Raw genomic sequence first — 51909 nt, forward strand, 5'->3', positions numbered from 1 at the left:
ACGCTCCTCCATATAGGTGTCGGTGAGCAGTTCCACCGACATGCTGACCCATTTGGTCGACCGGTCGAACAGCCGCAGCATGACGGCGCGCTCGATCTCCTGCGGTACGTCGCGCTGCTCGACGGCGTCGGTCATGTAGTCGAGCACCGCCTCCATGCCCGCGTGGTAGGTGCGCAGCAGCAGTCGCAGGTCGAAGCCGCGGCGGGCGATGGTGCGCGCGAAGGCGTGCGCTTCCTCGGGTAACGCGAATTCGAATGTGTCGCTGGTCAACCCGCTCAGCATGGTCCTGGCGTGCGCCCTCGTGCTCGCGGCGAGGTCGCGGCTCATGTCGCGATCGGCCAGTTCCGGCACCCGCGCGACGATCGCGCCGTCGAGCCGGTCGACGACCTGATCGAGCGTGTCGGTCCGCATCGTCTCGTAGACGTAGTCGGCCAGCCAGTCGCGCACCACCGCGCTGTTCGGCCCGACGCGAACGCCCGGTCCCGAAGCGCCGGACGCACCTTCGACATTTTGTACTTTCGACACAATTCGACCCGTTCCGCTTGACAAGATGGGCCAAGAAACTCGCTCACCATTGTGTCACGATCATAGTTCAGTGAGCTGGTTCACAGCGCCGAGCGACTGGGCGCACACAACGTCAGTGGGAGACAGCAGTGACCAACACCGAGTCCTCGCCGAGCACGGCGAAGAAGGCGTCCGCGCGCAAACCTGTCGCGAAGAAGGACGCGCCCGCCGTCATCGAGGTACGCAATCCCGGCACCGGCCAGATCGTCGGCACGGTACCCGCGCAGAGCGCCGACGAGGTCGCGGCGAAGGTGCGCGAACTGCGGCTCTACCAGCCGGAGTGGGAGGCCATCGGCGCCGAGGGCCGCAAGGAATGGCTGCTGAAACTCCAGGACTGGCTGATCGACAACACCGAGCATCTCGCCGACGTGCTCCAGTCCGAGACCTCCAAGCCGCGCGCCGACGCCCTCATCGATCCGTCCTTCGGCGCCGACCTGATCGGCTACTACGCGCGCCGCGCAGGCAAGTTCCTCGCCGACGACCACCCGTCGCCGCACAGTCCGCTGGCCCGCGTCAAGAAGCTCACCACCGCCTACCGGCCGTACCCGGTGGTCGGCGTCATCACCCCGTGGAACTTCCCGCTGGCCATGCCGGTGATGGATGTGATCCCGGCGCTCGCCGCGGGCGCCGCGGTGATCCTCAAGCCGTCCGAGGTCACCCCGCTGTCCGCGCTCGAATTGGCAAGGGGCTGGGCGGAGATCGGCGCGCCGCCGGTGTTCACCGTGGTCACCGGCGCGGGCGAGACCGGAGCCGCCGTGGTCGGCAATGCCGATTACCTCCAGTTCACCGGCTCCACCGCTACCGGCCGCAAGATCGCGGCGGCGTGTGTGGAGCGGATGATTCCGTACAGCCTCGAACTCGGCGGCAAGGATCCGGCCATCGTGCTCGCCGACGCGGACCTCGATCGCGCGGCGCACGGCATCGCCTTCGGCGGCATGTTCAACGCGGGTCAGGTGTGCATCTCGGTCGAGCGCGTCTACGTCGAAGCGCCCGTCTACGACGAGTTCGTCGCCAAGCTGACCGCCAATGTGCAGGCGCTGCGCCAGGGCATCGACGGTCGCGAGCTGAAGCACGACGTGGGCGCGCTGGCCAACGAGAACCAGGTGAACATCGTGCAGCGCCACGTCGATGAGGCGGTCGCGGCGGGCGCGAAGGTGCTCACCGGCGGCAAGCGCACCGGCCAGGGCACCTTCTTCGAGCCGACGGTGCTCGTCGACGTGGATCACAGCATGTCGTGCGTGGCCGAGGAGACGTTCGGCCCGACGCTGCCGGTGATGAAGGTCGCCGACGAGGCCGAGGCGATCCGGCTGGCCAACGATTCCGTCTACGGCCTGTCGGCCTCGGTGTGGACCGGTGACAAGGAGCGCGGCGAGCGCATCGCCCGCCAGCTGAACGCGGGCGCGGTGAACATCAACGACGTCTTCGCCAACCTGTTCAGCTACGCGCTGCCGATGGGCGGCTGGGGGCTGTCCGGCGTCGGCGCGCGCTGGGGCGGTGCCAACGGCGTGCGCAAGTACTGCCGCCAGCAGGCGATCACCAAGCCGATCCTGCCCACCCAGCAGAAGGAACTGTTCTGGTACCCGTACCAGAACATCAAGCTGCTCACCGCGCTGGGCGCCATGCGTGCCGCGGGCGCGCGCGGCCTGCGCCGCATCGACATCCCCGCACTGCTGAAGCTCAAGGGAGACAACAAGTGACCGACCCGGCGAAGATCCGAGGCAAAGTCGTCGTCATCACCGGCGGCGCTCGCGGCATCGGCCTGGCCACCGCCAGCGCGTTGCAGGCGCTCGGCGCCAAGATCGCGATCGGCGATGTCGACGAGACCACCGTCAAGGAATCCGGCGTCGCGCGCGGCTTCGAGCTGTACGGCAAGCTCGACGTCACCGACGCGAACTCGTTCGAGTCGTTCCTGGACGAGGTCGAGCGCACCCTCGGCCCGATCGACGTGCTCATCAACAACGCGGGCATCATGCCGACCGGCAAGCTGGTCGACGAGCCGGATCAGATCACCCGCCGCATCCTGGACATCAACGTCTACGGGGTGATCCTCGGCTCCAAGCTGGCGCTGGCCAGGATGCTGCCGCGCCGCAGCGGGCACGTCATCAACGTCGCCTCGCTCGCGGGCGAGACGCACATCCCCGGGCTGGCCACCTACAACGCCAGCAAGCACGCGGTGCTCGGCTTCACCGACACTCTCCGCGAGGAGTACCGCGACACGGGCGTGCGTTTCTCCTCGGTGCTGCCGACGCTGACCAACACCGAGCTCGGCTCCGGTGTGTCCGCGCCGAAGCTGCTGCGGCCCGCCGAGCCGGAGGAGATCGCCGACGCGATCGTCGGGCTGATCGAGACGCCGCGGTCCAAGGTCAGGGTCACCGCGGTGGCCGGGATCATCTCCCAGGTCGTCGGCCTGCTGCCGGAAGCCGTCGGCGACGGTATCGCGCGGGCGCTGGGCTCGAGTCGCGCGTTCCTCGACGACGTGGACGCCGACAAGCGCAAGGCCTACGAGGAACGAGCACGGGGCGTGTAAAGCCACCCGGGCGGGTCGGAAGGCGCTGTGATCACGGTTTGCCGTCGATCACAGCGCCTTCGTCATGTGTGCCGGATGTCGCACCCGGCGGGGTGGCTGGTGGCAGCCGCCGTCACTCGTTCTATGCAACCATACGGTCAAATTGTGACCAATATCACTCATTTCGGCCGTAACAAGATCCACCCGGTCAGCGACTGGTTTCTGTTCGGTGACTGAGTTAGCGGATCGCGCGGGGCCGTCCACAACGCAGATCACGGATCTGTAACATAAGCGCTGGTCAAGCGACCAAGGTATGCGGGCGGCGCCAATGCCGAGGCGGGTGCCGGAAATTCGCCGAGCCGATGGTGCAGATGACCACGTCAGGCAATATGCTGTCCCTAACAAACCTGCCGACTGTTTCGGCACCCGTATCCAAACTTTTCGGCCTGATAAGGCTGGAAATTGAGGACTGATTCTGATAGCAAGGGGCTATGGACCCGCATTTGCGCGACCTGCGGTATTTCGTCGCCGTCGCTGAGGAACTTCATTTCACCAACGCCGCTCAGCGGCTGCATATCGCACAACCGACTCTGTCGCGTCAGATCCGTCAGCTGGAACGCCAGCTCGACGTGGTCCTGTTCGACCGCAACCAGCGCAGTGTCGCGCTGACCGTCGCAGGCAAGGAATTGCTCGAAGGCGCCCGCAAGATCCTCGAACTCTGGGAGGTCACCAACGTCTCCCTGCAAGAGGCGGGCGAGGTGCTGCGCGTCGGCATCCAGTCCGCGCTCGGCCGCGGACTCCTCAACGACCTGGAGAGCGCCAGCGGCCACCGGCTGGCGCTGCACGCCGCCTCCTGGACCGACCCGTCCAGCGGTCTGGCCGGTCGGCAGGCCGACCTGGCCCTGGTCTGGCTGCCGCTGCCGGACCCGAACCGGTACCGCTGGGAAGTCCTGCGCACCGAGCCGCGCTGGGTGCTGCTACCGGAGAACCACCCGCTGGCCGATCAGGAGGCCATCGACTTCGCCGACCTGCTCGACGAGCCGTTCATCGCGCTGCCCTCCGAGGCGGGCGCGGTGCGCGACTTCTGGCTGGGCAACGACGCGCGCAACGGCCGCCAGCCCAAGATCGGCGCCGAGGCGGCCACGCCCGAGGACAAGCTGGAGGCCGTGAGCCTCGGTCTCGGTGTCTGCCTGCTCGCCGAGAACAACGTGCCGATGTACCGCTGGCCGGGCCTCACCGCGCGGCCGCTGATCGGACTCGCCCCGTGCGAGCTCGCGGTCGCGTGGCGGGCCGACGACGCTCGTCCGACCATCCTGGAATTCGCGGCGCGCGCCGTCGAGGGTGGCTTCTCCACCCAGCAGCCACTGGCCAGCTGACGTTTCCCGGCGCACCGTCAGCGCACGGTGCGCCGCCAGGGGTGCAGCAGTTCGAGTTGGGCGGAAAGGCGCAGCACGGTGGCTTCGCTGCCGGGCGGACCGGCCAGCTGGGCGGCGACCGGCGTGCCGGAGTAGGGGTGCATGCCCATCGGCACGGAGGCGGCGGGCCAGCCGACCAGATTCCAGATCGGCGTGAACGGCGAGAAGCGGAAGCCGGTGAGCACATTGGCGAGCCAGCCTCTGCGGTGCCAGGCGCGCGCCCGCGGGGGCGCGGTGGCCAGCGTGGGAGTGATCACCACGTCGTAGTCTTCGAAGAATTCGAGCAGCCGGGCTTCGATGCGGTCGACCTGGGCGGCCCGCACCAGCCCGAGCCGCTGGACGAAGCGGCCGATCGCCAGATGACGGCGGGTGCGCGATTGCAGACGTTCGGGATGGGCGAGGGTGGCGGCCTCGGGCAGCGCCACCGTCAGCCAGCGGAGCAGCAGTGCGAGTACGGCGTCGCCGTAGGGCAGCGCGGTCGTCTCCACCCGGTGTCCCGCGGCCGCTGCGACGGCCGCGGCTTTGCGCGCGGCGGCGGCCCAGTGCGGGTCGACGCGGGCCAGCCGGGAGGGCGGTGTGACGACCAGCGCGATGCGTAGTCGGCCGGGCGGTTCCAGGTCGGCTAGGTCCGGACGGGCGGCCATGACCGATAGCGCGAGCGCGGCGTCGCCGACGGTCGTCGCGAGCACGCCGTTCTCCACCATGCCGGCCCACGAGTCGACGCCGACCTCCGCGGGCACGGTGTGCCTGCCCGGCTTGATTCCGTAGACGCCACAGCTGGCCGCGGGGATGCGCACCGAGCCGAGGCCGTCGTTGCCGTGCGCCACCGGAACGAATCCCGCCGCGACCGCCGCGGCCGCGCCGCCCGAGGACCCACCCGTGCTGCGCGTGATGTCCCACGGATTCCTGGCGGTCCGGTGCTGGTCGTCGGTGGTCGCCCAGAGCCCGAGCTCCGGGGTCGTGGTGAGTCCGACGACGACGGCGCCCGCGTCGCGCAGCCTGCGCACCACCGGGTGGTCGGCCGTGGCCTCGCCGGTGTCGGTCGCGGCCGAACCGCACAGCACCGTTTCGCCCGTCACCGGGATGTTGTGCTTGATCGCCACCGGCACGCCCGCCAGCGGCAGCACGTCCAGATCCTCGCGCTGCTCCAGCGCGATGGCCTCGGCGACGGCGCGCTTGGCGCGCACCACGCTGAACGCGCCCGTTGTCGCGTCCTCGGTGGTGATGAGCTCGATAGCCGCGTCGACGACCTCGGTGGGCCTCAGCGAGCCCTCCCGCACAGCCGCGGCGATGACCGCCGCAGGCCCCCGCGGCGCCTCTGCTTCCCCGCCGGAATGCGGCCCCCCTGGCTCGCTCTCGCCCATGCGTACCTCCTGGGCGGACGGTTTTTCCGTACTAGCGGTTTCGGTGATTGCAGCCAAGCCCTCCGCTACCGCCGTAGCCTTGTTGTGCATGTGCTGATTCGCCCCCGTCGCATCGTCGTCGAAATCGGGTGATCCGCTGTTGTGGCGCAAGTTATCATTCCCGATACCGCTCGGGGGACGATGACGTCGGGTGTGGCGGATTTTATCCGGTACACCCAGCGATCGACAGTGCGGATTTCCCGATCATCCGCCACAGCTAGCAGGTCCGAGAATGAGTGCCGACTCCGATAGAAATACCCGTCCGGACACGGCTTCCGACACCGAGGCCGACGGCCGGTTGCGCAGATCCGATCTCGTCGCGGTCGAGGCCTTCGCCGCGGCGTGGGCCGCCGTGCTCGGCATCGCCCCAGATGAGGGGCCCGGACTACTCCCCGAGATCAGCGCGTTCCTCCCCGACGCGCGGACCCTGCGCCGTCAGGCGCTGATCGAACTGATCCGGGTGGATATGCGGTACCGGTGGCTGCGCAAGGCCGCGGCAGGACCGCCTCGTCCGGAAACACCCCCGCCAACGCCGCGGCGCAAACGATTGGCCGAATACTGCGCCGAATTCCCCGAGCTCGAACCACAGAACATACCAGCCGGTTTGGTGTACGAGGAATTCGTCGTCCGCCGTCAGAGCGGCGAGCGCGTCGACCCGCGGGAATGTCTGCTCGAATATCCGTCCCAAGCGGCCGAGTTACGCGATCTTCTGAATGCCGACGACATCGACCAGAGCACCCGCTGGGCCCCGCTGGAGGAATCGTTGCGAGCGCCGGGCGAGGACTTCGGCAGCACCGGCGGTGACGCCACCCGCGCCGCGCTCGACGACGCCACCCGCACCGCGCTCGCGTCCACCACTCCGCCTGATCGCACCGACGCGCTGAACCAAAACACCGCATCGGTTCGTGGTAGAGGCGTGAATCCCACGGCGGAGGCAACGAGTACCGCCGATCTGACCGGAACCGCAACCGCGATCGGCACCACGATGGGTACCGGGCCGGGTCGTCTCGACCCCCTGGACCGCATCGAGGTCGGCCAGCGCGTCGACGACTTCGACCTGCTGACCGGTCTGGGCAGCGGTGCGTTCGCCCGGGTCTTCCTGGCCAGGCAGCGCTCCATGCAGCGGCTCGTCGCGGTGAAGATCTCCGCCGACCGCGGCACCGAGCCGCAGACCCTCGCCCAGCTCGACCACGACTACATCGTGCGGGTCTTCGACCAGCGGCTGCTCGACGCGGGCGAAACGAGCGGGACCGCGCGGCGGTTGCGCCTGCTCTACATGCAGTTCCTCCCCGGCGGCACGCTGCTCGGCGTGTTGCGTTGGGTGCGCGCCACCTCGCCGGAGGAACGCAGCGGCCGGCTGCTGCTCGACGCGGTGGACGCGGCGATGGAGGAGAAGGGCGAGATCCGCCCGACCGATTCCAGCGTGCGCGCCGAGATCGCCACACTGAGCTGGCCGGAGACCGTCGCCTGGCTGGGCCGCAGGCTGGCCGAGGCGCTCGACTACGCCTCCGCGCACGGCGTGCTGCACCGCGACGTGAAGCCGGCCAACGTGCTGCTCACCGCCGAGGCCGTGCCGAAGCTCGCCGACTTCAACATCAGCTTCAGCCGCAATGTGGAGGGCACCAGCCCGGTCGCCTACTTCGGCGGCTCGCTGGCCTACATGTCGCCCGAACAGCTGGAGGCCTGTCATCCCGGCCGCGAGCGTTCCGCCGCCGACCTCGACACCCGCTCGGATATCTTCTCGCTCGGCGTGGTGCTGTGGGAACTGCTCACCGGCGCGAAGCCCTTCGACGACACCACCGCCGGCGCGGGCACCCGCGGCGACGACACCACGCTGGAGGCGATGCTGGAGCGGCGCAGCGTCGGGGTGGACGCCGCGGCGCAGGAGCGGATACCGAAGGACTGTCCCGCGGCACTGCGCCGCGTGCTGATGACCTGCCTGCGACCCGAGCGCAGCGAACGCTGGTCCGACGGCGCGACGCTGGCCAAACAGCTCGACCTGTGCCTGGACGAACGCGCGCGCGACCTGGTCGACCCGAAGCCGGGCAGCTGGCGGCAGCGGTTGCAGCCCTACATCATCCCGGTGCTGATCGTGGCGATCGCGCTGCCGAACATGCTGGCCTCGCTCTACAACATCCAGCACAACCAGAACCTCATCGTGGACCGAATGCCCGAGGACGCTCAGAGCACCTTCCTGATCATCACCGGTGTGGTGAACGCGGTGTTCTTTCCGATCGGGTTCTTCACCATCATCTACTCGTCGCGCTACGTACTCTCGGTGACCAAGGGGCTGCGCAAAGGCAAACGCTACGACCCGGACACCTTGCGCCGCGCCAGAACCGACACGTTGCGGCTCGGCGAGACAGCGGTGCTCATCCCGTTCCTGCTGTGGCTGCTCGCCGCGTTCACCTTCCCGATCGCGATGCAGCTGTCCACCGGCGGCATTCCCGCCCGCGCGGTAGTGCACTTCATGGCCTCGCTGCTGGTCTGCGGCGCGATCGCGGCGTCGTACCCGTTCTTCCTCGCGACCTTCTACCTGATCCGCAGCATCTATCCGATCTTCCTGCGGCACGGGGACATCAGCGTCGAGGACGCGGACCGGCTGCGCGGACTCGACCGGCGGGCCAACGGCTACCTGGCGATCGCCGCCTCGGTGCCGCTGCTCGCGGTGGCCGGGGTGACCTTCCTGCCGCCCGAAGACATCCCCATGGTGATCTTCGCGGTGCGTGTGCTGTGCGCGGGCGCCATCGTCGCCTTCGTCGGGTCGTATCTGCTGTTCCGTGCCCTCGAGGCGGACCTGCGCGCGCTGGAGCGGGTGGTCGCCAGCGGCGAGACCGGCCCGCAGCAGGGTGCGCAACGTCGCGCGCGCCGGTACGACAGTCGGCCGCGCGCCGCCGCGGAGCGGCCGTGACCGTCGCGCCCGTGAACCCGGTCGCCCGCTTCACCGCCGATTGGCAGCGCTGCCTGCGCGGTGCGGGCGCGAACCCACCGCGCCTGGCCGACTACGTTCCCGACGGCACCGAGGTCAGGGTCGCGGTGCTCGCCGACCTGGTCCGCATCGACCTGCGGCACCGCTGGGGCGGCCGCGGGCCCGCGAAGCGCATCGAGGAGTACCGCAAGGAATTTCCCGAGGTCGGCAACAGTCCGGAGCTGGTCGACCTGGTGTGCGAGGAATTCATCGCCCGGCGCGGCCGCGGTCCGCTCCCGCTGGAGGAGTTCCTCGCGGAGTACCCCGAACTGGCCGACGCGGTGCGCGACCGGCTCACCGGCGACCACTATCACTCGGGAATGGTGCACGTCGATCGCGACCCCGGCGAACTCGCGCCAGGGCAGCGGATCGATGATTTCGACCTGCGGACCGAACTGGGCCGCGGCCGCGCCGGACGGGTGTTCCTGGCCAGGCAGCGGTCCATGCAGCGGGTGGTCGCGGTGCGGGTGGCCACGGCGGGCGGCGCGGACCCGCAGCCGATGGTCCAGCTCGATCACCCCCATATCGTCCGGGTATTCGACGAGCGGGTGCTCACCTCCGGCGGCGAGATCAGCAGCCTCGTCTACATGCAGTACCTGCCCGGCGGCACCGCGGCGGAGTTGTTGCGGCGTCGCCGCGCGGCCGACGCGGAGATGGGCGGCGCGCTGCTGCTCGGCGCGCTGGACGCGGCGATCGAGGCGAAGGGCGAGATCCGGCCCTCGGACTCCCTGGTGCGCGCCGAGCTCGCCACGCTCAGCTGGCCGGAAACGGTGGCCTGGATCGGCCGCCGCCTCGCCGACGCGGTGGGATACGCCGACCGTCACGGCATCGCCCACCACGCCATCGACCCGGCCAACGTGCTGTTCACCAGCGAGGGCATCCCCAAACTCGCCGACTTCACCCCCGGCGAAAGCACCGCCGCGCCGCCCGATTCCTCTGCCGCGCTGCGCGATTGGCTGGCCTATCGGTCTCCGGAACAGCTCGCCGCCGCGCTCGATCCCGACACCCCCGCGCCCGACACCCGCAGCGACCTCTACGCGCTCGGCGTCCTGCTGTGGGAATTGCTGACCGGAACACGACCTTTCGCCGACGAACCCGCCACCGTCGAGGCCGCCCTTCGCACGCGCCGAGCGGGGGTGCTCGCGGCGGCGCTGGCGCAGCTGCCCGCCGACTGCCCGCCCGCACTGCGCCGCGTCCTGCTGACCTGCCTGGAGCCCGATCCGCGGCGGCGCTGGCCGAGCGGCGCGGTGCTGGCCGAGCAGCTGGATCTGTGCCTCGACCCGCGGGCCCGCGACCTGGTCGACCCGCCCGAGCGCAGCTGGCGGGTGCGGCTGCGGGCCTGGCGCGTGGTGCTGGTCGGCCTGGCCATCGCGGTGCCCAACCTGCTGGCCTCGGCCTACAACATCGACCACAACAACATGCTCATGCACAGCAGGCAGTCCGCACAGGCGCAGCGGCAGTTCGAGATCTACTCGGTGATCGTCAACGGCCTCGGCTTCGCCATCAGCACGGTGCTGCTCGTCTACCTGGCCAGATACCTGATCACGGTGCCGCACGGGTTGGCAGCCGGCGTCCGCTACGACAAGGACGTGCTGCGCAAGGCACGCGCCGAGGCCGTGCGACTCGGGGACCGGGCCGCGCTGATCATCTTCACGCTGTGGCTGCTCTCCGGCCTCGTCTATCCGCTCGCCCTGCGCGGCACCACCGACCAGGTATCGGCCAGTGACTACACGCATTTCATGATCCTGCACACGGTCTCCGGCGTCATCGCGATGACGTATCCGTTCCTGCTGATGAACTTCTACATCGTTCGCTGCATCTACCCGATGTTCTTGGGTCAGGGCGGAATCGAACGAGCCGAGGCCGAGGATCTGCGCGCGCTGCGCCGCCGCAGTGGCTTGTATGTGCTGCTCGCCGCATCGGTTCCGCTCATCGCGGTCGCGGGGTCGACCCTGTTGAGCACCCCGGACCTGACCAAGATCATCGTCTCGCTGCGGATAATGTGCATCGCGAGCATCGTCACCTTCGTCGTGGTCTACCTGTTGTTCCGCGCCATGGAACGGGATCTGGACGCGCTGCGGCGCGTGACGGCGCCGGGTCTGTAGCCACGCACCCAGGAGCGCGATGAAGCCACCGTTCGACAGGCTGGTCAGCCTGTCGCATGTGCACGATCCGGCGACCGCGCCGATCTTTCCCGGCGATCCGGAATTCCGAATTGACGTCGTCGCCACCGTGGCCGACGACGGCTACTACCTGCGGTACATCCAGCAGGGCGAGCACACCGGGACCCATTGGGGCGCACCGATCCACTTCCATGCCGACGGGCTCGCCGCCGACGAACTGGAACCCGCCGACCTGCTGCTGCCCGCCGTGCGCATAGACGTGCGCGAGCAGTGCGCGGCGGACCGCGATTACGCCGTCACGGTGGACGATCTGCGGCGGTGGGAGTCGCAGCAAGGCCGCATCCCGGACGGCGCCGCGGTGATCGCGTGGACCGGATGGGACGCCAAATGGGGTGGGCCGGAATTCGTCGGCACCGGCGAATCGGCAGGTCGCCAGCCGGGTTTCGCGGTCGAGACGATGGAATGGCTGCTGCGCACCGGGCGGCTCGGCACACGCGGCGCACTCGGCATCGACACCTTCGGCCCCGACCTCGGCGCCGACGACTCCTACACCGTCTCCAAGCTGCTCTACCGCGAGCGCCGGATCAGCCTGGAGTGCCTGGCGAATCTGGCGGAACTGCCGACGACGGGCGCGTGGATCCTGGTCGGCGGCCCGCTCTACCGTGGCGGATCGGGCTCACCGGCAACGATTTTCGCGCTGCTGCCCTGAATCGACCAGGACCCGTCGACTCAGGACCCGCCGTACACCTTCGGGTCGAGCGTGCCGATGTAGGGCAGGTCGCGGTAGCGCTCGGCGTAGTCGAGGCCGTAGCCGACGACGAACTCGTTCGGGATGTCGAAGCCCACGTGGGCGACCTCGACGTGGGTGCGCAGCGCGTCCGGCTTGCGCAGCAGAGTGACCACCTCGAGCGAGGCCGGGTTGCGGGTGGACAGGTTGCGCTTGAGCCAGGACAGGGTCAGGCCGGAGTCGATGATGTCCTCGACGATCAGCACGTTGCGGCCCGCGATGTCCTTGTCCAGGTCCTTCATGATCCGCACCACGCCCGACGACGAGGTGGACGAGCCATAGGAGGAGACGGCCATGAATTCCATCTGGGTCGGAATGGGCAGCGCCTTGGCCAGATCGGTCATGAAGAAGATCGCACCCTTGAGCACGCCAACAAGCAGCAAATCGCCCTCGGGTGCGTCGGCCGGATAGCGCTTGGCGATGAGCTCGGCCAATTCCTGCGTCTTGGCGGCGATCTGTTCCTCGGTGATCAGCACCGACGCGATGTCGTCCCCGTACACGTCAGTTGGTTTCCCTTCCTGTGCGCCGCTGGTTTCGATCGATCCCGCTCGGCATCAGTCACTTGCGCGGGCATCGGTCGTGTCCACGCAATGTCAGCCTGCCATGTTCGCGCGCCGCAACCAACCTCGTGTCCGGTGACCCGCCGCCGACGGCGACGCCGCCCTGCCCGCGCCACGCCGTCACCAGGGCGTCCACCGCACGTAAATGCTTGTCGGTCAGGTTTTTCGCACCGCTGTCCAACAGCCAGGACCGGATCGCCCTGCGGCGCAGCGCGGCGGGGGCAGTGGCGAGCGTCTCGATGGACAACGCCACCTCATCACCGACGGTCCCGGGCACCCTGGCAGCCTCCAGCAACTCATCGGCAAGCACGTCGAGCAGCGCGCCGTCCTCGCGCAGCTGCTCGGCGGTGCGGGCCAGCGCGGCCGCGACACCGCCGCCGAGCACGTCCTCGAGCAGGGGCAACGCCTCCGTGCGCAGCCGGACCCTGGTGAACTCGGGCGACAGGTTGTGCGGGTCCTCGTGTGGTGTGCGACCGAGGTCGGCGCACATCTGCCTGGTCGTGGCCCGCCGGATGCCGAGCAGGGGCCTGCCCCACGGTTCCGCGTAGGCCGCCATGCCGTGAATCGAGCGTCCGCCGGAACCGCGCGCGAGGCCGAGCAGCACCGTCTCGGCCTGGTCGTCGAGGGTGTGGCCGAGCAGGACGGGCGCACCCTCGCGGGCGGCGTCCAACGCCCGGTACCTGGCCGTCCTAGCCGCCGCTTCCACACCGCCCTCGACGCCGACGTCCACCGCGAGCACCCGGGCCGACCGGCAGCCGAGCGCGAGCGCCGCCGCCGCGGCGTCCGCCGCCACCTGCCCCGAGCCGTCTTGCAGGCGATGGTCGACGATCAGCGCGTGGACGTCCCCGATCTCGACGACCGCCGCGGCCGTCAGCGCGAGCGAGTCCGCCCCACCGGACAGGCCGACCGCGACCGCCGCACCGGCGGCCAGGTACTCCCCCGCCCAGGCCCGCACCGCGCGCCTGACCTCGAGCACCGCCGCGGTTTCCGGCAGCCTGCGCGGCTCGCCCGAACCAGGGTTGCCCGCGGTCGACCCGGTCGCCTCGCGCGGCCCGGGCGTCGCTCGTACGGCACGGCCCATGCCGAGGACATTACCCATCCTCTGCTCGACACGATGCCGGGACCGAAGCGCGAATCCGGCCGTTCACCCCGCGAAAAGCAAGCAGCACCGAAGTTTCCGTTCGCCGGGCCCCGATCGCGCGGCCTGCCCGGCGAACGCTCAGCCCAGCACGCGGGCGATCCAGCGGTCCGGGTTCTCGATCTCGTCCGGCAGGGGCAGGGTCTCGGGGTTCGTCCACACGACGTTGAACCGCTCCATGCCGACGCGGTCGACGACGTGATCGACGAAAGCCTTGCCACGGACGTACTGGGCGACCTTGGCGTCCACGCCGAGCAGGGCGCGCAGCAGGCGTTGCAGCGGGTTGGTCGGGCGCTTGCGGCGCTTGTCGAAGGCCGCGCGGATCTGCCCGACCGACGGGATGACACTGGGGCCGACGGCGTCCATCACGTGGTCGGCGTGGCCTTCGAGCAGGGTGCCGAGCATGAGCAGCCGATCGAGCGCCTCGCGCTGCGGCGGCGCCTGGGTGGCGCGCAGCAGACCGACCACGCCGCGGGTGGCCGGGTCGTCGTGCGCGGTGCCGCGGCGGCGGTCGCGCAGTTCGTCGACCAGTCGGCCCAGCATGTCGGCCACCGGCTCGTCGCCCACCTCGGAGAGGACATCGACATTGGTCCGCATGTAACCGGCCAGCCAAGGGGCGGAGGAGAACTGCACCCGGTGGGTCACCTCGTGCAGGCACACCCAGAAGCGGAAATCGCTCGGCGGGACGCCGAGCGCGCGCTCGACGGCCATGATGTTCGGCGCGACCAGCAGCAGCGTGCCGTCCGGTCCGGTGAAGGGGTCGTACTGGCCGAGGATCGCCGTGGAGAGGAAGGCCAGCATGGCGCCCGCCTGCACGCCGGCGGGTTTGCCCGCGAGCAGGCCGCGGCCGTGCGGATCGCCGCCGGTGCCGGTGAGCTGGGCCATGGAGTCGGCGGCCGCGCCGATCCAGCCGGGCCGGTCGACGATGCGCGCCGCGGGCACAGGCTGGTCGTCGAGCAGGCCGCTCACCTGGCGGACCGGAATCTCGGCCCGCACGGACGCCTCGGCCAATTCGGCGACTACCTGTTCGGCCGAATACCGCGAGGTGCGCGGCCCCGGCGGAACCAGGGCCGATCCGGTGCGGGCGGCCAGCCGCCAGTCGACGGCGCCGGACAACCCGGAGTGACGCCGCTGCGCCTTGCCGTCCGATACCGAATCGGCGAGAGCGGATTCGCGAGTATTGTCAGCGCCTTCGAACATGGTCAACCACCCGTCACGAGCATCCACAGTTGCGCAGCGTGCCTGCGATGGCGTCCAACGCGGGCCTGCTCACCTCCGGCGGCCGATCGTTCGACATCAACGCGAAGGCCAGCACCCGGCCATCCCGGTCGAGCACATACCCGACCAACGTGCTGGCCACCGTGAGAGTTCCGGTCTTGGCGCGCACCCACCCGGCGCCGCCCCTGTTCTGGGTGACGTACCGGCTGGCCAGCGAGCCCGTCGCGCCCGCGACCGGCAGATCGTCGAGCATCGGCGCCAGCGTGGCGGAGAGCTTGTCGCCCGCGGGCCGTGCCTTGGTGCCCGCGGGCGTGTCACCGGCCGACTGGGCCGCGGTGGCGACGATCTTGCCGAGCAGGCGCGCGGGGATGCGGTCGTCCGTCGAGAGTCCGCTGGTGTCGTGCATCACCACCCCGTTCGTATCGAAGCCCGCCTTCACCAGTGTGGCGGCCACGGCGGCGACCGCGCCGTCGAACGACGGTTCGTACCCGGTCGCCAGGGCGATTTCCCGGCCGATGGTCTCGGCGAGCACGTTGTCGGAGTGGACCATCATGTCGCGCAGCCGGTCACGCAGCGGCGCGGACTGCACGCTCGCCACCTCGGCCGCGTCCGGCGCGGCCTTGCCCGGGCGCACCCGGCCGGGGTCGAGCCCGAGTTCGGCGGCCAGCCTGCGTCCGGCGTCCAGCGCGGGCGTCGCGGTGCGCGGGGAGTACTCGACGAGCGGGTCGAGGCGGCCGCCGTCGATCATCACCGATTCGATCGGCGCGATGGAGCCGCCGGGGATGTCGGCGTCCTCCCAGCCCTTGGCCATGGTCGCGCCCGCGAAGGCGGTGGTGTCGACGACGATGGTGTCCACCGCGCTTCCGGAGAAGCGGATCTGCGCGACCAGGTCAGCCAGGCGCGGCCCGTTCGGGTAGTAGCCCTTGCCGTCGGCCTGCGCAGTGAGCGTCGGATCGCCGCCGCCGACCAGAACCAGTTCGCCGGGCGCCGCACCGGCGACCACCCTGGTGGCGACCCGCTGGTCCGGGGGCAGCGCGAGCAGCGCGGCCGCGGTGGTGAGGATCTTGGCGGTGGACGACGGGATCATCGGCGTGCCGGGATCCTGGCTCCACAGCGTGGTCCCGCTGTCGGCGTCGGTGACGATGCCCGCGAACGCGCCCAGATCCGGATTGCCCAGCGCGGGCCCGAGTGCGGCGACGACCCCGGCCGGACTGGGCGCGGGCGCGTCCGACGGCGCGGGCGCCACCTGTGGGAACGGCTCGACAAGGGCGGGCGGCGCGGCGACGGTCAGCCCACCGTGCCGGAATTCCGGCGTCCACGGCTCGATGACGACCAGCGCGCCCGCGGCGGCGATCAGCAGCACCGCGAGGGTGACCCCGAATCCCATCCATGTCCTGCGGCGTCGCCGCGCGGCCAAGTCACCGATATTCCTCTTGTTCCCACCAAACACGTGCCCGTCGTCTCCCTGACTCGGCTGACGCGCACCACCGTGGCGCATGCCCTTCGAAACCTCGGCCCCACCGATCACACTATCCTCGTTTCGCTACCGTTCCCCCGAACAACCTGGCGAGTCGGCGGTCGTGCCTGCTCGAGCCACCGGATGCAGCACAGAAGGAGATGGCGTGGAGTTCGACGTCACCATCGAGATCCCCAAGGGTTCTCGCAACAAGTACGAGGTCGATCACGAGACCGGGCGGGTCCGCCTCGACCGATTCCTCTACACCTCCATGGCCTACCCGGCCGACTACGGCTTCATCGAGAACTCGCTCGGCGAGGACGGCGACCCGCTGGACGCGCTGGTCCTGCTGCCCGACTCGGTGTTCCCCGGCGTGATCGTCGAGGCGCGTCCGGTCGCGATGTACAAGATGGAGGACGAGGCGGGCGGCGACGCCAAGGTGCTGTGTGTGCCCGCGGGCGATCCGCGCTGGGACCACATCCAGGACCTGGCCGACGTGCCGGAGTACGAGCTCTCGGCGATCAAGCACTTCTTCGAGCGCTACAAGGACCTGGAGCCTGGCAAGTTCGTGAAGGGTTCGGAGTGGGTCGGTCGCGCCGAGGCCGAAGCCGAGGTGGCGGCCTCCTTCAAGCGCCTGGAGGAGAAGGGCGGCCACTGAGCCACACGACGAAGGCGGGAGGTCCGTACGGACCTCCCGCCTTTTTCGTTGTCCCGCATCGTGCCGCCCCCGAACGCGAAGGGGGACGCCCGGCTTGTGCCGGACGTCCCCAGGAATCCGATCACGGTGCGGCAGCGCCGTTTACGGATGGTCTCGTGAGCCGTCAGTAGTAGATGTAGAGGTCCCAGCCGTCCCAGGCCTCGACGCACTCCCAGTAGTAGCCGCCGGTGCTGGGCGAGACGCCGTCGGCGCGGCAGGCTTCGAAGGTGGCGTAGGTGCCGATGTAGGTGGCGCCGTAACCCGCGGCCTGGTAGGTCGGCGCGGCGTTCGCCGTGGCAGCCGTCGACACCCCGGCGACGGCTGCGGTGGCAAGAAGGCCAGCGGCGAGGAAGGACTTGATTCGCATTTCACTGCTCCTGGAAAGCGAGGTTTGAAGTTGACTCCTCAAAAGGTAGGCGGGAAAACGACCGCGAACAGCCACCCCTAGGGTTCGATCACCCCAGCCCTCGGGCGATTCCACCTTCTCTACCCTTCGCGGCGTTTCCCCCGCTACGGCCGACCGGAGACGTACGCGACCGGAGGCCGAGGTAGTGCTGGCACTACCTCGCGGATCCGGTACGCACCACCGCGAATACGGGTGCGCGCGTCATAGGCGCGCCGAGCTCGCGTTCCTATGCTCGGAAACGCAAGGCGCACAAGCGTTGCGCCGCGCACTGAGGAGAGGAACGCACAGCTCATGACCGTTTTTCGACACAACGGCCTGCGCGCGGCCGCGGCCGGGATCTGTCTCGGCGCGCTGTTCGCCGCCGCGGCGTGCGCCACCGACACCGTGCCGGCCGACGCCGACCGTACCGTGGCGATTCAGCGGGCGCTGGACGCGACGGTGCACGGTGGCTTCCCCGGCGCGCAGGCGGTGCTCACCACCGATGCGGGCGACCGCACGGTTACCGCGGGCGTCGGCGATATCGCCATGAGCGCACCGTTTCCCGGTGACGCACGCGTGCGAATCGGCAGCAACACAAAGACATTCGTCGCTACGGTCGTGCTGCAACTGGTCGCCGAGGGCAAGGTCGAACTCGACGCGCCCGTCGAGCGGTACCTGCCCGGCGTGGTGCACGGCAGCGGCAACGACGGAAACCGGATCACGGTGCGGCAGCTGCTTCAGCACACCAGCGGCCTGCCCGACTACCTGGCCGGAGGCGATCCCGAACTGCGCGCCGAGCGCGGCACCGCGCAGCTGGAGGTCGACACCGAGGCAGTGCGCCTGCGGCGATACGACCCGGCCGAACTGGTGCGCCTGGCGATGACCATGCCGCCGAACTACGAGCCCGGCGCTCGCGCGGTGTACACCAACACCAACTACGTGCTGCTCGGCATGCTGATCCAGCAAACGACCGGACGCAGCGCGTCCGCCGAGATCACCGCGCGGATCATCGAGCCGCTCGGCTTGCGCGACACCTGGTTCCCCGCGGTGGGTGAGACCGGAATCCGCGGACCGCATCCCGTCGGCTACCACGAGATCGACGGCGTGCGCGCGGATTTCACCGACCTCGACCCCTCCTGGGCCGACGCCGCGGGCGCGATGATCGCGACCGGCGCCGACCTGAACCGCTTCTTCCGCGCGCTGCTGAACGGCAGGCTGCTGCCCGCCGCGCAACTCGACGAGATGCGGCGCACCGTGCCCTTCGACCGGATGCCGGAGGCCGGCTACGGATTGGGGCTCATCCACCTGCCGAATTCCTGTGGCAAAGAGGTGTGGGGACACGGCGGCAGCATCCCGGGATTCGAGACCCGCAACGGCGTCACCGCCGACGGGCTCGCGGTGACCGTCACCGTGAATCAGCTGCCGACCAGCGAAGAGACCGCCGAGTTGGTGCAGCGAGCGTTCGACGCCGCCGTGTGCTCGCGGTGATCCACGCCCGACGCCCTACCCGCACCGCGCCGCTCCCGGCGCTGAACGAAATCGGAGACTCCACAGTGCATCCCACGAAGGCGATCGCGGCCGCGACGGCCGTCCTCGCCGGATTCCTCATCGCCGCACCGGCATCCGCCGACGAGCGACTCGACCGCTTCCACGACCAGCAACTGTCGTGGCAGTCCTGCGACGACCCGCGACTCGATCCGCTGGGCGCGCAGTGTGCCGAGGTCACCGTCCCGCTGGATTACGCCGCACCCCAAGGGCAGACACTCACCGTCGTCGTTTCGCGCATCCCCGCCGCGGACCCGGCGCAACGGCGCGGGATCATGCTCTCGAACCCCGGCGGTCCCGGCGGCGCGGGCCTGGACGCCATGGTCGACGTCCGCGAAGCGATGACCGAGGAGGTGCGCGCCCGCTACGACCTCATCGGCATGGATCCGCGCGGCGTCGGCCGCTCCACCCCGGTGAATTGCCGCTGGCCGCGCGGGTTCGGCCTGCAATCGGCGGGCCTCGACGCCGCGAGCTACGCGGAATCCGTTGCGCAGCAGGCCGAGCTCGCGGCGCGGTGCGCGGCGAACGAGGGCGAGCGGCTGCGCCACATCACCACCCGCAACACCGCACGCGACATGGACGTCGTCCGCGCCGCCCTCGGCGAGGACCGGATCAGCTACTTCGGCACCTCCTACGGCACCTACCTCGGCGCGGTCTACACCCAGATGTTCCCGGAGCGCGGTGACCGCATCGTGCTGGACAGCGTGGCGGACCCGCACCGGTACGGCCCGGTCGGCATGATCCAGGACATGGGCCCGGCCAACGAGGCGGCCTTCGACCGATGGGCCGACTGGGCTGCGGGCCACGACGCCGAATATCGCTTCGGCGCCGACCGCGCCACCGTCCGTGCCACCGTGCTCGAGCTGGTCCGCCGCGCGAACGAGCGGCCCGTCCGGCTCGGCGAGTTCGAGCTGGACGACCACAGCATTCCCATGGTGCTGTTCCTCGGCCTCGACGATCCGCGGCAGTACCCGCAGGTGGCGAACCAGCTGCGCAGCATCCTCGACGCGGCCGCGGGCATGCCCGCGGAGCCGAGTCCGGAACTCGCCACCGTCCTCGCCTTCATGCTCGCCGCCCGGCCGGGCGACAACTCGGCGCAGATGGCGATCATGTGCGGTGACGTGGACGCCCCGCGCGACCAGAACTGGTACTGGCGCAATATCGAGGCGAGCAGGGCGAGTCAGCCGTTGTTCGGCGCGTTCGCCGACAACATCACGCCCTGCGCGTTCTGGCCGACGCCGATCGAAAGTCCCACCGCCATCGGCAATTCCGTGCCGAGCCTGATCGTGCAGGCCACCGGCGACACCCGCACCACGCACGGCGGGGCGCTCGCCATGCACCGCGCGCTGACCGGCTCGCGCATGGTCACCCTGCGGGACGTGCCGATCCACTCGATCTTCGGGCGGTACCCGAACGCCTGCGTCTACGCGGCGGTCAACACCTACTTCCGCGACGGCACGCTGCCCGAGAGCGACCTGATCTGTCAGGACGATCCTGGGCGGGCGTTGAGGTAGGCGAGCACGGCAAGCACCCTGCGGTGCCCGGCCTCGTCGGCGGACAGGCCGAGCTTGGCGAAGATGTTCCGAATGTGTTTGTGCACCGCGCCTTCGGTGACGACGAGCCGTTCGGCGATGGCCGGATTGGCGTGGCCCTCGGCCATCAGCGCGAGCACCTCCCGCTCCCGCGCGGTGAGCGCGGCGAGCGGGTCGTCGGCCCGGCGACGTACCAGCAGTTGCGAGATCACCTCGGGGTCCATCGCGGTGCCGCCCGCGGCGACGCGGCGCAGCGATTCCAGGAACCGGTCCACCTTGCCGACCCGCTCCTTGAGCAGATATCCGATGCCGCCCGCGCCGTCGCCGAGCAGTTCGGCGGCGTAGCTGTCCTCCACGTAGGACGAGAGCACCAGCACCGGTAGCCCCGGATGGATCGCGCGGGCGCGCACCGCGGCGCGCAACCCGTCGTCGGTGTAGGTGGGCGGGAGCCGGACGTCGACCACCACCGCGTCGGGCCGGTCGGCGGCGACGGCGGCCAGGAAGTCGTCGGCGTTGTCGACGGCCGCGGCCACCTCGATGCCCGCGGTGTTCAGCAGCAGCGCCAGACCCTCGCGAAGGAGGGCGTCGTCCTCGGCGATCACGACCCGCACGGCAGCTCCACGCGCACCACAGTAGGCCCACCGGGCGGACTGTCCAGCGTCATCCGGCCGTCGAGCGCCTCGGCCCGGCGCCGGATGCCTGCGAGTCCGCCGCCCTCGGCCGGCTCCGCCCCACCCACGCCGTCGTCGCCGACCTCGATGACAAGCAGTGCGGCCGTGCCGCCGAGGGTGATCGAAAGGCGTTCGGCCCGTGAGTGTTTGGTGGCGTTGGTGAGGGCTTCGGCGATCACGAAGTAGGCCGCCGCCTCCACCGCCATCGGGCGGCGGCCCGCGGATCCCACCTCGACGACGCACGGGATCGGGCTGCGCGCGGCCAGCGCCGAGACGGCGCTGGCCAGGCCACGGTCGGAGAGCACCGGCGGGTAGACGCTGCGCACCACGTCGCGCAGTTCGGCCAGCGCCGCGGCGGCGGTGTCCTGCGCGGTGCGCACCATGCCCGCGGCGGCCTCGGGGTCCCGCTCGCGCAGCTGCTCGGCCAGACCTAGCTGCATGATCACCGCCGCGATCCTGGCCTGCGCGCCGTCGTGCAGGTCCCGTTCGATGCGGCGCAGTTCGGCGCCGTGCGCGTCCAGCGCGGCGGCCCTGGTCGCGGTCAGTTCGGCGACCCGGTGGGCGAGCACCGCGCCCTCGTCGGGGGCGAGCAGCGCCCTGGCCGCCCGCGCTTGCGCCTCGGCGACTGCCGGGATGCGCAGCGCCAGCGCGCCGACGGGAATCGCGATCAGCAGGCTGAGCACCGTCCTCGGCCAGGAGTCGACCACGAAGCCGTAACTGGTGAGGGCGCCTTCGGGAAGCAGCCGCCAATACGCCGGAATCAGCGCCTGATTCACCGCACTCACCGGCAGCACTACCGCCAACGCGGCCAGCGGGAACCCGGTCAGCGCGTGCACCACCAGCCAGGCGAGGTCGCGCCGGTTGGCCGGATCGGCGACGAGCGTGGCGAGCCGCTCCCGCAGGTCACCGGTCAGCGGACGGTAGACCTGCTCGATCGGCGTGCCGAGTCGCGCCGCCGCCCTTCGCCTTTCGAACGCGGCCAGCGGCCGCAGCACCCGCGCCGCCTCGGGCAGCGCGGGTATCCCCACCCCGATCAGGCTCAGCACCGCCACGAGGAACAACCCCATCGCCCCGAACAGCGCGAACAGGCCGGTGACGCCGCCGATCACCAAGTAGCCGACGGCCGCGGGCAGTCGCCGCAGCCGTTCCGCAAAGCGGCGCCACCGGCCGTCGTTCACGAATCGGGCCCGTCGACGCCGCGCCGCGCGGGCTCGGGCCGCGCGCTCTGCTCCAGCGGCGGCTCCACGGTGGCGCCGCCCGGCAGCGGCAGGCCCGCTTGCTCCACCACGCGCGTCTCGGCCTGCATCGCCGATTCGGCCTTGTCGTTCGCCGCCTGGATGCCGCCGACCGTGCGCAGCGGCACCTCCTTCCAGAACAGCACCAGCACCAGCGCGACCAGCGCGAGGCCGGTGACCGCGAGGAACACCGTCGACATGGAGTCGGCGAAGCCCACCTGGAAGGGCCTGGCCAGCTCCGGGCTCAGCTGCTGGACGATCGAGCTGTCCCGCAGCACCTCCCCGGCGGCCGAAGTGTCCTGGGCGAGCAGGCCTTTCGCCAGCGCCGCGTCGGCCGGGTCGGCGCTCTGCACACCGGCGAGCACCGCCTGCCCGAACTTCGGGTCGCTCGCGGCGCTGCGCAGTTCGTCGGTGATGTTCGGCGTCAGCTGCGCGAACAGGATGGAGAGGAACACCGCGACGCCCAGCGTGCCGCCGATCTGCCGGAAGAAGGTGGCGGCCGCCGTCGAGACGCCCATGTCCTTGGGCGGCAGCGCGTTCTGCAACGCCAAGGTGAGCGGCTGCATGAGGTTGCCGAGGCCGAAGCCGGTGCAGCCCATGTAGAGCATGGCCAGCCACAAGGGGGTGTCCGCGTCGAGGAAGTGCAGCAGGAACAGGCCGAGGGTGAGCGTGCTCGCCCCGATGATCGGGAAGATCCGGTAGCGCCCGGTCCGCGAGATCAACTGGCCCGAGACGACCGAACCGACCATCATCCCCAGCACCATCGGCAGCATCTGCAGACCGGCCAGCGTCGGGCTCGCCCCGCGCACCACCTGGAGGTACTGCGGCAGCAGCGAGATACCGCCGAACATGGCCGCGCCGACCACGAACGAGATGACGACGCCCAGTGCGAAGGTCCTGTTCGCGAAGATCCGCAGCGGGATCAGCGCCGCGTCCTTCAGTCCCTTCTCGACCACGACGAATCCGGCGATGCCGAGCGCCCCGATCACGTAGCAGGTGAGCGAAGCAGCGCTGCCCCAACCCCATTCGCGCCCCTGTTCGGCGACGACGAGCAACGGCACCAGCCCGACGGCCAGTACCAGCACGCCCAACCAGTCGATCCGATTGGTCGAGTGCGGCTTCTTCGGCAGGCGCAGCACCCGCGACACCACCGCCAGCGCGACCAGACCCAAAGGCACGTTGACCAGGAACACCCAGCGCCAGCCGCTGACGCCGAGGATGGTGTCCTCTCCGGCGAGCACGCCGCCGAGCACCGGGCCGATCACGCTGGACGTGCCGAACACCGCGAGGAAGTACCCCTGGTAGCGGGCGCGCTCACGCGGGCTGACGATATCGCCGAGGATGGCCAAGGCCAGCGACATCAGACCGCCCGCGCCCATGCCCTGCACGGCGCGGAAGGCGGCCAGCTGGTACATCGACTGCGCGAACGTGCACAGCAGCGAACCGGCCACGAAGATGCTGATGGCCGCCATGAAGAAGGGCTTGCGGCCGAACATGTCGGACAACTTCCCGTACAGCGGCGTGGCGAGGGTGGCCGTGATCAGGTAGGCGGTGGTGGCCCATGCCTGCAGCGCATAGCCGTCGAGGTCGTCGGCGATGGTGCGGATCGCCGTCGAGACGATCGTCTGGTCCAGCGAGGCGAGCAGCATCCCGAGCATGAGCCCGCTGAGGATGGTCATGATCTGCCGGTGGCTGAACCCAACGGGCGACGCCACGGCGGTCGGCGCTGTCACGAATCGTTCTCCGTTCCACTGACCTTCGCGCCCACGTGCGGCAGGCTCGCGACCATCGCGGGCCGCGCGCGTTCGAAATCGTCGACGAACTGGCTCAGCAGGCCCGCGAACAGCGCCCGGTTCTCCGGCGTCCATTCGGCCATCACACGGGTGAGATTGTCGTGGCGGCGCCTGCGGATCTGCTCGGCCACCTCGCAGCCGCGCTCGGTCACCTCGAGCACCGTGGCGCGTCCGTCGGCGGGGTCGGCCGTCCTGCGGACCAGCTCCCGCTCGACCAGCTGGGCGACCTGACGGCTGATCGTCGACGCGTCCGAGTACACCGCCTCGGCCAGCGCGCCGGAGCGCATCGGGCCATCGCAGAGCAGCCGGAACAGCACCGCGAACACGGCAGGGTCCACGCCGTCCTTGGTATGGATCTGCAGGGCGGTCCTGTCCCGGATGCGCTGCAGCCGGGTGAGTTGCACCGCGATGGTGTCGATCGACAGGTCGTCCGTGTCCACGCGCCGCCACCTTTACTTGCGTCAATCAATTAGTTGTTTATCGCAAGTATGTCGGTGCGTGGACGGTCGGGGCAAACGAAATTGCCGGCGCGGGCGACCTTCGAGTCACGCCGGCGACCTTCGAACTGCTTCAGCGACCCTTGAACTGCGGATCGCGCTTCTCGAAGACGGCCTGGATGGCCTCGGTCAGGTCCTCCGAGGGCAGGAAGGCCGCGTTCCACGCCGACACGTAGCGCAGGCCCTCGGCCACCTCCGAGGCGCGCTTCTGGTCGAGCACGTCCTTCACGCCCTGCACCACCAGCGGCGGGTTGGCGGCGATCTCGCGGGCCATGGCGTGCGCCGCGTCCAGCACCGCGTCCTGATCCGGGAACACCTCGTTGACCAGGCCGATCTTCTCGGCGCGCGCGGCGTCGATGTCCTTGCCGGTGTAGGCGAGCTCGCGCAGGTGCCCCTCGCCGATGATGCCGGGCAGCCGGTGCAGCGAACCGATGTCGGCGACGATCGCGACCTTGGCCTCACGCAGGCTGAACTTGGCATCCGCGCTGGCCAGGCGGATGTCGACGGCCGCGATCAGGTCGAGGCCGCCACCGATGCACCAGCCGGAGATCGCCGCGATGACGGGCTTGGTGCACTCGGCCACCGCGGTGACCGAAGCCTGCATCCGCCGGATCTCCTTGAGGAAATCGGTGCGCGGGGCGGCCAGCGCCTTGTCGGCGAGCAGCGGACCGAAGGTGCCCGCCATGGCGGGCAGGTCGAGCCCGTAGGAGAAGTGCTTGCCCGAGCCGGTGAGCACGATGGCGCGCACCTCGGGATCCGCGTCGAGCTCGCGGAAGATCTCGGGAAGTTCCCGCCAGAAGTCCGGGCCCATCGCATTGCCTTTGCCGGGACCGGTCAGCGTCACCTGCGCGACGTGGTCCTTGGTCTCGACGGTGAAAGCCTGCCAATCAGTCATTTGTACAGCGTATACGCTCCGCGCCCGTCCGCTCCGGCGGATCCGCGGCGGCAGTGGGACGAGGCCCGGCGCGGTCTGTAAATCCTGTGCAAAACATCTGCATCGCACTGGTTCCCGCCTCGAAGAGAGGCGGATCATTGTCACGTCAGCAAACCAACGCACCGGGTTGGGAGGCAATCATGCTGATGCATCATGGAATCGGCCTCGACCGCTTCAACACCCTGTCGCACAATCGCGCCGTACACGCCATGTTCGAATGCTGCGGCAATGTCACCTGGGCGGTCACGCTCGCCGACGCGCGTCCCTATCCGGATCGGGACGCGCTGCTGGCCAAGGCCGACGTCGAGCTGCTCGCGCTCTCCCCCGACGATCTGGATCGCGCGCTGGAAGCCGTTGTCCACGAGGGGATCTCGCCCGGCGATCCGCATTGCGTCACCGAGCTGGCGCGGATAACGAGGGAGCGGATCACCACCATGCTCGGACCCGCCGAGGGCTATCCGGAGTACTGACCGATGCGCCGGCCCCGCGTACCGCCCGCAATCGCGCCCCGGCCACGGCCGGACGAAGTCCGTCGAGAATTCGCGCATGGCCGGAACGGAGCCGCCGGTCCGCTTACCCTGGATCCATGAGCAGGGCCCAGCTACCTCCGGTCGCCTGCCGAGTCGCGGACACACTGATCGCGCGCGGCCATCACGGCGTCATCCTCAGCCAGCCGACACCCACCCCCACCGCCGCCGACGCGGCGCGCGCCCTCGGAGTCGAGGTGGGCGCGATCATCAAATCGCTGGTGTTCCTGCTCGACGAAGACCCGGTGCTGCTGCTGGTCTCCGGCGCGCACCAGGTGGATCTGGAGCAGACCGGCGCGCGGCTGGAAGGCACGCTCACCCGCGCGTCCGCCGAATTGGTGCGCCAGGTGACCGGACAGCCTCTCGGCGGCGTCGCGCCGGTCGGGCATCCGGCGAACCTGCCCACCTGGGTGGACAATGCGCTGGCCAGGCACCCGGAGGTGTGGGCGGCTGGCGGGCATCCGAACACGCTGTTCCGCACGTCGTTCCGCGAGCTGATCCGGATCACCGCGGGCCTGCCCATCGATGTGGACTGAGTCTCACATCCTCCCGCGACCTGCGGGTTTCCCGGGCGAACGGCAATCGAACAACAATTGCCCGGCCCGGCGCGGGCGGATCGGGCGTAGCTTCGTCATGTGACCGAAGCACCGCCCCCGCCCACCGGCGTCCGGATCCCCGACGATCTGAGCGGAATCACCGCCGAGCAGTACCGCGCGTCCATGCGCCACTACCCGGCGGGTGTCACCGTGGTCACGCTCTGCTCCGAGAAGGGACCGGTCGGCTTCACCGCCACCTCGTTCGCCTCGCTCTCGCTGGAACCGCCGCTGGTGTCGTTCAACATCGCGCACACCTCGTCCAGCATGGCCGCGATGCTCGACGCCGATTCGGTGGTCATCCACTTCCTCGGCGAACACCAGCAGCACATCGCCAAGCGCTTCGCCCGCTCCGCCGAGGAGCGCTTCACCGACCGCTCCCTGTGGACCACCCTGGACACCGGCGAACCCGTCCTGCACGGCACCCCGATCTGGATCCGCGCCCTGGTCCAGCAGCTCATCCCCATCGGCGACCACACCTTCGTCGTCGGCCTGGTCACCCGGGTCCACGACAACACCGACGAAAAACCGGCCGCCGCACCGCTGCTCTACTACAACGGCCGCTACCACCGCCCGTCCTCGCTGGAGGACTGAGCGGATTCAGTCACCGTCCAACTCCTTGAACGCGACCTCCATCGGGAACGGACCCGTCAGTCGCAAGGCGTCCTGATGCGTTTCGGCGAGCCGATAGGTGCGACTCGCCCAGTCCAGTCGGTACTCCTGAACGATCTTCACGCGACGCTCGGCGTCGAGGTGCACCACCAGATAGAGCGGAATCCCCTCGTGCGCGTACTCGGCCCGCTTGTCGACGGTGTCGGTGTACTCCGAACCCGGTGACACGACCTCGACGACCAGCAGCGCGTCGGCGGTGGTGAGCTTGCGGTCCTCCTCGACGCACCGGTGCAGTACCACATCGGGCCTGCGGAAGGAGAACCCAGGACTACCCGGCCTGCCGTTGACGTAGTGCATCTCGAAATCGGTGACGACTCCGGTGCACGGTTCGGCCGGGCGCGCCCGCTCCAAAGCGTTGGCCAGCCGCCGAGCCACATTGTTGTGCTGGAAACTGCCACTGCGGCAGAAGATGACATGACCGTCGAGCACTTCGATCTGACGCTGCACATCCTCCGGCAGCGCGTCGTAGCCCGCCTCGGTGATGAGCAACGCACCCGGATCGGTCGCCCACGCAGGCAGATTGCTCATGCCTGCGCCTCGCTGACGCTCGGCTCCGGCATGCGCATAGCGCGCTGGCACATGATTCGCTCACTCCGTTCGCTCAACGGCCAACCTCAGGTCGGGAAACGGTCTCGCCGATACTATCCCGCCGAGACCGCTCCCAACCGGCCGCGAAGCCGCGCCGCAGCGCCCCTAGGCGACGAGGCAGGGGGCGGCGCCGGTGGCGGGGTCGGCGGTGAAGGGTCGGGTTTCGGGGTCGGGGTTCCAGAGGCCGTCGGTCTGGGCGTAGTTCCAGGAGGGGCCGTGGTGGACGAGGGTGGCGACGGCGGCGACGAGGCGGTCGACGTCGGCGGAGGTGGTGCCGAGGCCGATGCTGGCGCGCAGCGCGCCGTCGAGGCCGAGGCGGGCGAGCAGCGGGTGCGCGCAGAAGCGACCGTCGCGCACGCCGATGGCGTGCTCGGCCGAGAGATAGGCGGCGACGTGACCGGGCGCGAAACCGGCGACGGTGAAGGCCACGATGCCGACCGAGTCGGGGCCGTCGGACCAGATGCGCAGCGTCTCGACGCCGGGGATGGCACACAATCCGTCGCGCAGACGGTCGGCGAGCAGGCGCTCGTGGGCGGTCAGCGTCTCCGGGCCGATCGCGGCGAGCGCGTCGCAGGCGGCGGCGAGCGCGGCCACGCCGAGCACGTTCGGCGAACCCGCCTCGTGGCGTTGCGGCGCGGGCGCCCACTCGGTGCGCTCGGCGCTCACCGCGCGGACCGCGCCGCCGCCCGCGAGATAGGGCTCGGCCTTGTCGAGCCAGTCGCGGCGGCCGACGAGCACGCCCGCACCGAACGGGGCGTACAGCTTGTGGCCCGAGAAGGCGAGGTAGTCGATCCCCTTTTCGCGCAGACTGATTCGCCGGTGGGGGGCGAGCTGGGCCGCGTCGACCAGAATGCGCGCGCCGCACTGGTGCGCGATGTCGGCCAGCCGCTCCAGCGGCAGCACCTCGCCGGTGACATTCGACGCCCCGGTGACCGCCAGCAGCGCAGCGGGCTTGCTGCACAGCTCGGCCACCAGCGACCGGATGGTCTCGGCGACGGTGTCGGCGGCGCGCACCACGCGGCGACCGTTTCGCGTCCAGGGCAGGAAGTTGGCGTGATGCTCGATATCGAGCACCACCGTGTCACCGGGCACACACGCGGCGAGCAGGTTCAGCGAGTCGGTGGTGTTGCGGGTGAACACCACCACCTGATCGTCGGCGGCGTCGAGGAAACGGGCGACCGAACCGCGCGCGGCCTCGTAGCACTCGGTGGAGATGCGGGAGGCGTAGCCCGCGCCGCGGTGCACGCTGGCGTAGTAAGGCAGCAGCCGCTGAATCCGGTCGGTGACCGGGGCCAGCGCGGGCGCGCTGGCGGCGTAGTCGAAGTTGGCGTAGGTGCGGGTTCCGCCCTGGACGAGCGGCACCGGCAGGTCGTCACCCGACACGCGGGCGAGGGCGGCACAGGTCTGGCCCACAACAGCAGTCATCACGTGATCCCGTCGGGTCAGGGACTCGCAATCGGGAGATTCGCCGAGTCCGCGCTTGCCGCGCCCGGTCGGACGGCGGCCAGGTCGTCACCCGGAGCACCCCACCGCGGAGGAGGGTTGCCGACCAGCTAGCCGGGGCTTTGCGCTGATACTCGTGACCTGTTCCGAGACTGACAGACCGCCCGCCGCTCTGTCAACCGCCGGATTTCGCGGCCGAAAGTCGGTTGCGCCGGGCAGCGAACTGCGTTCCACTCGAGGGGTGACGCCCTCCCTGCTGATCGGCTTCGTCGGCTTGTGCGTCCTGCTGTCGCTCACGCCGGGGCCGGATTCGTTTCTGGTGCTACGCTTTTCGATCGTGGACGCCCGTCCCGGCATCGCCGCGGCGGTGGGTTCGGCGCTCGGTGGCCTGGTGTGGGCGGTGATGGTGGCCGCGGGGGTCGCCGCACTGCTGGAGCAGTCCGCGACGGCATATCGCGCGCTGAAAGTCGTCGGCGGAATCTATTTGGTGTACTTGGGAATTCGCACGCTGGTGGAGTTGCGCAAGCGACGGGCGCGCTCCGATGCCGAGCTCGATTCCGGCGCGTCGGCAGGCGGCGCGAAAGCCGGTGCGCCGACGGTTCGCTCGGCGTTCACGGCGGGCGTCGTCTCGTGTCTGTTCAATCCCAAGGTCGGCCTGTTCTACCTGGCCGTGCTGCCCCAGTTCATGACCGAAGTCACGTTCCTGAACACCCTCGCGCTCGGCGCGGTCGAATGCACCGTCGCCGCCGTCGAAATGATCCTGCTCGCCCTGCTCGCCTCCCGCGCGGTGGCGTTCTTGCGCAGCCCGAAGGTCAGCGATCGGCTCGAGCAGGCCAGCGCGGGCATTCTGACCGCGCTCGGTCTCGGGACCGCGGCCTCGGCGGCCTAGCGACGTGCCGATCGCAGGCACACCGCGCGCCGCTGCCGCGCCCGGGGATTCACCGATACCGCGGGTACCGTGGTCAGTTGGTCACCGTGGCGTTTGCCAATCGGTAACCCTCATGTGAAACAACCGTCGGGAAATGCAAGGCAGGTCTATGAGAGGTGGGCCGGACGTGATGCTCCAGCCGCAGGTAGAAGCCGCGGCGGGCGAGAGCCCGACGACCGGAAGGTCGCAGTCCGACCCCCTGCTGCGTGGCGCGGCAACGCCCCCGCCGCGGACTCTCGTCGACATCCTGACGGCGACCGCGCACACCCATCCCGACGCGCACGCCCTCGACGACGGCGAGATCCTGATCACGTATCGCGAACTGCTCGCCGCGATCGAGGCCCGCGCGGCCGAGCTGTCCGCGGCAGGCGTGCGCGCCGGCGACCGAGTCGGCGTCCGAATGCCCTCGGGCAGCAGCGATCTCTACGTCACGATCCTGGCCGTGCTGTGGGTGGGCGCGGCGTACGTCCCCGTCGACGCCGACGATCCCGACGAGCGGGCCCGGCTGGTCTTCGGCGAGGCGCGAGTCAGCGCCGTCGCCACCGCCGACGGTATTCGCTCCGGCACCGAAACAACTACCACCGCAAAGCAATCCGATATCGCGCCACCCAGCCCCGAAGACGACGCCTGGATCATCTTCACCTCCGGCTCCACCGGCACTCCGAAGGGCGTGGCGATCACCCACCGCAGCGCCGCCGCCTTCGTCGACGCCGAGGCGCGACTGTTCCTGCGGGACGCGCCGATCGGGCCCGGCGACCGGGTGCTCGCCGGTCTCTCGGTCGCCTTCGACGCCTCCTGCGAGGAGATGTGGCTGGCCTGGCGGCACGGCGCCTGCCTGGTGCCCGCGCCGCGCGCGCTGGTGCGCACCGGCGCCGATCTCGGCCCCTGGCTGGTTCGCCGCGAGATCAGCATCGTCTCGACGGTGCCGACGCTGGCCGCCACCTGGCCCGCCGAGGCGCTGGAACCGGTCCGGCTGCTGATCTTCGGCGGCGAGGCCGTGCCGCCGGAACTCGCCGAACGCCTTGCGGGCAACGCGGATTCGGTGCGCGAGGTGTGGAACACCTACGGCCCCACCGAGGCGACCGTCGTGGCGTGCGCGGCACTGCTCACCGGCGAGCCGCCGATCCGCATCGGACTGCCCTTGGACGGCTGGGATCTGGCCGTGGTCGACGCGCAGGGCAACCCCGTCGGCGAGGGCGAATCCGGCGAACTCGTCATCGGCGGCGTCGGTCTCGGCCGCTATCTCGATCCGGCCAAGGACGCCGAGAAGTACGCTCCGCTCGCCACGCTCGGCTGGGAACGCGCCTACCGCAGCGGCGATCTGGTCCGCAACGAGCGCGCCGGTCTCGTCTTCCTCGGCCGCGCCGACGACCAGATCAAGCTCGGCGGCCGCCGCATCGAACTCGGCGAGATCGACAACGCGCTCCAGCATCTGCCCGGCGTCACCGGCGCGGCCGCCGCGATCCGAACCACCAAGGCGGGCAACAAGATCCTGATCGGCTATCTCACCGGGCCGGACGGCGATTTCGACGTGCACGCCGCGCGCGAGCTGCTCGCCGACCAGCTGCCCGCACCGCTGGTGCCGCGCCTCGCGGTGGTCGGGGAACTGCCGACCCGCACGTCGGGCAAGGTCGATCGCGACGCGCTGCCGTGGCCGCTGCCCAAGGCCGCGCCCGTCGAATCCGACGACGACGGTCTCTCCCCCACCGCGCGCTGGGTCGCCGGACTGTGGGACGCCATCCTCGGCGCCGAGGCGACCGGTCCCGATACCGATTTCTTCGACCTCGGCGGCGGCTCCCTCGCCGCCGCCCAGTTGGTCACCGCGCTGCGCGAGCGCTATCCACGCATCGCCGTCGCCGATCTCTACGACCACCCGCGCCTCGGCGCGCTCGCCGACCTGCTCGATGCCAGCGCACCGGCCGCCGCGGTCGAGGAACGCACGGTGCGTCCCACCCCGCGCCTGGCCCAGTGGGTGCAAGTGCTCGCCACGGTGCCGCTGACCACCCTGACCGGCTTGCAGTGGCTGACCTGGCTGGCCATCGTCGGCAATGTCGCGGCCTGGTCGGGATCGCTGCCCTGGCTGCCCCGGCTGTCCTGGTGGTGGGCGCTGATCGCGTTCCTGCTGTTCATCACCCCGCCCGGCCGGATGGCGCTGTGCGTGGCGGGATCGCGCGCCCTGCTGCGTGGCATCACGCCCGGCAGCTATCCGCGCGGCGGCTCGGTGCACCTGCGGCTGTGGGCGGCGGTGCGGCTGTCCGAGGCGAGCGGCGCGGAGAACCTGTCCGGCGCACCGTGGATGGTGCCCTTCGCGCGGGCGCTCGGCGCGCGCATCGGCAAGGGCGTCGACCTGCACACGCTGCCGCCGGTGACCGGGATGCTCGAACTGGGCGACGGGTGCAGCGTGGAACCCGAGGTCGACCTCTCCGGCTACTGGATCGATGGCGATCTCGTGCACATCGGCCCGATCGTCATCGGGCAGGGCGCGGTGATCGGCGCGCGCTCGATCCTGCTGCCCGGCACGAAGATCGGCAAGAACGCCGAGGTCGCCCCGGGCTCCGCGGTCTCGGGCAAGGTGAAGGCCGAGCAGGAATGGGCGGGCTCCCCCGCGGTGAAGGTCGGTCGCGCGCGGCACCGCTGGCCCGCGCAAAGACCGGCGCGCGCCCCGCACTGGGTCGTGATCTTCGGCATCACCTCGATGGCGCTCGCCGCCCTCCCGATTCTCGGTCTCGGCGCGGGCGGCGCGTTCCTGGCCTGGTGGGTGCGGGAAACCGTGACGCTCACCGGCGGACTGGTCCGCGCCTTCGCGATGCTGCCGGTGGCCATGCTGGTCACGCTCGGCGTGTACGCGGCGGCGACCGTCGTCCTCGTGCGCCTGTTCGCCATCGGGCTGACCGAGGGCTACCACCCGGTGCGCAGCCGCGTCGGCTGGCAGGCCTGGGCCACCGAACGGCTGCTCGACGCGGCCCGCAATTTCCTGTTCCCGCTCTACGCCAGCCTGCTGACGCCGCTGTGGCTGCGCCTGCTCGGCGCGAAGGTCGGCAAGCACGTCGAGGCGTCGACCGTGCTGCTGCTGCCGAAGTTCACCACGGTCGCCGACGGCGCGTTCCTCGCCGACGACACCATGATCGCGAGCTACGAACTCGGCGGCGGCTGGCTGCGCATCGGCGAGGCCAAGGTCGGCAAGCGCGCCTTCCTCGGCAACTCGGGCATGACCGCGCCGGGCCGCAGGGTGCCGAAGAACGGTTTGGTCGCCGTGCTCTCGGCCGCGCCGTCCAAGGCCAAGGCGGGCTCCTCGTGGCTCGGCAGTCCGCCGGTGCGGCTGCGCCGCGCCTCCGAAACCGCCGACACTCGCCGCACCTTCGATCCGTCGTGGCGGCTGCGCGTGGCGCGGGCCGTGGTGGAGACGTGCAGGCTCGTCCCGGTGCTCGTCACCTTCGGCATCGGGCTGGGCGTGCTCTTCGCGCTGGCCTGGCTGGCCCAGCGGATCGGTCATTTGCCCACCGCCCTGCTCAGCGGTGTCGTGCTGTTGGTCGCGGGCGCGGTGGCTTGCGGCAGCGCCGTGGCCGCGAAGTGGTTGCTGGTCGGCCGGATCCGGGCCGAGGAGCACCCGCTGTGGAGCTCGTTCGTGTGGCGCAACGAGGTCTCGGACACGTTCGTGGAAATGGTCGCCGCGCCCTGGTTCGCCCGCGCGGCGACCGGAACGCCGGTGCTGAATCTCTGGCTTCGCGCACTCGGCGCGCGCATCGGTCGCGGGGTATGGTGCGAGTCCTACTGGTTACCTGAGGCGGATTTGGTGACACTCGGCGACGGCGCCACGGTGGAGCGTGGCTGCGTGGTGCAGACCCATCTGTTCCACGATCGAATCATGGCCATGGACACCGTCACCCTCGGCGCGGGCGCCACCCTCGGGCCGCACTGCGTCGCCCTTCCCGCCGCCGGACTCGGCGCGGGCGCGACGGTCGGCCCTGCCTCGCTCGTCATGCGCGGCGACACGGTGCCCCCGTCGACCAGGTGGTGGGGCAACCCGATCGCACCGTGGACCCGGCGCACGGACGACCCCGGCGAGGAGGGCTGATGGGTGAGAAGTTCTACGCGGCCCCCATCGACGACTACCTGCCACAGAACGGCAACCGGGGCTATCGCGTCTCGCGGTACGAGCTGGAACTGGTCTACAAGGTCGCCAGCAATCGGCTGACCGGCCGCGCCGAGATCACCGCGGTCACCACCGCGGTCCAGCCGCGCTTCGGTCTGGATCTCTCGCAGGCGCTGACCGTGTCGAAGGTGTTCGTGAACGGCGCCAAGGCCGGCAAATACGTGCACCAGCACGGCAAGCTCGTCGTCACGCCGCAGCAGCGGATTCCGGCGGGCGGCGTGCTCTCGGTGGTCGTCCAGTACGCGGGCGTACCGAAGCCGGTGCGCGGGCCCTGGGGCGAGGTCGGCTGGGAGGAGTTGTCCGAGGGCGCGCTGGTGGCCAGCCAGCCCAACGGCGCGGCGTCCTGGTTTCCCTGCGACGACCACCCCAGTTCCAAAGCCAGCTACCGCATTTCGGTGACCACCGACAGCCCGTACTACGCGCTCGCCAACGGCACCCTGGTGCGCAAGCAGACCAAGGCGAGCCAGACCACCTGGGTGTACGAACAGCCGGAGCCGATGTCGAGCTACCTGGCCACCATCCAGATCGGGCCGTACCGCAAGTACCGCGTCGGCGCGGTGCACGGACCGGTGCCGATGCACGCGATCGTGCCGCCCCGGCTACGCGCGGAGTTCGAGCACGACTTCGCGCGGCAAGGGCGGATGATGGAGGTCTTCACCGAACGGTTCGGCCCGTACCCGTTCGGCGGGTACACGGTGGTGATCACCGACGACGACCTGGAGATCCCGATCGAAGCCCAGGGCATCTCGGTGTTCGGCGCCAACCACTGCGACGGCCGCCGCGGCTCCGAACGGCTGGTCGCGCACGAACTGGCGCACCAGTGGTTCGGCAACAGCCTGACCTTGCGGCAGTGGCGCGACATCTGGCTGCACGAAGGCTTCGCCTGTTACGCGGAATGGATCTGGTCGGAGGCATCGGGAGGGCCCTCCGCCGATCAACTCGCCCGCGCCGCCCGGCACAACCTGGCGAGAGAACCGCAGGACATCGTCATCGGGGACCCGGGGCCCAGGCACATGTTCGACGACCGGGTGTACAAGCGCGGCGCGCTCACCTTGCACGCGCTGCGCCTCGAACTCGGTGAGCCCGGCTTCGCCGACCTGCTGCACGAATGGGTGCGGCGCTATCGGCATTCCTCGGTCACCACTGAGGAGTTCACCGATCTGGCCGGGCACTACAGCCTGGTGCCGCTGCGCCCGCTGTGGGACAGCTGGCTGCGCGACGAACCGCTGCCCCAGCTGCCGCCCCTCGGTGGGCAGGCCGGCGCGCGCTGAGCTCAGAACACGAGGTAGCGGGTAGCGAGCTCCTCCACGAGCGGGTCGTCCTCGGCGACGCTGTCCAGGGCGTCCAGGTCGGCCGCCACCGAAATCTGCCTCGGGTCGTCGTGTTCGTTGTCGGGAGCGTCCTCGGCCAGCTGGCGCAGCAGCTTCGCACGCACCCGCGTCTTGAGTGAATCGGTCATATCGAGAGCTTGCCCGTTGCCGAGCGGGGGAATCCGGCCAGCCGGCGCAGCAGCTTCGCACGCACCCGCGTCTCGAGTGAATCGGTCATATCGAGAGCTTGCCCGTTGCCGAGCGGGGGAATCCGGCCAGCCGGCGCAGCAGCTTCGCACGCACCCGCGTCTCGAGTGAATCGGTCATACCGAGAGCTTGCCCGTTGCCGAGCGGGGGAATCCGGCCAGCCGGCGCAGCAGCTTCGCACGCACCCGCGTCTCGAGTGAATCGGTCATACCGAGAGCTTGCCCGTTGCCGCGCGGGGGAATCGCGTAGACCGTCGCACGCTCAGTCCGTCATCAGCGCAGGCCAAGGCTCCGCTCAAACGGGCGCCAGCCAGGTGCCCCACGGAGTGTTGCGCAGCACCGAGTACACGACGAAAAGCGCGAGCACCGTCCACATGAACGTGCGCGGCAGGTCGGGGACGCGGGGGCGTTCGCCGCGCCACGCGCGCACCGCCCAGTCGCCGACGAACACCGCGAAGGCGAGCAGCAGCGGAATGGCGAGCAGGTTGCTGTGCAGCGAGTCCAGCAGGCGGCCGTCGGTGAGGTTGTGCACGGCGCGCATGCCACCGCACCCCGGGCAGTACAACCCGGTCAGGCCGTAGACCGGGCAGATGCCGTAGGAACCCTCCACGTGCGGATCGCGGAAGTGCAACAGGACCACCGCTCCGATACCCGCTCCCGCGGCGAGCGCAGGCAACCCGAGCGCGCGCCACCCCGTGCGCCGCACCCGCTGCTGCGGCGGGAACGGGGGCTGGGCGGCGAGGTGCGTGGTCTCCACGAGAATCCACGGTAGCCGGGGCGCGCGGCTTCCCGCTACCGGCAGCGGAAGGCACGAAAGCCGGTGTCACACGGTGCCGCGACGGGTTGCCGTCGACAGCGAGCGGAACGCCGAGCTCGGCTATCGCGAGGCGGCGTCCGCCAGCACCGCCGGGTCGACGAAGGACGGGTCGCGCGGCGCGGCCGTGCGGTAGGGCCCATCGGAATCGTCGCCCCAAGACTCTTCCTCCTCGGCCAGACGCTCGACCATGCCGAAGAAGCGGTTCTCGACCGGACGCAGGCCCGTGACGGCTGCGGTCAGGTCGATCGCTCCGGAAAACCGTGCCCCGCTGTCGCCCACCGACAACACGGACAGCCACCCGTCCCAGTCGGGATCCGGCAGACCGCCGCTGGTCTCCGCCCAGAACAGCACCGCGTCTTCGCCGGGTTCGGTCCTGAACGCCCCGGCCGCGGCGAACATCAGCAGCGCCGTGTGCACACTCGACTCCACGTAGCCGAGGTGGAACAGGTACGCCTCCAGCGCGCCGTCGCGGTGCAGCAGCACGGTGTCGTGCGGGCGCCCGGCGCAGGACTCACGCACCCGCCCGGCGAAGAACCTCCGCGGTGTCCGACCGACGACGGCGCTCTCCCATTCGGAGCCGGCTCGGCGGCCGTCCCAGAACCACCCGTCGAACATCGCTTCCGGATTGGCGATGGCGTCCGGTCCCGGCGCCGGGGTGTCCAACCACCTCTCGAAACCCTCGCGCGACATCGGGATTCTGGTGGCCAGCATGAAGCTGTCGGTCACACCTCTCTCCTCACCCATCCGGGAATCTCCCTGTGCGCGTACAGAATGCCCCGCGCCGGGGACATCCTGGCGACAGTCGATGGGTGCGGCGGCCGTCGTCGGCGCGCATCCATCCGGATCGGGCGGACCGCGCCGAACGAAGCCGGGCTTCGGACTGATAACGATCGGATACCGCCGATAGCGACGCGCGTCCGGACTGCGATGTACCGGATGTGACCGTTCGATCCGTGTGCACTCCGGGAGAGACTTCGCTCGCGCGCGATGTTTCTCCCCTCGAGCAGAGTTCACCGGACCGAATATTGGGTATCCACAGATATGCGCCAGGATTTCCGCCATAAAGCGCTTGCACTTGCAAGCACTTTGCTTGCACCGTACTGTGGCGGATGACACAAAGGAGTGCACAATGCTGGTGACGTCGATGAAGACACTGGCTGGGATACGCGGCGCCGAACCGCTCACCGCGGCCTATCGGGCCGGACTGCGATCCCGTAAGTTCGCGACAACTTCGCTGAACAAGCCGACAGTGCCCTGCGAAACGATTCCGGTCACCACCGTCGACGGCGCCCAGCTCCGAGTGCACGCCTACGGACCTGCCGACGGCGAAATCATCGTGCTCATCCACGGGTGGAGCTGCTGCATCGAGTACTGGAACCCGCAGATCAACGCACTCGCGGACCGTTACCGCGTCATCGCCTACGATCAGCGCGGCCATGGCGAGAGCACACTGGGACGAATCGCGCCGAGCGGCGAAACCCTCGCCGACGACCTGGCCACCGTCCTCGACGCCGCCTTGCCGCGCGGCAAGCGCGCCACCTTGGTCGGCCACAGCATGGGTGGCATCACCTTGCAGGCTTGGGCCGCCCGTTACCCGGAGCAAGTGTCTGCGCGCGCCAACGCCGTGGTGCTCGCGAACACCGCCGCCCGCGAGATCCGCCACGAGACGGATCTCCTTCCGCTGCTGAACAAGCCGCTCACGATGGCCAGCCGTCCGGTCACCGTCTTCGGCGCGGGCGTCCGCCTGCCGCTGGTGGTCGCCGAGACGCTGCTGAACGCGCCGGTGCCGCTGCCGGGCGGTCCGGTCGTGACCTCGCTCATCAAGGCCAGGTTGATGACCAAGAACGCGACCGCCGACGAGGTCGCCTTCTCGCTCGGCATCGTCCGCTCCTGCCGTCCGCTGACCCGCGGCCTGCACGCCGCCGCCCTGGCCGCGCTCGACCTCGGCGACTCGGCCAAGCACCTGACGGTCCCCACCACCGTCATCGCGGGCGAGCACGACCACCTGCTGCCCGCCCGCATGAACCGCCCCATCGTCGACGCCCTCACCGCGACGGGCTCGCTGGCCGATTACCAGATCTGGCCCACCGGTCACCTCGGCAACATCGAGGCCGCCGACCGCTTCAACGCCGAAATCGACAGGATCGCCCAGAGCGCGGGCAACCACCGCGCCACCGCGGTCTGATCCGCAGAGTTGCTCCCGGGCCGGTCAACGGCGCCCGGCCCGGGAGCAGCGCCCCCGTCACGCCTGCTTGAAGCGCAGGCAGCTGCGAACGAAGTCCTGGACGGGCGCGTTGCCGTCATCGATCGGATTCCACGCGACGCCCACCTGGCTGGCGGCGATGCCGACCACCGGACGGAACACCACACCGGGCCGCTGGTAGAAGCGGGCGGTGGACTCCGGAGCCAGGGCCACGCCGTATCCGTTCGCGATCGCGTTGAGCCAGTCGTCCGGATGCTTGGTGACCGCGCCGATGCGCGGCGGAACGCCCTCCCGCTCGTCGACGGCCAGCCAATAATCACGCCACCGACCGGTCGCTTGCGGGGCCGCGATGAAGGGCTCGTCGAGCAGTTCGCGGAAGGGGATCTCGTCTCGATCGGCAAGCCGGTGCGTATTCGGCAGCACCACACAGCGCGGCTCGGTGAGCAGCACCTCGACCCGCCACGATTCCTGGTCCGGAATCGGCAGCCGCAGCAGTGCCACATCCACGCTGCCCTCGGCCAGCCCCGCGGTGGGGTCCGACCATGGGCTCTGGCGCATATCGACGCGCCAGCCCGGCCTGCGCTCGCCGAACGCGGCGATGATCTCCCGAGTGGCCTCGTTGGCGGCGCTGGCGAGGAAACCGACACGCAGGACGCGGGCCTCCCGCGCGGCCGCGGCATGGGTTTCGGAGAGCGCGCGATTCCAGTCGTCGAGCAGGGCGGGCACCCGCAGTGCCAGCGCGCGCCCGGCTTCGGTCAGCGTCATCCCCGCCCGCGAACGGGTGAAAAGTCGCGCCCCCAACAAGGTTTCGAGCTGCTTGATCTGCTTCGTGAGCGCCGGTTGCGACACGTAGAGCCGTTCCGCCGCGCGCGTGAGGTTCCCCTCCTCGGCGACGGCGGCGAAGTAGCGCAGCAGCCGAGTATCGACATCCATGCCGTCAGGTTATGGATACAGGTATTGGTGCGACAACGACCGCCGAATCGAGACTGAGGGAACAAGGTCGTCGCCGCCAGGAAGGTCCCCTCGTGTTCGCCCTCTATGTCACCCTGACCGCGCTCACCGCCCTCGGCGCGGCGACCGGAGCTTGGATGGACTTCGTGCACCACCCCATTCCGGTCGCGGCGTCGAAACAGGTGCAGGTGCCGGAGTCGTGGATGCTTCCGCTGGGCGTATTGCTCGGCGCCGGAGCGCTCGGACTGGTCGCGGGATTCGTCATTCCGCCGGTCGGCATCGCCGCGGCGACCGGTTTGGTGCTCTACTTCGTCGGCGCGATCATCGCGCACCTGCGGGTCCGCGATTACCAGCTCGGCATGGCCGCGACCGCCTTCGCACTGACCGCGGCCACTCTCGCCGCCACCCTGGCGTACCGATTCGGCTGAGCCCCGCGAATACGGCGAAATCTCCTTCCGCACCGCGCGCGGAGGGAGCCTCCGGTGCCGAACCGGCCTCAGGCCTCGCTCGGAGCGGGCAGCAGACCCAGCTGGGTCAGGAATGAGGCGTTGTCCGAGTAATCCCGCCCGCGCGGTCAGCGCTCGATCACCGGCAGCAGTTGGGGTCTAGAACGACGCAGAGCGCGGACAGGGAGTCGCGGCGGGCGCGATGGACGGTGTTCATGCCACGTCGCTCGGATTCGATCAGTCCCGCTTTGCGCAGTTGCGTGAGGTGATGGCTGGCGGTGGATTCGGAGACGCCGACCGCCGCGGCGAGATCGCCGCCGTTCTCCTCACCGCCGGGACTGGTGAGGAGAAGCGACAGCAGGCGAACGCGAACCGGGTCGGCGATGGCCTTGAGGCGCAATGCCACCTCCAGGGCGGCGGACTCGCCCACGGGCGCGGCGGCCACCGGGGCGCAGCACACCGGGGCGGACATGTCTATCACGGGAAGCGCCTTCGGCATGCCCCAATCGTACGCACCTTATTGACATATGTCGAAGAAGGTAGAAGACTCGGGTTGTCAGCTATTCGACATATATCGAATTACTTGGAGGTTCTGATGTCCCGCGTTCAACTCGCCCTCAATGTCGACGACCTCGATACCGCGGTCGCGTTCTACTCCACGCTGTTCCAGGCCGAACCGGCCAAGCGTAAGCCCGGTTACGCCAACTTCGCCATCGCGGAACCGCCGCTGAAACTGGTCCTGATCGAGAATCCAGGCCACGGCGGCAGCCTGAACCACCTCGGCGTGGAGGTCGAGTCCCCCGAACAGGTGCACTCCGAAATCGCGCGCCTGTCCGAGGCCGGGCTGTTCACCGAGGAGCAGATCGCCACGACGTGCTGCTTCGCCACCCAGGACAAGGTGTGGGTCAGCGGCCCCGGCACCGAACGATGGGAGGTCTACACGGTGCTCGCCGACAGTGAAACCTTCGGCGCCGCACCCGAACTCGACAGCGCCGAGGCCGTGGCCGAGTGTTGCGCGGACACATCCGCCGAGGCCGCAGCGGACTCGTGCTGCACCCCGGCGGCCAAACAAGAGGCGATCGCCTCCGGGGCCACCTGCTGCCGATAACCGAACCAGTCGAAATTGTCGACGAAGTCGTAGCGACGGCAGGGCTTGTCGCTGTGATCTTCTCGCTCGCCGTGCGCCCGATCCACGACGAGATCCGCAAGCGCGTCGCGGAGTTGGTCGGCGAGTTGCTACCGGTGCGTTGAACAGGCGGTGAGGGGCTCACAGCAGCCTCCGCCAGGAAAAAAATGGAGCCGCCTGGGGGAATCGAACCCCCGACCTTTTCATTACGAGTGAAGCGCTCTACCGACTGAGCTAAGGCGGCGTGCCTTTCGGCGACGCGAGTCTATCGTCTCCGTGGCCGGATCGCGAAAACGGGTGGTCCCGAGGGGTGCGGTCAGGCGGATTGGGCGGCCATGATGGCCGCGACCATGGCGGCGAGGGCGAAGCGGGGCTTGACGTTGAGGTCGAGGGCCTCGCGGCAGGCGAGCACGGCCTCGATGGAGCCCAGCAGGCCTTCCGGGCGAACGCGGTCGGCGAGGTCGTGGATCTGGTCGGACAGGTCGGGATGGGTGAGGACGACGCCCGAGCCCGCGCGCGCGGCGCCGAAGCGGACGGCGAGCGCGTCGCGGTACACCCCTGCTACGTCGATCAGTGCGCGATCGAGGGCGTCGCGACCGGTGCGGGTGGCGCGGGACTTCTGACGGCGCTCCAGGTCTTTCAGCACGCCCGCGGACCCTCGGGTCGCGCTCGCCGCGCCCTTGCCTGTCCCGCCCGCGCCGAGCGCGGTGGCCAGCTCCTCGCGTTCGCGTTCGTCGCGGGCCGCGCTCATCTGTTTGGCCTCGTCGTCGGCGGCCTTCACCAGTTCGTCGGCGGCGGCGTAGGCCGCGCCCGGTCGCGCGACGGCCGACACCAAGGCCAGCGCCCGCTGCCTGCGCGCCCTCGACTCTTCGTCGGTGGCCAGCCGCCTGGCCCGCCCGACGTGACCGCCGCTGACCGAAGCCGCCCAGTTCGCGGTCTTCTCGTCGAGCTTGTCGCGCTCCTTCAACACCTGCGCGATGGCCGGGACCGAGGGCGTCACCAGGTGCACGTGCCTGCATCGCGAGCGCAGCGTCACCGAGATGTCCTCGGGATCGACCGACGGCGCGCACAGCAGGAACACCGTGCGGTCCGGCGGCTCCTCGACCACCTTGAGCAGCACGTTCCCTGCCGCCTCCGTCAAACGGTCGGCGTCCTCGATGACCACCACCTGCCAGCGCCCGGTGCTCGGGCGACGCGAGGCGACCTGCACGATCTCGCGCATCTCCTTGGTGCTGATGCTCAGCCCCTCGGGCACCACCCGCCGCACGTCGCCGTGCGTGCCCGCCATGGTCGTGGTGCAGGCGTGGCACTTGCCGCAGCCGGGCGTGCCCGCGTCGGTGCACTGCAAGGCCGCCGCGAAGCACAGTGCCGCAATGGATCTGCCGGATCCGGGCGGTCCGGTGAACAACCAGGAGTGCGTCATCGCGCCCTCGACCACCCCGGCGCGGGCCGCGATCGCGGCAGCCGTCAGCTCGGACTCGACCGCATCCTGGCCGACCAACCGATCGAAGACTCCCGCCACGGCATACACCCTAGCCGTCCGATCCGACACGTTCCCTCGGCCGGTCACGGCCTGTCCCCGCGCGACACGCGGCATCGATCGCGAAGTCGTTGACCCGGCTCACCACGCTGACGGATGCTCGACGCGGAGGTGGAATCATCGTGAGAATCCTGTTGATCGCCGGGGACGCCGCCGAAGACCTCGAGGTCTTCTACCCCTACCAGCGCCTGCTCGAAGAGGGGCACGAGGTGGACATCGCGGCGCCGACCGTGAAGAAGCTCCAATTCGTCGTCCACGACTTCGCGGACGGTTTCGACACCTACACCGAGAAGCTCGGCCACAGCTGGCCCGCCGACCTCGCGCTGGCCGACGTCGCCCCGGAGAACTACGGCGCGCTGGTGGTGCCCGGCGGCCGCGCACCGGAGTACCTGCGCAACAACCCGGACTGCCAGCGCGTCGTCCAGCATTTCGCCGAACAACGCAAGCCGATCGCCGCCCTCTGCCACGGCCCGCTGATCCTCGCCGCGGCAGGCGTGCTCACCGGCCGCTCGTGCAGCGCCTACCCCGCCCTCGCCCCCGACATCGAGGCCGCGGGCGGCAAGTTCGTGGACAGCGAGGCGCACGTGGAGGACAACATCGTCACCGGCCGCGCCTGGCCTGACCATCCCGCCTGGATGCGCGAGTTCGTCCGGCTGCTGCGCGAATAGGCGTACCTGCGCGTTCGCTGCGGCCGTACGCGAGCTGAGGACGAACTGCGTCCGGCTGCGCGAATAGTCGTTCGCTCCGGCCGCCGACTCTCAGGAGGCCCTGGAGTAGGTGCTGTTCTGCCCGTCCAGTTCCTCGCGGATGATGTCGGCGTGCCCGGAGTGGTGCGCGATCTCGCGCAGGATGTGCAGGATCGTGAAACGCACCGTCTGCCAGATTCTTTCTGGCGTCCACGGGGCGGTCGGGGTGGGGATGGAGGTGTCGAGGCTGTCCACGGTCCGGATCACTTCGGCCGTGGCGGCCGCCACCTCGTCCCAGGTGTCGAGCAGCTCCTGCACGGTCTCGTCCGGCGCCATGACGTACTCGCCGTCGAACTGGGAGACGTCCAGTACGGCGTGCTCGTCGCGCGTCACGATCACCGAGGTCCAGTGGCGCTCGCAGTTGATCAGGTGATGCAGCAGCCCGCCCAGGGTCAGCTCGCTGACCGTGGTGCGTTTGCGCGCCTGATCGTCGTCGATGCCTCGGACGGTGATCCGGAACAGCTCGCGCTGATCCGCCAGCATCGCGATCAGATCCTCGCGCTCCCGATCGGCCATGGTCGGTCCTTTCCCGGATACGGGCCGTACCGACCGAGGCTAACCCACGCCGAGCCCGCGCTCAGGACTTCTCTGCGGCCGTCTTCTTCGCCGCGGTCTTCTTCGCGGTGGTCGTCTTCTTGGCCGCGGCTTTCTTGGCGGTGGTCTTCTTCGCCGGGGTCTTCTTGGCCGCGGTCTTCTTCGCCGCCTTCTTCACCGGGCCACGAGCGCGCCGGTCGGCCAGCAGCTCCGAGGCGCGCGCGTCGGTGATGGACTCGACCTCGTCGCCCTTGCGCAGGCTGGCGTTGGTCTCGCCGTCGGTGACGTAGGGACCGAACCGGCCGTCCTTGATCACCATCGGCTTGCCGGTGGCCGCGTCGTTACCCAGCTCGCGTAGCGGGGCCGCGCTCGCGGCCTGCCTGCCGCGGCGCTTCGGCTCGGCATAGATCTTCAGCGCCTCGTCGAGCGTGACGGTGAAGATCTGGTCCTCCGACGCCAGCGACCGCGAATCGGTGCCCTTCTTCAGATACGGGCCGTACCGGCCGTTCTGCGCCGTGATCTCCTCGCCGGACGCCGGATCGGAGCCGACCACCCGCGGCAGCGACAGCAGTTTCAGCGCGTCGTCGAGGGTGATCGTGGCCAGGTCCATCGACTTGAACAGCGAACCGGTGCGCGGCTTGGGCGCGGCGGCCTTCTTCGCGGTCTTCTTGGCCGGCGCCTCTTCGGCGGCGGGCTCGGGCAGGATCTCGGTGACGTAGGGACCGAAACGTCCTTCCTTGGCGACGATTTCGTTCCCGGTCTCCGGGTCGGCGCCCAGCCTGCGCCCTTCCTGCGGCGTCGAGAACAGCTTCTCGGCGGCCTCGGGGCTCAGCTCGTCGGGCGGAAGATCGTCGGGCAGGTTCGCCCGCTGCGAAATCAGATCACCTTCGGGGTCATCGGGATTGACGACCATCCGCTCCAGATACGGCCCGAAACGGCCGACCCGAACCACGACGTCGCGGCCCTCGGCGTCGGTGAAGAGCTTGATCGAGTTGACCTCGCGGGCGTCGATGTCGTCGAGCTGCTCGCCGACCATCTTCTTCAACCCGCCGGAGCGCGCGACCGAACCCTCGACGCCGTGCTCGCCGCCGAAGTAGAAGCTGGACAACCAGTTTCCGCGCTGCTCCCGGCCGCCCGCGATGGCGTCGAGATCGTCCTCCATGGCGGCGGTGAAGTCGAAGTCGACCAACCTGCCGAAGTACGCCTCCAGCAGCCCGACCACCGCGAACGCCACCCACGACGGCACCAGCGCGCTACCGCGCTTGTACACGTACCCGCGGTCCAGGATCGTCTTGATGATCGAGGAGTACGTCGATGGGCGGCCGATGCCGAGCTCTTCGAGCGTCTTGATCAGCGAGGCCTCGGTGTAGCGCGCGGGCGGATTCGTGGTGTGCCCATCGGGATTCAGCTCGACCGCCGTGACGCCCTGGCCCTCTTCCAGTGCGGGAAGCCGGGATTCGGCGTCGTCGGACTGGCCGCCCGCCTCCTCGTCCACGCTCTCCACGTACGCCTTGAGGAAGCCGGGGAAGGTGATCGTGCGACCCGACGCGGAGAACACGCACTCCTCGCCGGTGCCCGCGACGCCGGTGATGCGCAGCGTCAGCGTGGTACCGCGCGCGTCGGCCATCTGCGAGGCGACGGTGCGCTGCCAGATCAGCTCGTACAGCCGGAACTCGTCATTGTCGAGCCGCGCGTGCAGCTGTCCCGGCGTGACGAAGGTGTCGCCCGACGGGCGGATCGCCTCGTGCGCCTCCTGCGCGTTCTTCACCTTGCGGGTGTACTGGCGCGGCGTGGGATGCACGTACTCCGCGCCGTAGAGCTGGGTCGCCTGCGAGCGGGCCGCGGCGATCGCCGACTCCGACAGCGTGGTCGAGTCGGTACGCATGTAGGTGATGTAGCCGTTTTCGTAGAGCCGCTGCGCCACCCGCATGGTTCGCTCGGAGGTGAAACGCAGCTTTCGACCCGCCTCCTGCTGGAGGGTGGACGTCATGAACGGCGCATATGGCTTGCGGGTGTACGGCTTGGCCTCGGCCGAGGACACCACCAGATCCGCGCCGTCGAGCGCCTCCGCCAACCGCCGCGCGTAGCCCTCGTCGAGGACGATGACGCCGTTGGTGGACTTGAGCTGCCCGTCGGGTCCGAAATCCCGGCCGGTCGCGACCCGCGCGCCGTCGACGTTCACCAGCCGCGCGCCGAAGGTCCGCGGATTGGTCGCGTCGGCCGCCTCGCCCGTGCCCGCGTCCAGCTTGGCCGCGATGTCCCAGTACTCCGCGGAACGGAACGCCATCCGCTCCCGCTCGCGCTGGACGATCACGCGGGTCGCGACGGACTGCACCCGGCCCGCCGACAAGCGCGGCATGACCTTCTTCCACAGCACCGGGCTGACCTCGTAGCCGTACAGCCGGTCCAGGATGCGCCTGGTCTCCTGCGCGTCGACCAGATCAGGATCGAGCTCGCGGGTGTCCGCGGCCGCGGCCTGGATGGCGGGCTCGGTGATCTCGTGGAACACCATCCGGCGCACCGGCACCTTCGGCTTCAGCGTCTCCAGCAGATGCCAGGCGATAGCCTCGCCCTCGCGGTCGGGGTCGGTGGCCAGATACAGCTCGTCGGCGTCCTTGAGCAGGCTCTTGAGCTCGGTGACCTTGGCCTTCTTGTCCGGGCTCACCACGTAGATGGGCTCGAAATCGTTGTCCACGTCCACGCCCAGGCGCGCCCACGGCTGCCCTTTGTACTTGGCGGGCACGTCCGCCGCACCGCGCGGCAAGTCCCGGATGTGGCCGACGGAGGCTTCCACCGTGTAGTTGCGGCCCAGATAGGGCGCGATCTTGCGCGCCTTGGTCGGGGACTCGACGATCACGAGACGACGCAGGGGACGGCCCTGGTCGGCTGCACCGCGGTCTCGTGTTGCCACCGGCGAAAACACCTTTCCTTCTCGACCCGCGCGGCGCGCTGGTGCGCGTTTGTGCACGGTTTGGGGCAAGCGGCGGCGACGCTGACATCGCTACCAGTCACGTTTATACCTTGACGCTGGCTGTGGTCGAGGCTTGCGACCCGAACCACTGAGCGTACGTGATCACTGCCGATCAGTATGCCCTGTTGTTTGCCGCGCTGGTACGCGTGCATTCGGCTGGTGCCACTCGTCCCCCGAGTAATGGGGACGCGCGGCTGTTGGATGGTTTCTCCGTTGTATACGGAGTGAGGGGGCGACCGGATGTGTGGTCGGGCGCCAATCCCTATGGACGTCAAGCGGCTTCGGCGCGTTTCGGGGCTGGGGCTGATGCGCGCGGTTCCGTTCGCGACCGGCGTGCCGGCGCTCGGCCGTGGGGCGAGCCGAAGCCGATGAACTCCGCTGCGGCGAACATGCGGCACCGTGCAGCCAACAAACCGATCGACCAGGCGCCGAACGGAGGTCGGCCACTCGGTCGGCGGACGACCCCGAGGCGCCGATCGGGTTGCCGTTAGGTCCTCGAGCTGCGGTTTTGCGTCACCGACCGGCTCCACGTGGGAATGCGCGCTTCCTCCGGAGCGGCGCGAGGGTTCGCGAACCGCCCCTTTCGGGCGCCAGCCGATGGGAAGTCGTACCGATTGGTACGGCGGGGCATTTTGTTCATATTTTTCACGAACAGAATGCCCTTTTCGACCTACCCCGGATATAGCTCGTCCCCCACCTCCGGTCACCGGTGGTGGGGGACGAGCTGTGGATCAGCGTCGCTCAGCTGAGCGCGCGAACTCCAGTGGCCTGAGGGCCCTTGGTGCCCTGGCCAACCTCGAACTCGACCTTCTGGTTCTCCTCGAGGGTGCGGAAGCCCGTCCCCTGGATCTCGGAGTAGTGGACGAAGACGTCAGCGGAGCCGTCCTCCGGCGCGATGAAGCCGAACCCCTTCTCCGCGTTGAACCACTTCACAGTTCCCTGTGCCATTCTGTTCCTTCTCTTTTCTTACCGGAACGGCGGACAACTGGGTTCGTCCACCGGGTCCGTTCCGACCGCTGTACTCTTGGTTCCCCCTGCAGGAAAGCACCAAGCACACCGTTCGCAACATCGATCCTGCTGACGGTTTGGACTTTGGATCCGTCCCTCGAACACAGAAGCTTGCGACCAGGAACTAGTGAACCATGTCTTCGAGCAATTCAACAGTCGAGTTACCGACAATTTGCAAAAAAGTTGATCTTGCGAATGCGCAGGTGAGGGACACAATGCTCGAATCCGTACTTCAGGTTCGTTTGCCCTTGGATAACCGGGACGGCATCTGGCAAACCAGCTGTGACCCAGGTCGCTATTTGGTATCGAAATGGCTGGTGAGCCTTCCCAACCACACACGTTTCACACTTTCCTCGCGTGTCGGGATCGCCACACCGTGAATCCAACCGACCAGGTGGCGCGAAACGGGCGCGGCAGCGGCCCCGGATACGGGCGATCGTTGCTGAACCGTGTCCAAACAGAGGGCCTGGATGCCGATCCCCGGCTGACGCACGTCGTAGAGCTGCCCGCGCGGCCCGCGGGCGTCACCGCGTGGCCGGATTGGGCGGCTCCTGACGTCGTCGAGGCGCTGCGTAACACCGGGATAGCGGCGCCCTGGACACATCAGACCAAGACCGCCGACCTGGCGGCGTCGGGGCGGCATGTCGTGGTGAGCACGGGAACCGCGTCCGGTAAATCGCTCGGCTACCAATTGCCCGTGCTGACCGCACTACTGGAGGACCCGAAGGCAACCGCCCTCTATATCTCTCCCACCAAGGCGCTCGGCGCTGATCAACTGCGCGCGATCGGCGCGCTCACGCACGAAGGCCCGCTGCGGGATGTGCATCCGGCGACGTACGACGGCGACACACCCGCCGAGATCCGCCAATGGGTGCGGGCGAACGCGCGGTGGATCTTCACCAACCCGGACATGCTGCACGTCGGCATGCTGCGTTCCCATCAGCGCTGGGCCAGGGTGTTCCGCAGGCTGCGCTACGTCGTCGTCGACGAATGCCACGCCTATCGGGGCGTCTTCGGCTCGCACGTCGCCCTCGTCCTGCGCAGGCTGCGGCGGATCGCGGCCCGCTACGGCGCCGATCCGGTCTTCGTGCTGTGCTCGGCGACCACCGCCGAACCCTCGGCCGCGGCGTCCCGGCTGATCGGCGCGCCCTGTGTCGCCGTGACCGAGGACGGTTCGCCGCAGGGACCGCGCACCGTCGCGCTGTGGGAGCCGCCCCTGCTCACCGCGCTGACCGGCGAGAACGGCGCACCCGTTCGCCGCTCGGCGACCTCGGAGGCGGCGCGGATCATGGCCGACCTGGTGGTCGAGGGCGCGCGAACGCTGACCTTCGTCCGTTCCAGACGCGCCGCCGAACTCACCGCGATGGAAGCACGCAGGCTGCTCGCGGAGGTGGATCCGACGCTCGCCGAGCGGATCGCCGCCTACCGCGCGGGCTACCTGGCGGAGGACCGGCGCGAGCTGGAGACCGCCCTCTCCGACGGTTCTCTGCTCGGCGCGGCCAGCACCAACGCGCTGGAGCTCGGCGTGGACATCGCGGGCTTGGACGCGGTGGTGATCTCCGGTTTTCCCGGCACCGTCGCCTCCTTCTGGCAGCAGGCAGGCCGGGCGGGCAGGCGCACCCAGGGTTCGCTCGTCGTGCTGGTGGCCAGGGACGATCCGCTCGACACCTTCCTCGTGCACCATCCCGAGGCGTTGCTGGACAAGCCGGTCGAGGCCACCATCACCGACCCGCGCAATCCCTATGTAGTGGGACCGCAGCTGTTGTGCGCGGCGCTCGAACTGCCGCTCACCGACGCCGAAGTGGACGAACTCGGCGCACGAGAGGTCCTCGCCGACCTCGCGGCCGAGGGCCTCATCAGGCGTCGCGTGGCAGGTCGGGACGGCGCCGCGCGCTGGTATGTGACCGCGGACGCGCACCCGCACGACAACGTCGACGTGCGCGGCGGCATCGGCGCGCCGGTGGCCATCGTCGACGGCGAGACCGGCAGGCTGCTCGGCACCGCCGACGCCGGGCGCGCCCCCGCCACCTTGCACCAGGGCGCGGTCCACCTGCACCAAGGCGAGACCTACGTGGTCGACGAGCTCGACCTGGACGGCGGCGTCGCGTTCGTGCACGCCGCCGAACTCGGATGGACCACCAGCGCGCGGCAGGTCACCGACATCGCCGTCGAAGCGCTCACCGAACAGCACCGGCACGGGGCCGTGACCAGCGCGTTGGCGCAGGTCACCGTGACCAGTCAGGTGATCGGCTATCTGCGCACCCTGCCCACCGGCGAGGTCCTCGACCTGGTCGAGCTGGATCTCCCGCCGCAGACCCTGCCCACCCGCGCGGTGTTCTACACCGTCACACCCGAGCTCCTCGCCGCCGCAGGCATCGACCCACGGCAAGCGCCCGGCGCGCTGCACGCCGCCGAGCACGCCGCGATCGGCCTGCTGCCCCTGGTCGCCACCTGCGATCGATGGGATATCGGCGGCGTCTCCACCGCCGAGCACCCGGACACCGGTCTGCCGACCGTCTTCGTCTACGACGGCCAACCCGGGGGCGCAGGTTTCGCCGAGCGTGGCTTCGCCCAGCTGCGCCGCTGGCTCTCGGCGACCCTGTCGGCCATCGACTCCTGCACGTGCACCGCGGGCTGCCCTTCGTGCGTGCAGTCGCCCAAGTGCGGTAACGGCAACCATCCACTCGACAAGGGAGCCTCGGCACGACTGCTGGCTGCCGTACTGGCCGAGCTGAACGGGCCCGCCGAGACCGGCATTCGCGCAGGTGAAGACGCAGATCTCGGTTCGTGACGGCAGCGTCCTCCCGGCGTGACCGAAGCGCCATCTACGCGGCGGTCACCGGCTGTCGGCTGCCTCGCTCGACCCGTCCCGTCCCATACCGTCGGGGCACGCCGCCCGCCCGAATAAAGAGGATTAGATTCATGTTAACTAGGGCATTGCCACGCCCCATACCACTCGACGTGCGGATTCATCGCCAAAGAATTTCCGTACCCGTGCGTAAAATAGATATCGCATCGTAATTATTCGATTATTCCTATGGCTGAATTCGTGGTTCGGAACTAACACTGACCAGTGTTCGTACACATCGGTCACTGTTCCTCTGCGACCGGTCCCGCCCGAGCAACCGCATGAACAGTCCGCACTCCGAACAGACCCATTGGTATATTCCGCGCCACCGCCACGGTCGCGTGCCATCCATCGATCCGGCACTCACTAATCCGCGATCCCATCCGCCGCGCCACCTCCTCCCCCGCCGCGCATCCCGCCTCGGCCCCGCCGTCCAATGCCCCGGCCGCCGCCAATGCCGCCAGATCCGCCCCCGCCTGCGCCCGATGCCGCGCGACGACGACCATCCCTACCTGCCCGATCACCAGCGCCGCCGCGATCAACCCGATCAGCGCCACGCAGGCGAACACCGTCGCTCCACCCCGCTCCCCTGGCTCACGACGCGATCGATCGCTCCCTTTACTTCCGCGCCCCGCCCCCAGCCCTGGCCATGACGGCGGGCAACGCAGCGCCGACCCGGTCTGAGGCACACCGACCGCCGACCGACAGCCCAACACCACGCCAGGCCGACACACACCTACAGCTGACCGGCAGCCCAACGTCGAGCCGGACCAAGGCACACCGACCCTCGACCGGCAGCCCAATACCGCGCCGGGCCCACGCACACCAACAGACGACCGCCAGCCCAACGCCGCATCAGGCCGACACACGCG

44 protein-coding genes, 1 tRNA gene and 1 riboswitch (1 of these 46 running past the window's edge) are annotated in these 51909 nt (G+C 69.6%); of the genes, 20 read left to right on the forward strand and 25 right to left on the reverse strand.

Annotated elements, in window-relative coordinates; all coding sequences use genetic code 11:
- Positions 1–525, reverse strand: partial view of a PucR family transcriptional regulator gene (locus ACRWNM_RS13930; protein WP_431967326.1) — the start only. It extends 789 nt beyond the left edge of the window; only the first 525 of its 1314 coding nucleotides appear in the window; its start codon is at positions 523–525; the stop codon falls past the left edge of the window.
- Positions 526–653: 128 nt separating this feature from the next.
- On the opposite strand from ACRWNM_RS13930, the gene ACRWNM_RS13935 reads away from it, so the two are divergent.
- The 3 genes from ACRWNM_RS13935 (at position 654) to ACRWNM_RS13945 (ending at position 4446) form a co-directional block, all read left to right on the forward strand.
- A complete protein-coding gene (locus ACRWNM_RS13935) occupies positions 654–2261 on the forward strand; it encodes an aldehyde dehydrogenase family protein (RefSeq protein WP_431967328.1) in 1608 nt (535 codons plus the stop codon).
- Positions 2258–3091, forward strand: coding sequence for an SDR family oxidoreductase (locus tag ACRWNM_RS13940; protein WP_431967330.1), 834 nt, complete (start codon positions 2258–2260; stop codon positions 3089–3091). The genes ACRWNM_RS13935 and ACRWNM_RS13940 overlap by 4 nt, the downstream gene beginning before the upstream one ends.
- Before the next feature lie 470 nt (positions 3092–3561).
- A complete protein-coding gene (locus tag ACRWNM_RS13945; protein WP_431967332.1) occupies positions 3562–4446 on the forward strand; it encodes a LysR family transcriptional regulator in 885 nt (294 codons plus the stop codon).
- Positions 4447–4463: 17 nt separating this feature from the next.
- Here the strand turns inward: ACRWNM_RS13945 and ACRWNM_RS13950 are convergent, their stop codons facing one another.
- A complete protein-coding gene (locus ACRWNM_RS13950; protein WP_431967334.1) occupies positions 4464–5849 on the reverse strand; it encodes an amidase in 1386 nt (461 codons plus the stop codon).
- A 271-nt stretch (positions 5850–6120) separates the two neighbouring features.
- Between ACRWNM_RS13950 and ACRWNM_RS13955 the strand changes: the two genes are divergently transcribed.
- The 3 genes from ACRWNM_RS13955 to ACRWNM_RS13965 are packed head-to-tail and all read left to right on the forward strand — an operon-like array spanning position 6121 to position 11688.
- Complete coding sequence (locus ACRWNM_RS13955; protein ID WP_431967336.1) at positions 6121–8799, forward strand: serine/threonine-protein kinase; 2679 nt, start codon at positions 6121–6123, stop codon at positions 8797–8799.
- A complete protein-coding gene (locus tag ACRWNM_RS13960; protein ID WP_431967338.1) occupies positions 8796–10961 on the forward strand; it encodes a serine/threonine protein kinase in 2166 nt (721 codons plus the stop codon). Before ACRWNM_RS13955 ends, ACRWNM_RS13960 begins: the two co-directional genes overlap by 4 nt.
- A gap of 19 nt (positions 10962–10980) precedes the next feature.
- Complete coding sequence (locus ACRWNM_RS13965) at positions 10981–11688, forward strand: cyclase family protein (RefSeq protein ID WP_431967340.1); 708 nt, start codon at positions 10981–10983, stop codon at positions 11686–11688.
- A gap of 20 nt (positions 11689–11708) precedes the next feature.
- Here ACRWNM_RS13965 and hpt read toward each other — a convergent pair whose 3' ends face one another.
- The 4 genes from hpt to dacB all read right to left on the reverse strand — a co-directional run bounded on the left by hpt (position 11709) and on the right by dacB (position 16069).
- Entirely contained in the window at positions 11709–12266 is a 558-nt protein-coding gene (hpt, locus tag ACRWNM_RS13970; RefSeq protein WP_431967342.1) for a hypoxanthine phosphoribosyltransferase, read from the reverse strand.
- A 58-nt stretch (positions 12267–12324) separates the two neighbouring features.
- A complete protein-coding gene (tilS, locus tag ACRWNM_RS13975; protein ID WP_431967344.1) occupies positions 12325–13407 on the reverse strand; it encodes a tRNA lysidine(34) synthetase TilS in 1083 nt (360 codons plus the stop codon).
- Between the two features lie 138 nt (positions 13408–13545).
- A complete protein-coding gene (locus tag ACRWNM_RS13980) occupies positions 13546–14664 on the reverse strand; it encodes a zinc-dependent metalloprotease (protein ID WP_431967346.1) in 1119 nt (372 codons plus the stop codon).
- Positions 14665–14677: 13 nt separating this feature from the next.
- Positions 14678–16069, reverse strand: coding sequence for a D-alanyl-D-alanine carboxypeptidase/D-alanyl-D-alanine endopeptidase (dacB, locus tag ACRWNM_RS13985; RefSeq protein ID WP_431967348.1), 1392 nt, complete (start codon positions 16067–16069; stop codon positions 14678–14680).
- Positions 16070–16304: 235 nt separating this feature from the next.
- On the opposite strand from dacB, the gene ACRWNM_RS13990 reads away from it, so the two are divergent.
- Complete coding sequence (locus tag ACRWNM_RS13990) at positions 16305–16796, forward strand: inorganic diphosphatase (RefSeq protein WP_431967350.1); 492 nt, start codon at positions 16305–16307, stop codon at positions 16794–16796.
- 163 nt (positions 16797–16959) lie between these two features.
- On the opposite strand, the gene ACRWNM_RS13995 is transcribed toward ACRWNM_RS13990, so the two are convergent.
- Positions 16960–17202 (reverse strand): hypothetical protein, encoded by a 243-nt coding sequence (locus tag ACRWNM_RS13995; RefSeq protein ID WP_431967352.1) that lies wholly within the window; start codon positions 17200–17202, stop codon positions 16960–16962.
- A gap of 330 nt (positions 17203–17532) precedes the next feature.
- On the opposite strand from ACRWNM_RS13995, the gene ACRWNM_RS14000 reads away from it, so the two are divergent.
- Both ACRWNM_RS14000 and ACRWNM_RS14005 read left to right on the forward strand, forming a co-directional pair.
- Positions 17533–18708 (forward strand): serine hydrolase domain-containing protein, encoded by a 1176-nt coding sequence (locus tag ACRWNM_RS14000; RefSeq protein WP_431967354.1) that lies wholly within the window; start codon positions 17533–17535, stop codon positions 18706–18708.
- A 65-nt stretch (positions 18709–18773) separates the two neighbouring features.
- Positions 18774–20279 (forward strand): alpha/beta hydrolase, encoded by a 1506-nt coding sequence (locus tag ACRWNM_RS14005; RefSeq protein ID WP_431967356.1) that lies wholly within the window; start codon positions 18774–18776, stop codon positions 20277–20279.
- On the opposite strand, the gene ACRWNM_RS14010 is transcribed toward ACRWNM_RS14005, so the two are convergent.
- The 5 genes from ACRWNM_RS14010 to ACRWNM_RS14030 all read right to left on the reverse strand — a co-directional run bounded on the left by ACRWNM_RS14010 (position 20249) and on the right by ACRWNM_RS14030 (position 25388).
- Positions 20249–20908, reverse strand: a complete 660-nt coding sequence (locus ACRWNM_RS14010) for a response regulator (protein WP_431967358.1) — start codon at positions 20906–20908, stop codon at positions 20249–20251. The genes ACRWNM_RS14005 and ACRWNM_RS14010 overlap by 31 nt on opposite strands.
- Complete coding sequence (locus ACRWNM_RS14015) at positions 20896–22146, reverse strand: sensor histidine kinase (RefSeq protein WP_431967360.1); 1251 nt, start codon at positions 22144–22146, stop codon at positions 20896–20898. Before ACRWNM_RS14015 ends, ACRWNM_RS14010 begins: the two co-directional genes overlap by 13 nt.
- Positions 22143–23882: an MDR family MFS transporter gene (locus ACRWNM_RS14020; protein ID WP_431967451.1), complete on the reverse strand. Its 1740-nt coding sequence runs from the start codon at positions 23880–23882 to the stop codon at positions 22143–22145. Before ACRWNM_RS14020 ends, ACRWNM_RS14015 begins: the two co-directional genes overlap by 4 nt.
- Before the next feature lie 50 nt (positions 23883–23932).
- Positions 23933–24436 carry a MarR family winged helix-turn-helix transcriptional regulator gene (locus ACRWNM_RS14025; protein WP_431967362.1) on the reverse strand — a complete coding sequence of 168 codons (504 nt, stop codon included), beginning with the start codon at positions 24434–24436 and terminating at the stop codon, positions 23933–23935.
- Between the two features lie 130 nt (positions 24437–24566).
- Entirely contained in the window at positions 24567–25388 is an 822-nt protein-coding gene (locus ACRWNM_RS14030) for a crotonase/enoyl-CoA hydratase family protein (protein WP_431967364.1), read from the reverse strand.
- 179 nt (positions 25389–25567) lie between these two features.
- Here ACRWNM_RS14030 and ACRWNM_RS14035 point away from each other — a divergent pair, with 179 nt between their 5' ends.
- From ACRWNM_RS14035 to ACRWNM_RS14045, 3 genes are all read left to right on the forward strand, one after another.
- The gene (locus ACRWNM_RS14035) at positions 25568–25897 is read left to right on the forward strand and encodes a 2-oxo-4-hydroxy-4-carboxy-5-ureidoimidazoline decarboxylase (protein WP_431967366.1); all 330 of its coding nucleotides are present in this window, start codon (positions 25568–25570) and stop codon (positions 25895–25897) included.
- Between the two features lie 116 nt (positions 25898–26013).
- On the forward strand, positions 26014–26490 hold the full coding sequence (locus ACRWNM_RS14040) for a YbaK/EbsC family protein (protein ID WP_431967368.1): 477 nt from the start codon (positions 26014–26016) through the stop codon (positions 26488–26490).
- 183 nt (positions 26491–26673) lie between these two features.
- Positions 26674–27141 (forward strand): flavin reductase family protein, encoded by a 468-nt coding sequence (locus ACRWNM_RS14045; protein WP_431967453.1) that lies wholly within the window; start codon positions 26674–26676, stop codon positions 27139–27141.
- 6 nt (positions 27142–27147) lie between these two features.
- Here the strand turns inward: ACRWNM_RS14045 and ACRWNM_RS14050 are convergent, their stop codons facing one another.
- Together ACRWNM_RS14050 and ACRWNM_RS14055 are read right to left on the reverse strand one after the other, a co-directional pair.
- Complete coding sequence (locus tag ACRWNM_RS14050) at positions 27148–27747, reverse strand: Uma2 family endonuclease (RefSeq protein ID WP_431967370.1); 600 nt, start codon at positions 27745–27747, stop codon at positions 27148–27150.
- A 165-nt stretch (positions 27748–27912) separates the two neighbouring features.
- A complete protein-coding gene (locus tag ACRWNM_RS14055; protein WP_431967372.1) occupies positions 27913–29232 on the reverse strand; it encodes an aminotransferase class V-fold PLP-dependent enzyme in 1320 nt (439 codons plus the stop codon).
- Positions 29233–29278: 46 nt separating this feature from the next.
- Positions 29279–29392: riboswitch (SAM riboswitch) on the reverse strand.
- A gap of 99 nt (positions 29393–29491) precedes the next feature.
- Here ACRWNM_RS14055 and ACRWNM_RS14060 point away from each other — a divergent pair.
- The 3 genes from ACRWNM_RS14060 (at position 29492) to ACRWNM_RS14070 (ending at position 35602) form a co-directional block, all read left to right on the forward strand.
- Complete coding sequence (locus ACRWNM_RS14060) at positions 29492–30139, forward strand: LysE family translocator (protein WP_431967374.1); 648 nt, start codon at positions 29492–29494, stop codon at positions 30137–30139.
- A gap of 148 nt (positions 30140–30287) precedes the next feature.
- A complete protein-coding gene (locus ACRWNM_RS14065; protein ID WP_431967376.1) occupies positions 30288–34253 on the forward strand; it encodes a Pls/PosA family non-ribosomal peptide synthetase in 3966 nt (1321 codons plus the stop codon).
- The gene (locus ACRWNM_RS14070; protein ID WP_431967378.1) at positions 34253–35602 is read left to right on the forward strand and encodes a M1 family metallopeptidase; all 1350 of its coding nucleotides are present in this window, start codon (positions 34253–34255) and stop codon (positions 35600–35602) included. Before ACRWNM_RS14065 ends, ACRWNM_RS14070 begins: the two co-directional genes overlap by 1 nt.
- Before the next feature lie 2 nt (positions 35603–35604).
- On the opposite strand, the gene ACRWNM_RS14075 is transcribed toward ACRWNM_RS14070, so the two are convergent.
- From ACRWNM_RS14075 to ACRWNM_RS14085, 3 genes are all read right to left on the reverse strand, one after another.
- Entirely contained in the window at positions 35605–35790 is a 186-nt protein-coding gene (locus ACRWNM_RS14075; protein ID WP_431967380.1) for a hypothetical protein, read from the reverse strand.
- 352 nt (positions 35791–36142) lie between these two features.
- A complete protein-coding gene (locus tag ACRWNM_RS14080; protein ID WP_431967382.1) occupies positions 36143–36604 on the reverse strand; it encodes a DUF2752 domain-containing protein in 462 nt (153 codons plus the stop codon).
- A gap of 120 nt (positions 36605–36724) precedes the next feature.
- Positions 36725–37390, reverse strand: coding sequence for a hypothetical protein (locus ACRWNM_RS14085; protein WP_431967384.1), 666 nt, complete (start codon positions 37388–37390; stop codon positions 36725–36727).
- A 403-nt stretch (positions 37391–37793) separates the two neighbouring features.
- Between ACRWNM_RS14085 and ACRWNM_RS14090 the strand changes: the two genes are divergently transcribed.
- Positions 37794–38849, forward strand: a complete 1056-nt coding sequence (locus ACRWNM_RS14090; RefSeq protein ID WP_431967386.1) for an alpha/beta fold hydrolase — start codon at positions 37794–37796, stop codon at positions 38847–38849.
- Positions 38850–38906: 57 nt separating this feature from the next.
- Here the strand turns inward: ACRWNM_RS14090 and ACRWNM_RS14095 are convergent, their stop codons facing one another.
- Entirely contained in the window at positions 38907–39800 is an 894-nt protein-coding gene (locus ACRWNM_RS14095; RefSeq protein ID WP_431967388.1) for a LysR family transcriptional regulator, read from the reverse strand.
- Positions 39801–39892: 92 nt separating this feature from the next.
- On the opposite strand from ACRWNM_RS14095, the gene ACRWNM_RS14100 reads away from it, so the two are divergent.
- Positions 39893–40246: a DoxX family protein gene (locus ACRWNM_RS14100; protein ID WP_431967390.1), complete on the forward strand. Its 354-nt coding sequence runs from the start codon at positions 39893–39895 to the stop codon at positions 40244–40246.
- Between the two features lie 157 nt (positions 40247–40403).
- Here the strand turns inward: ACRWNM_RS14100 and ACRWNM_RS14105 are convergent, their stop codons facing one another.
- Positions 40404–40763, reverse strand: coding sequence for an Rv2640c family ArsR-like transcriptional regulator (locus ACRWNM_RS14105; RefSeq protein WP_431967392.1), 360 nt, complete (start codon positions 40761–40763; stop codon positions 40404–40406).
- A 96-nt stretch (positions 40764–40859) separates the two neighbouring features.
- Between ACRWNM_RS14105 and ACRWNM_RS14110 the strand changes: the two genes are divergently transcribed.
- On the forward strand, positions 40860–41372 hold the full coding sequence (locus ACRWNM_RS14110) for an ArsI/CadI family heavy metal resistance metalloenzyme (RefSeq protein WP_431967394.1): 513 nt from the start codon (positions 40860–40862) through the stop codon (positions 41370–41372).
- A gap of 186 nt (positions 41373–41558) precedes the next feature.
- Here ACRWNM_RS14110 and ACRWNM_RS14115 read toward each other — a convergent pair.
- Together ACRWNM_RS14115 and ACRWNM_RS14120 are read right to left on the reverse strand one after the other, a co-directional pair.
- Positions 41559–41634 (reverse strand) — tRNA-Thr (locus tag ACRWNM_RS14115).
- Between the two features lie 72 nt (positions 41635–41706).
- A complete protein-coding gene (locus tag ACRWNM_RS14120) occupies positions 41707–42912 on the reverse strand; it encodes a DNA polymerase III subunit delta' (protein ID WP_431967396.1) in 1206 nt (401 codons plus the stop codon).
- Positions 42913–43052: 140 nt separating this feature from the next.
- Between ACRWNM_RS14120 and ACRWNM_RS14125 the strand changes: the two genes are divergently transcribed.
- On the forward strand, positions 43053–43598 hold the full coding sequence (locus ACRWNM_RS14125) for a DJ-1/PfpI family protein (protein WP_431967398.1): 546 nt from the start codon (positions 43053–43055) through the stop codon (positions 43596–43598).
- A 90-nt stretch (positions 43599–43688) separates the two neighbouring features.
- Here the strand turns inward: ACRWNM_RS14125 and ACRWNM_RS14130 are convergent, their stop codons facing one another.
- The 3 genes from ACRWNM_RS14130 to ACRWNM_RS14140 all read right to left on the reverse strand — a co-directional run bounded on the left by ACRWNM_RS14130 (position 43689) and on the right by ACRWNM_RS14140 (position 48129).
- Complete coding sequence (locus ACRWNM_RS14130; RefSeq protein WP_431967400.1) at positions 43689–44192, reverse strand: DUF664 domain-containing protein; 504 nt, start codon at positions 44190–44192, stop codon at positions 43689–43691.
- 61 nt (positions 44193–44253) lie between these two features.
- Positions 44254–47067, reverse strand: coding sequence for a type I DNA topoisomerase (gene topA / locus ACRWNM_RS14135; RefSeq protein WP_431967455.1), 2814 nt, complete (start codon positions 47065–47067; stop codon positions 44254–44256).
- Positions 47068–47922: 855 nt separating this feature from the next.
- Complete coding sequence (locus ACRWNM_RS14140; protein ID WP_019044597.1) at positions 47923–48129, reverse strand: cold-shock protein; 207 nt, start codon at positions 48127–48129, stop codon at positions 47923–47925.
- Between the two features lie 436 nt (positions 48130–48565).
- On the opposite strand from ACRWNM_RS14140, the gene ACRWNM_RS14145 reads away from it, so the two are divergent.
- On the forward strand, positions 48566–50980 hold the full coding sequence (locus ACRWNM_RS14145) for a DEAD/DEAH box helicase (RefSeq protein ID WP_431967404.1): 2415 nt from the start codon (positions 48566–48568) through the stop codon (positions 50978–50980).
- Positions 50981–51279: 299 nt separating this feature from the next.
- Here ACRWNM_RS14145 and ACRWNM_RS14150 read toward each other — a convergent pair whose 3' ends face one another.
- Positions 51280–51606: an Rv3654c family TadE-like protein gene (locus tag ACRWNM_RS14150; RefSeq protein ID WP_431967406.1), complete on the reverse strand. Its 327-nt coding sequence runs from the start codon at positions 51604–51606 to the stop codon at positions 51280–51282.
- Between the last annotated feature and the right edge of the window lie 303 nt (positions 51607–51909).

This window comes from Nocardia sp. bgisy134, assembly GCF_965341865.1.
GTDB lineage: Bacteria > Actinomycetota > Actinomycetes > Mycobacteriales > Mycobacteriaceae > Nocardia.

Coding starts and splice junctions, on each gene's coding strand:
- ACRWNM_RS13945 (WP_431967332.1), top strand. CDS start 3,562: ATGGACCCGCATTTGCGCGACCTGCGGTATTTCGTCGCCGTCGCTGAG.
- ACRWNM_RS13950 (WP_431967334.1), bottom strand. CDS start 5,849: ATGGGCGAGAGCGAGCCAGGGGGGCCGCATTCCGGCGGGGAAGCAGAG.
- ACRWNM_RS13955 (WP_431967336.1), top strand. CDS start 6,121: ATGAGTGCCGACTCCGATAGAAATACCCGTCCGGACACGGCTTCCGAC.
- ACRWNM_RS13965 (WP_431967340.1), top strand. CDS start 10,981: ATGAAGCCACCGTTCGACAGGCTGGTCAGCCTGTCGCATGTGCACGAT.
- tilS (WP_431967344.1), bottom strand. CDS start 13,407: ATGGGCCGTGCCGTACGAGCGACGCCCGGGCCGCGCGAGGCGACCGGG.
- ACRWNM_RS13980 (WP_431967346.1), bottom strand. CDS start 14,664: ATGTTCGAAGGCGCTGACAATACTCGCGAATCCGCTCTCGCCGATTCG.
- dacB (WP_431967348.1), bottom strand. CDS start 16,069: ATGGGATTCGGGGTCACCCTCGCGGTGCTGCTGATCGCCGCCGCGGGC.
- ACRWNM_RS13995 (WP_431967352.1), bottom strand. CDS start 17,202: ATGCGAATCAAGTCCTTCCTCGCCGCTGGCCTTCTTGCCACCGCAGCC.
- ACRWNM_RS14000 (WP_431967354.1), top strand. CDS start 17,533: ATGACCGTTTTTCGACACAACGGCCTGCGCGCGGCCGCGGCCGGGATC.
- ACRWNM_RS14020 (WP_431967451.1), bottom strand. CDS start 23,882: ATGACCATCCTCAGCGGGCTCATGCTCGGGATGCTGCTCGCCTCGCTG.
- ACRWNM_RS14030 (WP_431967364.1), bottom strand. CDS start 25,388: ATGACTGATTGGCAGGCTTTCACCGTCGAGACCAAGGACCACGTCGCG.
- ACRWNM_RS14035 (WP_431967366.1), top strand. CDS start 25,568: ATGCTGATGCATCATGGAATCGGCCTCGACCGCTTCAACACCCTGTCG.
- ACRWNM_RS14040 (WP_431967368.1), top strand. CDS start 26,014: ATGAGCAGGGCCCAGCTACCTCCGGTCGCCTGCCGAGTCGCGGACACA.
- ACRWNM_RS14045 (WP_431967453.1), top strand. CDS start 26,674: ATGCGCCACTACCCGGCGGGTGTCACCGTGGTCACGCTCTGCTCCGAG.
- ACRWNM_RS14050 (WP_431967370.1), bottom strand. CDS start 27,747: ATGAGCAATCTGCCTGCGTGGGCGACCGATCCGGGTGCGTTGCTCATC.
- ACRWNM_RS14055 (WP_431967372.1), bottom strand. CDS start 29,232: ATGACTGCTGTTGTGGGCCAGACCTGTGCCGCCCTCGCCCGCGTGTCG.
- ACRWNM_RS14065 (WP_431967376.1), top strand. CDS start 30,288: ATGAGAGGTGGGCCGGACGTGATGCTCCAGCCGCAGGTAGAAGCCGCG.
- ACRWNM_RS14070 (WP_431967378.1), top strand. CDS start 34,253: ATGGGTGAGAAGTTCTACGCGGCCCCCATCGACGACTACCTGCCACAG.
- ACRWNM_RS14075 (WP_431967380.1), bottom strand. CDS start 35,790: ATGACCGATTCACTCAAGACGCGGGTGCGTGCGAAGCTGCTGCGCCAG.
- ACRWNM_RS14090 (WP_431967386.1), top strand. CDS start 37,794: ATGCTGGTGACGTCGATGAAGACACTGGCTGGGATACGCGGCGCCGAA.
- ACRWNM_RS14095 (WP_431967388.1), bottom strand. CDS start 39,800: ATGGATGTCGATACTCGGCTGCTGCGCTACTTCGCCGCCGTCGCCGAG.
- ACRWNM_RS14105 (WP_431967392.1), bottom strand. CDS start 40,763: ATGCCGAAGGCGCTTCCCGTGATAGACATGTCCGCCCCGGTGTGCTGC.
- ACRWNM_RS14110 (WP_431967394.1), top strand. CDS start 40,860: ATGTCCCGCGTTCAACTCGCCCTCAATGTCGACGACCTCGATACCGCG.
- ACRWNM_RS14130 (WP_431967400.1), bottom strand. CDS start 44,192: ATGGCCGATCGGGAGCGCGAGGATCTGATCGCGATGCTGGCGGATCAG.
- ACRWNM_RS14140 (WP_019044597.1), bottom strand. CDS start 48,129: ATGGCACAGGGAACTGTGAAGTGGTTCAACGCGGAGAAGGGGTTCGGC.